Origin of the sequence: Providencia sp. wls1943 (assembly GCF_009706275.1) — a bacterium.
Taxonomy (GTDB): domain Bacteria; phylum Pseudomonadota; class Gammaproteobacteria; order Enterobacterales; family Enterobacteriaceae; genus Providencia; species Providencia zhijiangensis.
This window is the reverse complement of record NZ_WLTU01000027.1, coordinates 1-57,671: the sequence shown is the minus strand read 5'-3', so window position 1 is coordinate 57,671 and position 57,671 is coordinate 1. Positions and strand designations below refer to the sequence as shown.

Sequence of the window (57,671 nt, the reverse complement as noted above, 5' to 3'; positions counted from 1 at the left end):
CCCAGGAGATAAGTGCTATCTCATTTCGTGTGAAGCGAAATAGTTTGAGTACTGGGACAACGGCGAGTGGTCTTGCTACAAAGGTTAATACCAGTGCAATGAGCAACCCTTCCTGCCATACCTCAATTAACGAGCTAGGGTTAACCAGTAAGCCTAACATCACGAACATGATGATTTGGCTTAACCATGCCAGCCCATCATGGAATAAAAAGGTATTGCGTTGAAAAACAAACGAGTGATTACCAATAACCACACCCGTGACAAAAATAGATAAGAAGCCACTGCCACCTAAATTACTGGCGACACCGAATGAAAATAAACCACAGGCAGCCACTAAAACAGGATAAAGACCTGCGGCGAGTAACTTAATTTTGTTGATGATCTTTATTGAAATCCAACCAACCCCAATCCCAACAGCAGCACCGATTCCCATTTGACTAACAAATAATAACGCCAATTCACTGCCGGAAGCTTGTGGGTTCATTAGCAGTTGCAGCAGACCAACGGTTAAAAATATAGCCATCGGGTCGTTGGTTGCACTCTCTATCTCTAAAGTCGCCTGTAAACGCTCGTTTAGGTAAATGCCAGCATTGCGTAGCAGTGAAAATACGGCGGCGGCATCCGTTGAGCCAACAATGGCGCCTAAAAGTAACCCTTCAAGAAGTGGAATACCTAAAATATAGGCGGCGGCTAACCCGGTGATACCTGCGGTAATTAAAACACCAACGGTCGCTAAGGTGAACGCTGGTTTCCAGACTAGCTTAATTGATTTTACTGAGGTTTGTAGTCCACCATCGAAAAGGATTAGAGCAAGGGCAAGAGAGCCAACAGCATAAGAAACATTGACGTTATCAAAGGTAATTTTCCCTAAGCCATCCTCACCTGCCAACATGCCAATAAAGAGAAACATAACCAGCATAGGCAAACCCAGTCTTGCAGACAGTTTGCTCGAAAAAATACCGAGTAAAATCAATATGGATGAAAGCAATATAAGTTGTTCGATAGTTGGCATAATCAGTTTTCAGTTAGAGGTGGATAAAACGCTGACGATGCATCGTAAAGCGCGCGAGGTAGCTAAAGATGTTATCAAAGTGACTAAAATATACATTTAATGGTGTTTTTAGTCCCAAGAGGTCAAATAAACATTATGATGTATACTATTATGATTATATATGAATCATTTGAAATATATTGGTATTTTACTGCATTTTTTTAAATATAATTTTTAGAAATAGCCTATTTTTTTATTAAATTCGTGTTAATAGCGACTTTTTTTATGTGTAAATATTTTTTGAGGTGGAATTGAAAAGGGGAGAGGTGATGGGTAATTGTATGAGAAATCAATAAAAGTCGATGAAGATATTTCATCGACTTTATATTAACTAGTGAAAACGCGCCTTTCTTGCCAAAGTGTCACCAATAAACTGTATTCCTTGCACTATAATCACCAAGGTCACAACCGTAATTGCCATAGCAACATTATCAAAGCGTTGATAACCATAATTTAGCGCAAGGTCACCAACACCCCCACCGCCAACAGCTCCAGCCATCGCGGTTGCTCCAACTAACGTTATACTGGCAGCGGTTAAACTTAAAATTAATGATGACTTTGCTTCTGGTAAAATAAAGTGCCACACAATTTGCCAGTTGGTCGCCCCCATTGCATCGGCGGCTTCAATAATGCCTGAATGGACACTGAGCAATGAATTCTCGACCAATCTTGCCGTATAAGGCGCAATATAAATAACTAATGGCACAATGGCTGCGGTGGTGCCAATAGATGTTCCTACCACAAAGCGCGTTAATGGGATTATGGCCACTAATAAAATAATAAAAGGTAGTGAACGGAATATATTAATAATAGGGTTAATCACGCGATAAATACGTTTATTTTCCCAAATCCCTTCTGGTCGTGTAATAACTAATAAAATTCCCAATAAGATCCCGAATAGTGAACCTAGGACAAGCGCAATACTCACCATAGTGAATGTTTCTGACATGGCCAATAAAAATTGTTTACTTGTCAGTGCCGTTTCAAAAAACTCACTCATACTGTCCCCTTATTCACTGCAACGCCACGATGGCGTAAATAGGTTATGGCTTCATCAATATGTTGTTTATCTCCTAACATTTGAACAAACATACTGCCTAAAACGACGCCATTGATCTCTTTCATGTTGGCAAACAGGATATTGATTTTAATAATATTCTTGATAATAAGCTCATTCACCACTGGCTCTTGTGCCGATTTACCTAAAAACTCTAATCGATACACATCCTCTTGATGTTCAAGCTGATGGAGTACACGCTCCGGAATTTTTTCATTGAGTACCGTACCCACAAATTTTTGCGTGGTCGAATGTTGAGGATTGGCAAAAATATCAAGTACTGTGCCCTCTTCAACAATGCGACCGGATTCCATAACGGCGACACGATGACAAATCTGCTCAATGACTTCCATTTCATGAGTGACCAATAGAATGGTAATTTTCTGCTCACGATTGATTTTTTGCAGTAATGCCAAAATGGAGGCGGTAGTTTGTGGATCCAAGGCAGAGGTTGCCTCATCACACAGCAAGATTTGCGGATTATTAATTAACGCTCTTGCTATTCCAACACGCTGTTTTTGCCCACCAGAAAGCTGGTTAGGGTATTGGTATTTCTTATCGCTTAGCTCAACGTATTCGAGAATGTTATCTACGCGGCGGGCAATTTCGTGCTTATCAATGCCGAGTAAAATCAGAGGCATAGCAACATTCTGCTCGACGGTCTTCGTTTCTAACAAATTAAAATGTTGGAAAATCATTCCGATGCTTTTTTTATGTGCTCGTATTTGGGATGGGGTATGCTCCGCTAAATTGTGCTGATCGACCTTGATGGAGCCACCGGTAGGCTTTTCTAATTGGTTGACTAAGCGGATCAAGGAGCTTTTACCTGCACCGCTATAACCAATAAAACCAAAAATATCACCTTTATTGATATGCAAATTAATATCTTGTAGAGCGACTAAGGATTGCCCATTTTTTTCATAGATCTTTTGGACATTGTTAAATTCAATCATCCTTTACTCCACATTTTCAATCAGTTGTACGCGCTGAGCGGGAGGCAAGGCAGGTTGCCATTCATCACCTAATAACTCATTCTCTGTACTGGTTTTAACCAACTCAAGGTGCTGCTGTCGATGGGCAAGATACAACTTGGCGGCAATATGATCCGCTAAACGCTCAGCTCCGGTATTGGTACCTGGGATCAGACCAATTACGGGGCCCATGCTGAGTGAGGCACTTAAATTGAAGCAATAAAAGTGGTCGATAAACGGAAATTCGTAACCCGATTTTGCTTGTAATTCAAAGTGTTCACCAAGATAGGGATGCGCGGCAAGTTCATCATTTTCTTCACCTTTCGGTGGGGTATAAACATCTTTCCATGTTTTAATAAACGGCGCTAAGCGATGAAATGCGCTGTGTTTCTGCCAATTCAGTCGATAGCCTGTCGCTAAAATGAGGTAATCAAAAGAGAAGTCCCCCTGAGTGGTGGAAACGTGCAATTTATTCTCTTTGATGGTGACATCATTGACTTGTGTATCGAAGTTAAAATATGCATGAGTATGGCGAGAAACGCGCAGTGTGCTGCCATGAGGGGCTGGGGTTTTCGCTTTCAAAACATAGTCGGCATAATGCCATTTTTGCGCATCGGTAAAATACCCATAGGCATTGGTAAAACCGGCACTTCCAGCAACTTTCCCACGGTTTACTCGCGGCATCTCTTTAGCTCGGATCAATAGCTCAACAGACTTAGCACCATGTTCTAATGCAGTGGCTGAACTGTCCATCGCGCCTGCACTGTAGCCTACAACGCCAATATCGAGCCCGTTAAATCTCTCATAGTTGCTACCCGCATATGAATGCTCCCAGTATTGAGTTGGGATTTTATCCATAAATTCTGGGATATTAGGTTCGCTAAATGACTCCATACCCGTTGCAATCACAACATGCTGCGCGATAAAAGAGACCTGCCCATTGGGAGTGTCGAACGTTAATTCACGACCTTGAGGGATTAATTTAACATCGACTAATTGGTGCTGATTCAGCAGTGTGGGTGCCGTCATGGTTTTAAACCATTGTAGGTACTCACCCCATTGTAAACGTGGAATTTTATCGAGATTTTCCCACGCGTCATCGCCAAATTGAGCTTTAAACCAGGCTTGGAATGTTAAAGAGGGAGAGGCGAGAGCAGGGCCGACAACCTGTTTAGGTGACCGCAAGGTTTCCATCAAAGCTGGCGTTTGCCAAGGGCCTTCTTTGCCGGAAGGTGCTTGGTCAAAAACGATGGCGTTAATCCCCCGTAATTTCAAGGCAAAAGCCGCAGTAATTCCCGACATGCCCGCACCGATAATGGCAACATTAATCTGTTGTTTATCAAGATCTTCATCTGATAGCGACCATGAACCAATCGGTAAATTAAGATACTGCAAATCCTGATTTATTTGCGCCTCTAGAGCGACTAATCCAATAACCTCATCCATGGTATTACTCCTTATTTTCAGGGAGTTCAAACGGTTCTCCCAATGTCAGCATTAAGCGATTAGCCCATGAGAAAAAAGCACTGGATTGAATTAAATCGAGTAATTCTAGCTCCGTTAACCCTAATGAACGTAATTGTTCGATTTGTTCAACAGAGGCTTGAATAGGCGTAGCTGAGAGCGAAGCGACAAGAGAAACGGCAGCTAAAAGCCTTGGTTCATAGCCTTCAGCAAGCACGCTTCCGGCGGGCGTTGCTAACAGTTTCTCGACATCAACGAGATGTTCTTTTGCATACTGGCTAGCTTTGCGCGCATGAACTGAGGCGCAATAAATGCAGCCATTCACTTTACTGACCGCAGCGGCAGCAAACTCTCTCTCCCAACGAGGTAATCCGCCAGAGGTATAAAAAATACCACGGTCTATCTGTGTACGTAGCGCTAAAATTTCGCTTTGATGAGCTAACAGAAGGAAATACTCAGAATTTAATTGTCCATGTTTTTTCAGAGTTTGAGTTTCATCGTCACTTAACGAATTGACATCTCGTGCAGATAACCAAGATTCCCAACCTAATTGCTGTTGTGTAAAAGCGGTTGGTGATGATTGTCCTAATTGCGTTGTCGCTGTGTGACTCCAATTTCCTGCTGTAATTGGAAAGTGCTGAACTGCTTTATTATCTGAATTCGGATTCTGTCCAACTAATAATTCCAATCCAGCAACTAAGCGGGATTGATAAGTCACAAATGTAATTAACTGAGCCAATAAAATAATATCGGACTCGGACCATCCTTGTTGAATAAATTGTTGCGTTAAAGCGTAATCCGCTTGATTTGGATTGCTGGTTAATACTCGAAGATATTTCTCTGCAAGCGCAATCTCAGGTGTTATTTCGACGATGGATTGTGATGATAATAATTCAGCATAATATTTTGCGAGTAATATTGAACCAGTAATTTTTGCCACGGAAAGCGCAAAATAATATTTCACATTTAGAGGCAGTATTTGAGAGGGTACAGAAAAAATGGCCTCAAAAGCGGCTTGAGTATTCTCTGTTGCAACCGGTCTTTCTGCGCGGGTCTTCGCTAATTTTGAGTCTGGTGTCAGGTTAAGAATATTGTTAATTAAATCAAATTTTACTGTCATAAATAACTCACTTTATTTAAGTTTTTTTATCTCCTTCATTACATATCAATCACATCATTATTCGAACTACCATTTTGTTATATGGTTATAACCATTTTGGTTTGGTTAATTTTTATATTCATTTCTATTTAAGTTATAACGAACGGATCTAAGACGTTAAATAAATCCTGTTTATACTCCGGTCGATTGGCAATATTAAAAATTGAATGTAATCACCATAGGGAATAGCAAATGTTCAAACAAAAAATAATAAATTTATCTTTAGTGGCAACCGCAATCATTGTATTGGCAGGATGTGGTGATAATAAAGAAAAAGACAGTTCAGATAAAAAGCAAATTACGATTGGCTTCGGTGTCGGGAATTATATTGATCAGGTCGATAAAGGCATTGTGCCTATTTTAGAGAAAAAAGGTTACCAAGTGACGTTACGTCAGTTTTCACAAAATAGGCAAATTAACCCTGCATTTGAAGAAGGGGCAATTGACGCATCAGTAAACCAAAGTCGCGCGTATATGGAAGCGTATAACCAAAAAAATAACATTAATATGGTCGCATTGGCCGATTCACCAAGCGCACCGCAGAGTTTACGTTCTAATAAGCATAAAACGCTGGATGACGTGCAAGATGGCATGATTGTGGCGCTGTCAAATGATCCTGTAAATGCGGAACGTGGTGCTCGAATTTTAGAGCAACTGGGTTGGATTAAAATCAAGCCGAATGTCAGTACGCTCAGCTTTAGCGTCAATGACATTGAACCTGCAAAATATAAACTGGATATTCGTGAAACAGATGCCGCGCAAGGATTACGTCTATTGGATGATGTGGATTTTGTGGTAGTGAATGGTAACTATGTGGCGAGTGCAGGGCAGCGTATTGCGGATGGTTTAGTTGTTGAGAATTCACCTCTTGAGCATCGCGTTGTGGTTTCTGTTCTACAAAAAGATCTCGATACTCAATGGGCTAAAGATTTAAAAGAGGCTTTTGAATCAAAAGAGTATGCGGATTATATTCGCTCTCAGCGTCTTTATGATGGTTTTATTGAGCCAGCTGCATGGGCAAATTACTCTAAATAATATTCGAATTCTCGTTGCCAATTTGGTGAAAGATTGGCAACAGATCGTTTAGAAAGATAGACAAACGCCATAGAGTTGGTTATTACCTATTCAGAATAAATAAAAAACAGCACAATAAAACTGTCTTGATAGGACTGAAACCAGATAGGGGAAAACGATGGCTAACGAGGTTTTAAATGCACTAAAGGTATTAAAATCCAAAAAATGGGTGGATTTAACGCACAGCTTTGATAAAGATTCTCCTCATTTCTTTATGTTTGACTCTGCAGAATTTAAAACATTATTTGGCTACTCTGACGGCTTTTTTGCTCAGCAATTTACCTTTCCTGGGCAATACGGTACGCATATTGACGCGCCTTGCCATTTTGTGGAAGGAAAACGTTTTTTACATGAATTGGAACTACAAGAATTGGTCTTACCGCTGATTGTTATCGACCAATCTGGGCGGGCTGTACAAGATCCTAATTTTGCTTTTTCTCGTGATGATGTTTTAGCCTTTGAGCGCGAGTATGGGCGAATCGAACCCGATAGCTTTGTGGCGCTACGTACAGACTGGCATAAACGTTGGCCTTCCCAGGAAGCGATGGATAATAAAGACGCTAAAGGTAATAACCAAATTCCGGGGTGGGGTATGGATGCGCTCAAGTTTTTATTTGAAGAGCGTGGCATTAAAGCCATTGGGCATGAGACATTTGATACTGATGCAGCAAAAGATTTTCGCCAAAATAATGCGCTATTAGGCGAATATTACGTATTAGAGCAAGATACTTACCAAATAGAGTTGATGGCGAATTTAGATCAATTACCAACTCGTGGCGCCGTGATTTTTAATATTGTCGCTAAACCTAATAATGCGAGTGGGTTTCCTGTTCGCTCATTTGCTATTCTTCCCTGAAAATCTTAAACGCCTTTCTCAGTTAAATAAGCTGAGAAAGGCGTCAGTTTTATAACGCAAACAGAATCCAAGCGGTGGCTAATAACATACAGAGCACCGCGACAATTCCTCCTGATTTAGCAAATTCTGAGAATGTAATTTTCACGCCATAAGCAGCGGCCTGTTCCACCACAATAATGCCCGCCAAACTACCAAATACAAATAAGTTACTGGAAAAGCCGGAGCCAAGCACCAATGCGGCGCCTAATGCATCAGCGTTACCGTCTGGCGTTAAAAAAGGCACCAGCAACATGACGGACGGGTTATTTCCGACAATAGTACTAAGAACGCCAGTTACTAAAAACAGAATGAAAGGGTTATTGAGTTCAACACCATGGGCGCGTAAATCATTCAACATTTGCTGCGGTAATCCTGTTCCAGCAAATGCCGCGTTGACGACAAATAATCCCATGATTAATAGTAATAAATTCCCATCCACTAACTTAAGCATATCGCTAGACGCAATGGAACGGTTCAGTAATAGGAAACCCGCAGCCGTTAATGCGATTAACTCTTTTGGTATATCACTCACCACAAAAGCCACAATCACGGCGAGTGTGATCACACCAGCTTTAGCCGTTTCCCATATATCGAGTGGTGTTGGAGAAGAGACCGTTTTAGGGGTATTAGTCGGCTCTTTAGCTAAGTACCAGCGGTTGCGATATAACCACACCAATACCAGCCAAGTGAGCGGTAAAGATAATAATGCCGGTATTGCCGAGGATTGTAATAAGCCCACAAAGGAAATATCTAGCCCCTGTGCCGCAATCATATTTTGCGGACTACCAATTAGCGAGCCTGTTGCACCGTTGTTGGCGGCAAAACAGAATCCAAGCAGAAACGGGATGGGATTAAGTCCGCGAGATAGCGTGATGGAGACCAATAACGGCGTCATCGCGACGACAACCACGTCGTTGGTTAAAAGTGCGGAAAGTAATCCGCTAACGGCGATTAGTACGGCAAGCAGCGTAGGTGCACTGACTTTGAGCATCGCCACGCGATCTGCTGTCCAGCTATAAAAGCCCGAAACCACAAACGAAGCCGATACCACCATCAAACCAAATAGCATGCCGATAGTGCGGTAATCAATGGCATCCCAAGCATGAGGTGGCGTGATGCTGTCGATGGCCATCATTGCTAATGCACCGATGACGGCGGCACCCGTTCTATCAACTTTAAAGCCGGGCAGTTTGCCAAATGCCATGGCGATATAGACCAAGACAAAAATAATAATGGTAAGCGTCATATTATTCACATTTTTTCTGAAAGATTAGGGGGATTTTACGGTGAATAAAATTGCAGGCAAGATAAAAAACGTTTAGTTTTTAATTAAGTAAATAGCATCTAACTAAGATATTCGTAATTCGATGTTATTCGAGCAATAAGCGATAATTAATTTGCTGGCTGGAAGTTTCTGCATAATAAATAAAATGAGGTTGTTATGAAAATTACAGTTACACATGAGATTACCCCTGAAGATAAAGAAGAATTATTTACTGGGCTAAGAAGCTACAACCGATCTTTTTTACAAAATAGCTATTTTGGACAACTTGGTGTGTATAGCAAAGATGATAATGGGATCATGCAGGGTGGGCTTTTCGCATCGATCAAAGGTCGATGGTTATGTATTGATTATTTGTGGGTGGGTGAGTCAATGCGTAAGAATGGATTAGGTAGCCAATTAATGCATGTCGCAGAAGAAGAGAGTAAGAAACTTGGTTGTCACAATGCATTGGTGGATACCTTTAGTTTCCAAGCTTTGCCATTTTATGAAAAACTGGGTTATGTGAAACAAATGTCACTCCCTAATTTCCCTGAATTAGGCATGCAGCGGCATTATCTTTCTAAAGAGATATAATAATCTTTATATCACCAGTTTATCTTTTAGTTCATGTGAGCAGATGGGCTTGTTGGCAAGGATTGGCTATCTATCCATTGAGATAATATTTGTTTTGCAGTTAATCTTAATGGTGTATTTGTTGTGACAGAGGAATTTAAATATTGCGTAGAATATTCTAACAAATATCCATTCTTAAAAATAAACCAGCGGTCTGTCATTGGAGTTGTGGCTTCTGGTTGTGGTTTATCATGATAAACAAATAGCTGATAACCATCCTGCTTCGTTTGCTCATCCGGCATTCCTTCTATTTGCATCACTTGGTTTGCTGTCATCCCTGCCATAACCACGGAAGGGGACTTCTCCATCGTACAACCCATCAGAAGAATAGCAATCAATAAGGCAAAAAGTGTTCGCATTGTGGTCAGCCCATCAAATAGGAATATGAGCAAAATAATATAGGGGAAGAAGTAAAAGCGAAATAGGGCAAAGAAAGATTGGGACAGTTCTTGGTGCGGGATTTGTCCCCTGCAGGAATCGAACCTGCAACTAGCCCTTAGGAGGGGCTCGTTATATCCATTTAACTAAGGGGACATTGAGATGTTGATAAATAGCGCTTGGCATTTTACTGTCCACCCTCCATCGAATCAAGCTGTTACACCCAAATTCTCTGCTTTTATCTTTTTTATTCTTTTCTTTGTTGGGTTTTTAAGCATCTGACGGTTGAGTCTAAAATAATTTCAGATAAGTCTATCCCTATGTTAATGCACTAATTAATGACATTTACTGAAGTGACTCGAGCATTTGGGGTAATTCGAATGTATTTCTTATGATAAGTTGATAATTAAATAGGTTATAATTATATCTATATGGCAATTAAACCACTCAAAACGCTTAACAGATTTTTCTATTTGCTTTTATGATAAAGCGATTAGCAATAACGATAAAAACACCATGGCAAGGTGGACTAAAGGATGGAGAGAATGATGAAGTTTCGCATAAGTAGCGTTCTTCTCGCGGGAGTTTTAATGGCCGGATGCGCCAGCGTTGATCCAGAAACGCAGCAGCGTTCAGACCCGTTAGAAGGCTTTAACCGAGCAATGTTTAACTTTAACTATAATGTCTTAGACCCATATGTCTTAAGACCTGTAGCCGTTGCTTGGAATGATTACGTGCCAATGCCTGCTCGAAACGGACTCAGTAACTTTCTCGGCAACCTTGAAGAACCAGCCAGTATGTTAAACAGCTTTTTCCGTGGAGAAGTGGAGCAAGGCTTTAAGCACTTTAACCGCTTCTTCTTGAACTCGGTGTTTGGTATCGGTGGCTTAATTGATGTTGCTGGTATGGCAAACCCTCAGTTAGTCAAAGAAGAACCGAAGCGTTTCGGAAATACGTTAGGCTACTATGATGTGGGTTACGGTCCATATGTGGTTTTACCGGGTTATGGCAGCGCAACATTGCGTGAGCAAGGCGGTAACCTAGCAGACGATCTCTACCCAATGTTGAGTTATTTAACGTTCTGGATGTCAGCGGGTAAATGGGCACTGGAGGGTATAGAAACCCGGGCAAGATTACTTGATTCTGATGGATTGCTGAAAAGCTCTTCCGATCCTTACTTAATGTTCCGCGAAGCTTACTTCCAACGTAATGATTTCTTATCTAAAGGGGGAACGCTGCAACCAGCAGATAACCCAAATGCGGCGGTCATTGAAGGGGAGTTGGATTCGATTGACTAATTGGTTGATCGATTGATTCGGTGGGGTTTATCACTCTCTATGTTTTTTTGGACATCAGAGAGTGATAAATAAACTGCTAGTCATTGTCCTGTTTTCCTCGTTGGATGACTGTGTCAATCACGGCACTGACGACTAACACGCTAACAAAGCTGATAGTAAATAATGTTCCCATAATGCCCTCCTATGTTTTTTCCATGGTTTTCCTCAGATGGTAGCTTAGTGAGCAACTTTACTGCGTCTTCATGTCAAAAAGATGAAGGGCAGCATCGTAGTTAAAAATCGATTTAAAAATGGTTGGGTGGATACTTATGACTGGGATCAGTACATGAATAAGCCGTAGGAATGCTTTTAACAATAAAATAACATCGGGCTATAATTAATATATAAATCTGTACAAAAAAAAGTCAAGAAAAAATTTGGCTTGAGGATGATTTTTCTGCGAAGAGCATAAAAAGAAAGTGAAGCAGAGGAAGATATCAGGGGAGCGAACTCCCCCGATAAGATATAACTGATTAGAAGGTATAGTTAAAGTTAATACCTGCTAACCACGCTGAACCTTCTGATTTAAAGTTGTATACAGGTGAAGCGATAGGAAGTTTGTCACTTTCGATCAGTTTTTCACTGATATTGACTTTTTTACCGTACATATAAGCTAATCCAAGATCTACAGAGGCATTTGGTGTAAATGCATAGGTGGTTCCTGCAGTTAGCCAATAACGATCTTGATCTGGGATGGAGATAGAACGGTATTTAGATGGCACTGGACTTTCATCGTAAGCAATACCCGTACGGAATGTCCAATTATCATCATAGAAATAAGTCGTACCGACAGCTAAACGCCATGCGTCTTTAAAGTTTTCTGGTTTGTGGAACAGGACTTCACCATCACTTTTTCTATAAGCTGTTAAATCTTTGAAGGTGCTCCAGCCAGTATAGGCAACGCTATAGTGCAGCGCCCATTTAGGGTCAACTTTATGGTAGCCAGAGAATTCCCAGATATCAGGTAAATTTAAGTCTAAAGTTCCTTTCTCTGTTGCTCCACCAGTGCCGTTGAGTAGGCCTTTCGGTAGATCGTTAGAAAACTTACCATTTTCAAATTTCACTTTTACTTTTGAGCGGTAGGTAAAACTTAAACGGTTATCTTGGTTAATTTCATAGAGTAAGCCAGCATTCCAGCCATAGCCCCAGTCATCACCTTTAAGCTTTGCCATAGTTGTACTTGCTGGGAAGGGGGAAAGTGCTCCTTTACTGATAATTGGCGCTAATGCACCTAAGTCACCAGCATGGCGAGTGATTTCAGCGTCAGCATAAACGGCATTCGCACCTACACCAAAACTAAAGTTGTCGTTGATGCGATAGGCACCACTTAAATTCAAGTTAACAGTTTTTAAATCCGTTTTTCCACCGATAGGGCCTGCTGCATAATTTTTATTAAAATCGGTAGCTAAACCAAAGTTAGTGGTCATTGAGGTACCGACAGCCCACTTATCATTAATTGGGAAGATAAAGTGTGCGTTAGGGACTAGCGCACTTGGGGCGATATCGTTGGCTGTAGTATTGCTATTAAGTGGTGAGCCACCTTTACCTTTAATATCAACACTTGGGTTAATGTGAACTGCACCAACAGAAATAGTTGGTCTATCAAATAACATCATTGCAGCTGGGTTGCGGCTGCCTTCACTTGCGTTGTCGCCGACGGCTCCTGCGCCTGAAAATGCACGTCCTAAGGCTGAGGTTGAATATTCATTCAGCAAAAAACCAGCTGCGCTTGCATTGGAAGAGATAACAGCCACTGCGATTGCTAAAGCTGATCGAGCAAATAGGTTTTTCTGGTTCATGACCAAAACCCTCTTGTATGTTTTATTTAAATAAGCGACTTCTATCGCAAGAAGCGCTGAATTGTAGGGTCGCTTGCCGCAATGACAAATCAGACCAGTTCACTGAGTATAGGTCTGACCACTGGGGATGTTGCAAGGTTGTTTTGTTTTTGTGCGATTTTTCTTTTCGAAAATGCGATGTAATTAACAAAATGGCAACATTCGCATGAGCTTAACGAGTAATAAGTGCTCATATAAGGAGCTAGATCAAACTTATGTTGGATTATTAGCAACTAAATTTGATATCACTAGTGTTTGGCACTTTTTCAGCGTTATGATACTGACTTAACAGTTTGTTCATTGGGAGAATAAAATGACTGATGCGATTAAACGTTGTAGCGCGGATGAAACAGCTGCGTGCTGCTGTGTAGATGTGGGTACAGTTCTGGAAAATAAAGATTGCACCGCATCGTATCAGCAAGTTTTCGCCACTCAGCAAGATGCTGAAGCGATGTTGAAAACACTCACTGAAAAAGCCAAATCAGTAGAGTCAGAACCGTGCGAAATTACTCACTCAATCAATCCTGTAGCAGGTGGTGTAGAGTTATCCGCGAACTTTACATTTAGTTGTGAAGCAGAAAGTCTGATTTTTCAATTAGGCTTACGTTAATCAAACGTTTGAATTCCTTTTTAAAGCCCATTAACTCTATTATTTCGCAGATGCGTCATTTTTAGAAGTGAATGGGTTTTTTATTGCTAAAAACTTACCTAATTTCCCCTCTTTATTGCCAATTAATTGTAACTTGTGTGTGAGCTCGCATTTTTTATCGACACTGATTGATAAATGTGAAGAATATGTTAACAATCGATACAGGTCAGACCTCTCAGTTTAATCACAACAATTCTACTTATTTTTCTTTTAGCAGGAGCGACCATGAATCAACTCTCCCACCATGGCGATAATAAACATGCCACAAAAGAAAGGATTGCCATTGTTAGTGGATTACGTTTGCCTTTTGCTAAACAATCCACAGCCTACCAGAACACGCCAGCGGTGGATTTAGGCAAAACCGTCGTTGCAGAACTACTGCATCGTAGTGATATTGACCCGTCGATTATTGAACAATTGGTTTTCGGGCAAGTGGTTCAGATGCCGGAAGCACCTAATATTGCCAGAGAAATTGTGTTAGGTACTGGCATGAGTGTCTCGACGGATGCTTACAGTGTTTCTCGCGCCTGTGCTACCAGCTTTCAAGCGATTGTGAATGTGGCGCAAAGCATGATGGTGGGGGATATCTCCGTGGGTGTCGCGGGTGGAGCAGATTCATCCTCTGTGCTGCCTATCGGTGTATCGAAAAAGCTCGCTGCCACGCTATTGGCGTTAAGTAAGGCCAAATCCTTTGGGCAAAAATTATCGCTTATCAGTAAATTGCGCCTGAAAGATTTAGTACCCGTTGCGCCAGGTGTCGCGGAATACTCGACGGGATTACGTATGGGAGATACCGCCGAGCAGATGGCGAAAAGTTACCATATTAGTCGCGAGCAACAAGACGAATTAGCTCATCGCTCTCATTTGCTGGCTGCTAAAGCTTGGAAAAGTGGCGTGCTAGAGCAAGAAGTGATGACCGCGTATATGCCACCTTACAAGCAAGCATTTTCGCAAGATAACAACGTGCGTGAAAATTCCGTGCTCGCTTCCTATGCGAAACTCAGACCTGCGTTTGATAGAAAACACGGTAGCGTGACCGCAGCCAATAGCACACCATTAACTGATGGGGCGGCTGCTGTGTTGATGATGACTGAATTTCGAGCAAAAGCATTGGGTTATACCCCGTTAGGGTACATCAAAAGTTATGCTTTCTCGGCAATCGATGTGTGGGAAGATATGCTACTGGGACCTTCCTACGCCACACCGATTGCATTACAAAGAGCGGGGCTCTCTCTGCAAGATTTGACTTTGATTGATATGCACGAAGCGTTCGCTGCTCAAACACTCTCCAATATTCAAATGTTTGCCAGTCAAAAATTTGCTCAAGAAAAACTGGGCTTGTCGAAAGCGATTGGGGAAATTGATATGGATAAATTTAATGTGCTGGGCGGTTCTATTGCTTATGGTCATCCTTTTGCCGCGACAGGAGCGAGAATGGTGACCCAAACATTGAATGAGCTACGTAGACGCGGAGGCGGATTTGGGTTAACCACAGCGTGTGCGGCGGGTGGGCTTGGTGTAGCAATGATTTTGGAGGCGGAATAATGACGCAACATTCAGCAGTCATCACAGAACCTGCATTCACATTAAAGATAGTAAATGGCAATGTTGGTGTGATTTACATTGATGTTCCTAATGAAAAAGTGAATACCCTAAAGGCGGAGTTTGCACAGCAATTTCATGCCATTTTACAGCAAGCACAATCGACATCAGGTCTGAAAGGCTTGGTGATCACCTCGGGCAAAAAAGACAGTTTTATCGCAGGAGCAGATATTAGCATGATAGCTAACTGCACCAGTAAAGAGCAGGCGAGTGAGCTATCTAAGCAGGGGCACACTCTGTTCGATAAAATTGAAAATTACCCACTACCGATTATTGCGGCTATTCATGGCGCGTGCCTTGGTGGTGGTTTGGAGTTAGCGCTCGCTTGCCATGCGCGCATTTGTTCTGATGACGATAAAACCAAACTGGGTTTACCTGAAGTGCAGTTAGGGTTACTGCCAGGATCCGGCGGAACTCAGCGTTTACCGCGTTTAATTGGGATCCCAAATGCTTTAGATATGATGCTGACAGGACGCCAATTAAAAGGCAAACAAGCGTTAAAAATGCGATTAGTCGATGACGTGGTTCCGGTTTCGATTCTACTGGATACGGCGGTTGAACTGGCGCAGAAAGGGGGCGTAAAACGTAAACCTCTCCCTTGGCAACAGCGTTTACTCAGTAGCAAGTTATTGCGTAATAAAGTGTTTTCCAGCGCAAAAGAGAAAACATTAAGTAAAACTCAAGGACACTATCCGACACCAGAAAAAATTATTCAGGTGGTGAAAGCGGGTATGAATAGCGGGCTAAAAACGGGGTTCGCTGAAGAAGCCAAAGCGTTTGGTGAACTGGCGATGACGCCAGAATCTGCCGCATTACGTAGCCTATTTTTTGCCTCTACTGCATTGAAAAATGAAACTGGGGCGGACGCTAAACCGCAAATTATCAAACAAGTGGGTGTGCTTGGTGGTGGGTTGATGGGCGGTGGCATCGCTTATGTGAGTGCGGTATTGGGTAAATATCCAGTACGCATTAAAGATATTTCAGACAAAGGTATCGCTCAAGCTCTGCGTTATAGCTGGGCTCTGCTTTCCCAGCGAGTGAGTAAAAGGCGCTTACAGCCTCGGGAGCGGGATGCAATTATGGCTCGGATCTCGGGAACATTGACCTATCAAGGACTAGAGTCAGCGGATATTGTGGTGGAAGCCGTGTTTGAAGATCTGGCTCTGAAACGTAAAATGGTGCAAGAAACCGCAAAAATGTCAGATGGCAAAGCGATTTTTGCCTCAAATACCTCTTCATTACCCATCCATCGAATTGCGGAAGGTAGCCCCCATCCTGAGAAAGTGATTGGGCTGCACTATTTTAGTCCCGTGGATAAAATGCCACTGGTGGAAGTGATCCCTCATCAGCAAACGGATGCCACCACCATTGCAACCACGGTTGCCTTTGCTAAGCGCCAAGGTAAAACCGCCATCGTCGTTGGTGATGATGCGGGCTTCTATGTGAACCGTATTCTGGCACCTTATTTGTGTGAAGCGGCGCAATGCCTTGTGGAAGGCGCGGCGATTGACCATATTGATAAGGCGTTAGTGAAATTTGGTTTCCCAGTTGGACCTTTCCATCTACTTGATGAAGTGGGTATTGACGTCGGAACCAAAATTTTACCAATTCTCGTTGAACGCTTTGGCAACCGTTTTAAAGCCCCTGATGCGCTTGACAAAGTGGTCAACGATGACCGTAAAGGGAAGAAAAACGGCCGTGGTTTTTATGTTTACGGGCAGTCAAAAAGTAAGTTAGCTTTCTGGAAAAAATCCACAAAACGTCAAGTTGATCATGGTATTTATTCACTGATTAACATTCACCCCTCAACGTCAACGAGCCAAACAGATATCGCTCAACGCTGTGTTATGTTAATGCTCAATGAAGCTGCTCGCTGTTTAGATGAGAAGATTATTCGTAGTGCGCGAGATGGGGATATTGGTGCGGTATTTGGTATTGGTTTCCCGCCATTCTTCGGGGGGCCTTTCCGTTATATGGATAGCCTTGGTATCAGTAAAACTGTGGAAACGTTGCAACACTTAGCGGAAAAACAGGGTGATAAGTTTGCGCCGTGTGATTTATTGATTGAAATGGCACAGTCTAATCGCACGTTTTATCCGGTGAATGATCATGAAAAAAATGCATCATCGACGGAAGAAAATAACGATATTTATTAAGCGATAATCGCTGTTTAATCAACCTGATGCCACAGTTAAACGCTGTGGTTATCAGGTTTTTTTATGGCTGAATAACCAAAAATGTCAGTAAAAAACAATGTAAATCATTTTATTTGCAACGGGTTTGTTGCAGAATCTCTCCTCACCCAGCTGATGGTTATCTTTAACAATAATTATCTTAACAAAAAGACCCGTATTCTCTTGTGGGACTACGGCACAGATGGTGGATTATGCAAGTTTATATTATGCGTCACGGTGATGCGGCGATTCAGGCTGCGAGTGATTCAGCAAGGCCATTAACCCAAAAGGGAAAAGATGATTCGGTACTGATGGCGAAATGGTTACAAGCCCGTCAACCTCAGATTGATACGGTATTAGTGAGCCCCTATTTACGCGCAGAGCAGACATTACAAGTGATGCGTGATGCGTTATCGCTGCCAGCACAAGCGCAAATCATGGAAGGGTTAACCCCTGGAGGAAATGCGGATTGGGTTGCCTCTCAAATTCGAGACTATGCATTTAGTGGTGCCAAAGCAGTTTTAGTGGTTTCGCACCTGCCACTGGTTGGCTATTTGGTCTCGGAGTTATGTCCCCACGAAGCACCGCCAATGTTTACAACATCGACGATTGCATGTGTTGAAGTGGATACTGAGCAGATGAAATGCCACTTAGAATGGATGCTCAGCCCATCGCAGATTTCGTTGACCCAATCTTAAGTTTGAGCATCCTAGGAGATGAAAACTAAACGAAGTGAGTGCTTAACGGCGAGCACTCTCAGTCGTTTCAATTAATAATAGCAACGAAGCATTGCCACCCCACTCTTTAGGGGCTTGGTGAAAAGCAACAATATCAGGATGTTGAGCTAACCACAGTGGCGTTTGCTGCTTCAAAATATGCTTACCGTGCCCATGCATGATGCAGGCACAATCGACATTTTCCCGCTTACAGGCCGCAATTAACGCACCAATTTCTTGTTTCGCTTCCATTTGGGTCAACCCATGGAGATCCAGAAATAACTCCGGCACATAGTCTCCACGACGTAATTTTTTCAACTCATACGGGTTGGCATCCGGTCTTAAATAACGAGTAGGACCTTCATTATCGAGCTGTGGTTGAAATTCATCAGAAAAATAAAACGAAGCATCCACTTGTTCTTGCTGAACTTTTTTACTGGATGGTTGAGTGACTTTCGCGCGAATAGGGGCATGCACTATTTGGTCTTGGTGAATTTTCTTAGTACCTTGAATAGCGTCTTTAAAGAGATTGATGTCGCCATCTTCTAAGGCGAATTTATTTTTAGTCATTGTTTATAAATCAATTGTTAATAAATGATGCTTTCTTGGATGTGCAAAACAGAACCCACAAAACGGATCCCACAAAACGGATCCCACAAAACGGATCGTAGTGTAACCCATTTTTCCCATGAACGGTTATCATAGAATATTTTTAGCGCTGCGTAACAAATTTATAACTTTTACGTGAGTAGACATTGACAACAGACCGATAAGTAGTCTAATTGTATATACATATCTATACGTTTATATCTGTACCTTTCATATGTGAAGCCGAATCGGGTTTCTGCTGCCATGGGATGATTTATGTTATTTAAAGCACACGCAAATGATGTGATCTGGCGTAACGGGCGGATCGCCACAATGAATACTGAACTTGGAACGGCATACGGGTTACTGGAAAATTACGATTTAATCATTCGTGGTGAGCAGATCATTGCCATTCACCCAAGTGACCAAGTAGATGCCAACGGTTGCCACATCATTGATGTTGAAGGTCGCTTAATCACACCGGGACTGATTGATTGCCATACCCACTTAGTGTTTGGCGGTAACCGAGCCGCAGAGTGGGAACAGCGCATGAATGGCGTCTCCTATGAAACGATTAGTGCGCAAGGTGGCGGGATCAATTCCACCGTTCGCTCCACGCGAGCCATGAGTGAAGCTGAGCTATTTGAGGTGTCGAAACCGCGTTTAGACGCGTTGATCCGTGAAGGTGTCACCACCATTGAAATGAAATCGGGCTATGGTTTAGATCTTGCCAACGAAGAGAAACAACTGTCAGTGGCAAAACGATTATTTGCAGCTTATCCGATAGATGTGTCCTCGACATTACTTTCCGCGCATACGGTTCCACCAGAATATAAAGGTAAAGCAGACGATTACATTGACCTTATTTGCGATGAAATTATGCCGCAGCTATGGAAGAAAGGGCTATTTGATGCGGTGGACGTGTTCTGTGAAAGTGTTGGCTTTTCTCTTAAACAAAGCGAGAAATTATTCTTAGCAGCGAAAAAATTAGGAATTCCAGTAAAAGGGCATGTGGAGCAACTCTCTAATTTAGGGGGAAGCGAGCTGGTGGCGGAGTTTAACGGGCTATCAGTCGACCATATTGAATACTTAGATCTCCAAGGTATTCAAGCCCTCAAACGCAGTGGAACCGTGGCGGTATTATTACCCGGTGCGTTCTATTTTTTACGTGAAACCAAATTACCGCCGATTGAATTATTACGCGAAAACCAAGTGCCCATGGCCATCTCTACAGACTTTAACCCAGGTACCAGCCCATTTGCTTCACTGCGTATGGTGATGAATATGGCGGCGGTATTATTTAGACTAACCCCTGAAGAAATTTGGGCAGGAGTGACTCGTCACGCGGCGAAAGCCCTAGGGCGAGAAAACAGTCTTGGGCAACTACGCGCAGGCTATCAAGCCAACTTTGTGGTCTGGAATGCTAAGGATCCGGTAGAAATGATTTATGAACAGGGCACTAACCCATTAAATCAGCGCGTTTATCAAGGAAAAGTCACCCACAAAAATTAATGGTTTATTTTAGTTAAAATAGAAAAAGCGTTTTTGTTTTTCAGGTTATAATACTATTTGCTCATAAAGTTCTGATTGCTGCCTAAGAATATCATCTCCACTATAGGCAGCAATTATTTTGATTAATTTTCAATGTTGACGACTCACACACATTACTTATTTGGAAATAAACGTGACAGCCGAAAAAAAACCGAAGCTGAAAACTCCTGTTCCATTGTATTTGCAAGTTAAGCAGTCAATTATTGAAAAAATACAATCAGGAGAGTGGCAAGCCAACGATCGTGTGCCTTCAGAAGCCGAGTTGGTAGTGCAGTTTGATTGTAGCCGAATGACGGCGAACCGAGCCTTGCGGGAACTTACCGCTGAAGGGTTATTGGTGCGTCTTCAAGGCGTTGGCACCTTTGTTGCCGAGCCTAAAGGGCAATCAGCCTTGTTTGAAATCCACAGCATTGAAGATGAGATCCTCGCCAGAAATCATCAATACAGCTGCAAAATTAACAAGTTAGAACAAGTCAGTGCATCAGTGACACTGGCTAAAGAGTTAAATATTTCCCCAGAAACGCCGGTTTATCATTCCGTGATTGTCCATTTGGAGAATGATATTCCAGTACAAATTGAAGACCGTTTTGTGAATGCGCTGGCAGCACCGGATTATCTGGAACAAGACTTTCTGACCATCACTCCCCATGATTATTTATCCCGTGTTGCGCCTCTGACTCAGGGCGAGCATATTGTTGAAGCGGTAGAAGCAGATGACCGTAGTGCCCGGCTTTTGCAAGTGCATGTGGGCGCATCGTGCCTGCAAATTACCCGACGAACATGGTCACAAAGCCATATCGTGACCAGTACGAAGTTATTGTTTCCCGGTCATCGATATAAACTCAAAGGCAGTTTTTCCTCATAGCGTTTTTCAATTAACGATATTTCATTCCCACACTTATTCTCATCTGAGCGCAGGGCTGTTGGCTGTGCTCATTACCATTCCTGCCAACATTAAATGTAAAATAACTGTGAATTAAATGTGATCTGGTAGGCATATTTAGAATAAAAAAACATCAGTAAAATCAAAGGGTGATTTTTTATCATATTGTTTTTAATAGATAATATTTATCGCTAGAGTCTATTTTAGCCATCGCAATTGTTAAAAAATAAATTGATTGTACATGTATATACAACTATATCTATAAGGAGACGCAATAAGTCAAACACGCATCTAAGTGAGGGTATATTCGTGACAAAGTTAAATAACAAATATCGTAATATTGAAATTCGAGCACCTCGTGGAACGACCTTAACAGCTAAAAGTTGGCTGACAGAAGCGCCACTGCGCATGTTGATGAACAACCTCGACCCTGACGTAGCAGAAAATCCCCATGAACTTGTGGTTTATGGTGGCATTGGCCGCGCAGCCCGTAACTGGCAATGCTATGACCAAATTATTGAATCCCTGAAACAGCTAGATAACGACGAAACCCTACTGGTGCAATCAGGAAAACCTGTCGGTGTATTCAAAACCCACGAAAACGCGCCCCGCGTATTAATCGCTAACTCCAACCTTGTGCCACATTGGGCGAATTGGGAGCATTTCAACGAATTGGATGCTAAAGGCTTAGCTATGTACGGTCAAATGACGGCAGGAAGCTGGATTTACATCGGTAGCCAAGGGATTGTTCAAGGCACCTATGAAACTTTCGTTGAAGCAGGTCGCCAACATTACAATGGTGATCTCACTGGGCGTTGGGTATTAACCGCTGGTCTAGGTGGAATGGGGGGCGCACAGCCGTTAGCAGCAACATTAGCAGGGGCTTGCTCATTAAATATTGAGTGCCAGCAAAGCCGTATCGATTTCCGCTTAAGAACTCGCTATGTGGATGAACAAGCCACCGATCTGGATGACGCATTAGCGCGCATCAAAAAGTACACCTCAGAAGGTAAAGCCGTTTCTATCGCGCTGTGCGCTAACGCGGCTGAAGTTTTACCTGAAATGGTTCGTCGCGGCATTAAGCCAGACATGGTCACCGACCAAACCAGTGCTCACGACCCGCTCAATGGTTATCTGCCAATTGGCATGAGTTGGGACGAATACCGCGAAAAGAGCGTGAAAGACCCACAAGGCACTGCGCTAGCGGCGAAAAAATCCATGGCAGAACATGTGAAAGCGATGCTGGCTTTCCAAGCCCAAGGCATTCCGACATTCGATTATGGTAACAACATTCGTCAAATGGCTCTGGAAATGGGTGTTGAACATGCGTTTGACTTCCCTGGGTTTGTTCCAGCCTATATTCGCCCACTATTTTGCCGCGGTGTTGGTCCATTCCGTTGGGTGGCGCTATCTGGGGATCCTGAAGATATCTATAAAACGGATGCCAAAGTGAAAGAATTACTGCCAGACGATAAGCATCTGCATCGTTGGCTAGACATGGCGCGTGAACGTATTAGTTTCCAAGGCTTACCGGCACGCATTTGCTGGGTTGGTTTGGGCGATCGCGCCAAATTAGGTTTAGCGTTCAATGAAATGGTCAGAAGTGGCGAAGTTTCTGCACCGATTGTGATTGGTCGTGACCATTTAGATTCAGGCTCGGTAGCGAGTCCAAACCGTGAAACTGAAGCGATGAAAGATGGCTCAGATGCGGTGTCTGATTGGCCGTTACTCAACGCACTATTAAATACGGCGAGCGGCGCAACATGGGTGTCATTGCATCATGGTGGCGGTGTCGGAATGGGCTTCTCCCAACATTCTGGTGTGGTGATTGTCTGTGATGGAACTGATGCGGCGGCGGAACGCATTGCTCGCGTATTGCATAATGATCCAGCGACAGGAGTGATGCGCCACGCGGATGCGGGCTATGACATTGCTATCGAATGCGCCAAAGAGAAAAACTTAAACTTACCTATGCTAAAAACACGTTAAGGAGTGCCATTGATGACTAAATTAACTATCCATCCAGGGAAAATGACACTCGACGAATTACGCGTTGTTTTCCAAAAGCCAGTGACTGTTGCGTTAGATAAACATGCCCACAGTGTTATCGAAAAAAGCGTTGCGACTGTCAATCAAATTATAGCGGAAGATAAAACCGCGTATGGGATCAATACTGGTTTTGGTTTACTTGCTAACACGCGTATTGCCAGCAAAGATTTACAATCTTTACAGCGCTCGATTGTGATGTCCCATGCGGCTGGCGTCGGTGAGCCACTGGACGATGACCTGGTTCGCTTGATTATGGTATTAAAAATCAACAGCCTTGCGCGCGGTTTTTCAGGTATTCGCTTGGAAGTGATTGAAGCACTGATTGCACTGGTTAACGCACAAGTCTATCCGTATATTCCTGCAAAAGGATCCGTGGGCGCATCTGGCGATTTAGCACCGCTAGCGCATATGAGCTTGATTTTGATTGGTGAAGGGCAAGCGCGCTTTGAAGGCCAATGGCTACCTGCGAAAAAAGCGTTAGAAAAAGCGGGCTTGAAACCATTAACGCTGGAAGCTAAAGAAGGCTTAGCACTATTGAACGGGACACAAACCTCGACGGCATTTGCGTTAAAAGGTTTGTTTGCGGCGGAAAATCTGCTGTTATCCGGCATTGTGTGTGGAGCGTTAAGTGTTGAAGCGACATTAGGTTCACGCAAGCCATTTGATGCACGTGTCCAAGAAGTTCGTGGTCAAAAAGGTCAAATCGATGTGGCGGCGTTATTCCGCGATGTCTTATCGCCAACGAGTGAATTGTCCCAATCTCACGTAAATTGCTCGAAAGTTCAAGATCCATACTCACTACGTTGTCAACCTCAAGTGATGGGAGCTTGCTTAACGCAAATTCGCCAAGCGGCGGAAGTGATTTTAATTGAATCCAATGCGGTATCCGATAACCCGCTGGTGTTTACCGATAACGGCGACATTATTTCTGGCGGTAACTTCCATGCGGAGCCAGTTGCCATGGCGTCGGACAATATCGCGCTGGCATTAGCCGAAATTGGGGCATTATCAGAGCGCCGTATTGCGATGTTGATGGACACGCACATGTCCCAATTGCCACCATTCTTAGTTAACAATGGTGGCGTAAACTCTGGCTTTATGATTGCACAGGTGACAGCAGCAGCATTAGCCAGTGAAAACAAAGCATTAGCGCATCCATCTAGCGTGGATAGCTTACCAACATCCGCCAACCAAGAAGACCACGTTTCCATGGCGCCAGCAGCAGGTCGCCGTTTATGGGAAATGGCGAAAAACGTGACGGGCATTTTAGCCATTGAATGGTTATCTGCGTGTCAGGGAATGGATTTTCGCGATGGCTTGAAATCGAGCGAAAAACTGGAAAAAGCCCGTAAAACTCTGCGTGATAAAGTGGCGTATTACGATAAAGACCGTTATTTCGCGCCGGATATCGAGGCGGCTATCTCGCTTATTGATCAACATAAACTTGCCACGTTGTTTGCAGCAAACTCGGTTTTTCATTCATAAAAACCAACAGTTCCTATAAGTAAGTGTTTTAGAAGCAGCCGACTATGTATCGGCTGCGAATTCTCTTCGAAACGACTGATAAAAATACGAAGGACACAACATGCAAAGCACATCACAACTTGCGCGTGGGCTTTCTGCGCGCCACATCCGATTTATGGCCCTCGGTTCAGCAATAGGAACGGGGTTATTCTATGGTTCAGCCAAAGCTATTGAGACTGCCGGCCCGGCCGTTTTACTGGCTTATATTATTGGGGGCGCCGCTGTTTTTATGGTGATGCGCGCGCTCGGTGAAATGGCGGTTCGCAGCCCATTGGCAGGGTCATTCTCCCAATATGCTAGCCATTATTTAGGTCCGCGAGCGGGTTTTTTCACCGGCTGGACATATGTTTTTGAAATGCTAATTGTCTGCTTGGCTGATGTCACGGCATTTGGGGTCTATATGAAATTATGGTTCCCTGATGTGGCTCAGTGGATTTGGGTGCTCAGTATTATCTGCTTTATCGGTGCCATTAACCTGTGTCACGTCAAAACATTCGGCGAAATGGAATTTTGGTTGTCGATAGTTAAAGTGGGAGCGATTGTCGCGATGATCGTCGGTGGTGCAGCCATTATGATGTTTGGCTTCGGTCAAGCCTCTGAACATGCGGTTGGGGTATCAAACTTATTTGACCATGGCGGGTTTATGCCAAATGGGATAGGTGGCGTCATCGCCTCATTTGCAGTAGTGATGTTTGCCTTTGGTGGAATTGAAGTCATCGGGATCACGGCGAGCGAAGCCAAAAATCCGGAAGTGACTATTCCAAAAGCCATTAATGCGGTGCCTGTACGTATCTTACTGTTCTACGTATTAACGCTATTTGTACTGATGTGCATCTACCCGTGGAACCAAATTGGCCAAAATGGCAGCCCGTTTGTGCAGATTTTTGATAGTTTAGGTATTTCAGCTGCGGCGAATATCTTGAACGTGGTGGTGATCACCGCCGCCATTTCTGCCATTAACAGTGACATTTTTGGTGCGGGTCGCATGATGTATGGCATGGCTCATGAAGGGCAGGCGCCTAAATCATTCACTAAGTTAACCAAAAATGGGGTGCCATGGATGACCGTCTTAGTCATGGTGCTGGTGCTGTTTATTGGTGTGGTACTGAACTATGTGATCCCCGAAGATGTGTTCTTAGTGATCGCCTCGATTGCTACATTTGCCACGATTTGGGTCTGGTTAATGATTTTACTGGCGCAATTTGCGATGCGCCGTAAGATGACGCCAGAACAAGTTCAGCAATTGAAATTCCCAGTGCCGATGTGGCCAGTTGCGCCAATCCTAGCGATTGCCTTTATGGTGTTTATTTTTGGTGTGTTAGGCTATTTTGAAAGTACCCGAATTGCGCTGTATGTGGGTATCGGTTGGTTGTTGTTACTCACCATTGCTTATGCGGTATGGGTAAAAAAACCGGAAGAAACCGAGAAAGAAGTCGAAGAATTAGCGTAACGTTTTTAATAGCATGATAGACGCTGCGCCCTTGATGAAAATCCGGGGCGCGGTTATTTTTAGCGCCAAAATGCGCAAACAAGTGCATATCTGCGTATTTTCTTACATTAATCTGCTGATTTGTCTTTCACTTCGTGGCAAACTTTAGCCATTCAAATTTTCCCTTTTAATCCACAGGCAGGAGAATCCCTTCTTGGAAAAGATCTTCGTTGATGAAGCCGTCGCAGAACTTCATACCATTCAAGACATTTTACGTTGGACCATGAGCCGCTTTAATGCTGCCAATATCTATTATGGTCACGGCACCGATAACCCATGGGATGAAGCTTTACAGTTAGTTTTGCCAAGCCTGTATTTACCGCTGGATTTACCGGATGAGCTACTAACTTCGCGCCTGACTCCAACGGAGCGTCACCGCATTATTGAGCGCGTATTACGCCGTATCAATGACCGCATTCCAGTTGCCTATCTGACCAACAGTTCGTGGTTCTGTGGACATGAATTCTATGTGGATGAGCGCGTGTTGATCCCACGCTCGCCAATTGGTGAGCTGATTAACAACCATTTTGTGGGCTTGCTGTCTGATGAACCACAAACTATCCTTGACCTGTGTACGGGAAGTGGCTGCATTGCGATTGCCTGCGCCCATGAATTCCCTGAAGCGGAAGTCGATGCAGTTGATATCTCTACGGATGTCTTGGCTGTGGCTGAGCAAAACATTGCGAATCACGGTTTAGAGCACCGCGTGATCCCAATTCGTTCTGACCTATTCCGTGATATGCCGGACGTTAAATATGACCTGATCGTTACCAATCCACCGTATGTGGATGCAGAAGATATGGACGATTTGCCGCAAGAGTTCCGTGTCGAGCCTGAGCTGGCGTTGGCAGCCGGTAGCGATGGTCTGAAACTGGTTCGCCGCATTCTCGCTAATGCTCCACGCTTCTTAACCGAAGAGGGGATTTTAGTGTGCGAAGTGGGTAACAGTATGGTGCATCTGATTGAGCAATATCCAGATATTCCATTTATCTGGTTAGATTTCGAATTTGGTGGTGATGGTGTGTTTATGTTAACCCGCGAACAGTTGGTTGAACATCACGAGCACTTTGCTCTTTATATTGATTAATATATTAATTAATAAAGAGTTGCGTTACTCGGCATAATCAAATAAAACATAATAATTACGCATAACATCATATTTCTTAACAAGTATAAGAATCGCAAGCAAATAGGAAACAGGGAATGGCTGGAAATTCAATTGGGCAACTGTTTCGTGTGACCACCTTTGGAGAGTCACACGGGCTAGCATTAGGCTGCATCGTTGACGGTGTTCCGCCGGGACTCGCACTGACAGAAGCAGATTTACAAATCGACTTAGATCGCCGTCGTCCGGGCACATCGCGCTATACTACGGCGCGCCGTGAACCCGACCAAGTAAAAATTCTATCGGGAGTTTTCAACGGCGTGACGACAGGCACCAGTATCGGTCTATTAATTGAAAATACCGATCAGCGTTCCCAAGACTATGGTGCGATTAAAGACGTGTTCCGTCCAGGGCACGCCGATTACACGTATGAACAGAAATATGGCCTGCGCGATTATCGCGGTGGCGGGCGTTCATCCGCCCGTGAAACAGCGATGCGTGTTGCTGCGGGTGCGATTGCCAAGAAATACCTGCAAGAGAAATTCGGGATTCAAATTCGCGCATGTTTGACCCAAATGGGCAGCGTAGAGTGTGAAATTAAAGATTGGTCGATTGTCGAAGAAAACCCATTCTTCTGCCCTGATCCGAGCAAATTGGATGCCCTTGATGAGCTGCTACGTGGCTTGAAAAAAGAGGGTGATTCGATCGGTGCGAAAGTCACCGTTGTCGCTGAAAATGTCCCAGCAGGTTTAGGTGAGCCAGTCTTTGACCGCCTAGATGCGGATATCGCCCATGCACTGATGAGCATTAATGCGGTAAAAGGCGTAGAAATTGGCGATGGTTTTGGTGTCGTAAGTTTAAAAGGCAGTGAAAACCGTGATGAAATCACTCGCCACGGTTTTACGTCTAACCACGCCGGTGGAATTTTAGGGGGCATTAGCAGCAGCCAGCCAATTATTGCCCATATCGCCATGAAACCGACTTCCAGTATTACGGTGTCAGGGAAAACCTTGAATCGTGATGGTGAAGAAGTTGAGATGATCACCAAAGGTCGCCATGACCCTTGTGTGGGCATTCGCGCGGTGCCTATCGCGGAAGCGATGATGGCAATTGTGCTGATGGATCACTTCTTGCGTCACCGTGGGCAGTGTGCGGATGTTGTACCCGCCGTGGCACCATTCGAATAAGGCATTGACGTTTTTCAGTGGATATTCTTGCTTGGCAAGGGTATCCACTTTGATTTAAAGGTTAGGATGAAACCTCGATTATAATCCATCCGGGCTGTGATATTGTTTAGCTTTCAATAAGATAATCAATAGATAACAAATCTGCATCGTGATAGTTCACTTATCTGGAATGTAAAATGGATTGGCTTACCGCCGTTGCGCCTGAAGTCTACGCTCTGCTGTTTTTTGTCGCTTTACTTGCCGGTTTTATTGACTCTATCGCAGGGGGCGGTGGTTTACTGACTATTCCTGCGCTGCTTTCTGTGGGGATCACCCCCGTGGAAACCTTGGCGACCAATAAATTACAAGCTATCGGCGGTTCATTCTCCGCCACACTCTATTTTGCAAGGCGCAAAGCCATTAATTTGCGAGAGCAAATTTTCCCTGTGATCATGACCATAATAGGGGCAATGCTCGGGGCGATTTTAATCCAATCCATTGATACTGCTTTTTTAAAGCAGTTGCTGCCAGTGATGGTCATCTGCGTCGGGCTCTATTTCTTACTCACGCCATCTTTGGGTGTGCAAGATAGGCCTCAGCGCGTCAGTATGCCAATTTTTGGGGTTGCTGCGGGGATGAGTATCGGCTTTTACGATGGGGCATTTGGGCCTGGAACTGGCTCGTTTTTAGCGCTCGCTTATGTCCTGTTATTAGGGTATAACCTCGCCAAAGCCACCGCACATGCAAAATTGTTAAATTTCGCCTCCAATTTTGGATCTTTGATCTTTTTTATTATCGGAGGTCATGTTCTTTGGGTACTCGGTTTTGTTATGCTTGTCGGCCAAATGGTTGGAGCGAGACTTGGCGCTCGCTTAGTGTTAACCAAAGGACAAAAACTTATCAGGCCGATGATCGTCGTGATTTCACTCTTAATGAGTATTAAGCTGTTAAATGACAGCCACGGTGACGATATTAAAGCTTGGTTTCTCACATTATTTTAAGATGATTTAAGCGTTCCATGACCCAACATCATTATCAGCAACTTATTGATATTTTCGAACAGTGTTTCGGTGAAGAGTACAATACCAAATTGGTAAAAGGGGACGACGAGCCTATCTACTTACCTGCCGATGACACCACGCCATACAGCCAAATTGTGTTTGCACACGGCTTTTTTACCAGTGCACTCCATGAAATTTCTCACTGGTGCATTGCTGGGGAAAAACGTCGCCAGCAAGTGGATTACGGTTATTGGTACTGCCCAGATGGTCGTGATGAGAAAACCCAGTGTGACTTTGAAGTGGTTGAAATTAAACCACAAGCGCTAGATTGGTTTTTCTGTGTGGCAACGGGCATCCCGTTTAATGTGAGTTGCGACAATTTAGAAGGGGATTTCGAACCCGACCGTATCGCTTTTATGCGCAAAGTGCATGCCCAAGTGATGGAGTACCTCGAAAAAGGTATCCCAGAGAGACCGCTGCGCTTTATTAATGCGTTACAATCGTTTTACAATACACCTCCACTTTGCGCGGAACTGTTCCCTTATCCGGAAGATATTTTCGCCTAATAGAATAATCTCTCACTACAGTAAGGATTAAGCATGCTTGCGGATTTTGAAACACGCATACTGACAAGAATTGATGATATGGTTGAACACGCCAGCGATGATGAGCTGTTTGCTGGTGGCTATCTGCGTGGTCACTTAACCCTTGCTGTGGCAGAACTGGAAGAAGAGAACGAAACCAGTGCTGATGCACTGTATCAGCGCGTTGAGCTGAGTATCCAAAATGCTATTAAAGCCGGCGAACTGACCCCACCAGATCAAATTTTGGTGCTGGGTATGTGGAAAACACTGTTAGATACCGTGCGTTAGTTTTACGGATTGTATTGATTATATGTCTTCCATTAATGATATGTATTCCATTCGATTAGCAACCCAAGAAGATGCCCAATTCTTACCTGAGGTAGAAGCGTCAGCGGGGCAGACTTTTGCCGGACATCCTAAGTTTGATTGGATTGCCCAAGGTGAGGTTCAACCGCTAGAAAACCACGTTGAGTGTATTGCGAATGGCTTAGAGTGGCTCGCGGTGGATCATCATGACCAGCCTGTTGGCTTTATTATGGCGGAGCATTTGAGCGATAGCCTGCATATTGTGGAGCTTTCAGTTCAGCAGTCAGCGCAGGGGCAGGGCTTAGGTAAGCAGCTTATTCAGCAGGTTATCGAGTTTGCTCAGTCGCAACAGATTGGTCAGGTTACACTGACTACGTTTCGTGATATTCCGTGGAATGCACCGTATTATCAGCGCCTTGGTTTTTCGATAATGGAAGAGACGCAATTGACGAGCGAATTACAAGATATCTTGCAACACGAAGTGGATGCAGGGTTTCAAAAAATTGATCGCTGCGCCATGCTATTGAACGTGAATTAAGTTCAATATTGATTCGTACTGAGGGCTTCCAAATGGAAGCCCTTTTTCGTTTATGCTTCTTTTGTTTACGCCTCTTTCGTGGTGATTGGTCGTCCCGCCAGCAGTTTTCTTACCCAAAAACGATTTGGATGTAATGCGGCAAGTACGTCATCGTCGGCAGGCATGGGTTCATCAAAAATTTGTGCCGCGAGGATTTCTGCGCACAGTGGGGCAGTGGAAAGTCCTCGTGCGCCTAATGCGCCAAATACAAATAGATTTGGATACGCTGGCGATGGCGAGAGGGATTTTTCGCGATGCAGTTGGTCAGGTAAATCCGCATATTGCTGCATCAGGGCATCAAAGTCAGGGGCATTACCAAGTAGCGGTATATGGTCACGGATCACGCAGCGGATCCCTTGGCGAGATTGTTGGTCAGAGATATCCACCTGCGCTGTCCAATCCACATCCGGTAAGCTGGTGAGCAACTTTTGCAGATTTTCTTGCTGCTCTTCCTCGGAGTATTCAAGACTCAAATTATCGCGTTGATAACTTGCCCCCAAGCAGTGGTGCTGGTTTGTGGCATCTTCTGGCGTCATATAACCTTCGAAGCACAGCACGGTTTTTAATTGCTGTAATGTGGGATTAGTCGGAATATGGCTCACTTGCCCGCGCACAGGCGTGATAGGCAAGTTTTTCGTTTGCTCAAACTGATTCAGTAAGTGCCCATTGGCAATCACCACGGTTTGATGATGGGCTTTTTTCTGGTTATCTAATGTCAGCTCCCAACCTTCCGCTGAGCGCTGTAAGTCGGTGACTGACAGACCAAAGTGGAAATTAACGCCTTCTTCAGCGAGTTTTTGCGCTAAGCTTTCACATAATTGTGCAGGGCATAGCCAGCCGCCAGTGGGGTAATAAATACCTCGATGATTGACATCCACACCACTAATTTCACTGAGTTGTTGCCTATCTTTGCCAACAGCAAACTCTTCCGGCCATTCAGTTTGCAACATGTTGTCGATTTTTTTGATGGATTTAGGGTTATACGCCATTTGGCTTACCCCACACCATTGCCCATTAAATTCGATACCTTGCGTGCTCAGTTGCTGATAAAAGCGAGTGGCGAACGGGAAGCCACTGACAAAAAAGCGCTCTAGGGCATTATCGTTCCCTGTTAATAGGGGGTAGACCGCGCCTTGGCGGTTTCCAGACGCATTTTGGGCGACTTGCTGGTCTTGACAGTAAATAGTGACATTCGCACCGCGTTTTCTGAGTGAACGGGCTAAGGTGAGGCTGGCAATACCCCCGCCAATAATTGCGATATCATCGGTATGAGATGCGGGTTGACGCGCAAACCAAGGTGCCATCGGGCGAGTCAGATTATTTTCTAGTACCCCCGTTAGCATTTGACGCTTCTGACCAAATCCTTTGGTCTTCATGATAGTAAAGCCCGCTTGCTGTAATCCGCGTTTGACAAATCCGGCTACCGTAAAGGTGGCAAATGTTCCCCCTTGACGAGCAAATTTTGCCATTGCAGCGAACAACTGTTCGCTCCACATCTGCGGATTTTTGGAAGGAGCAAAACCATCTAAAAACCACGCATCTATCTTATTGTTTAAATTGTCATTAAGTATGGATATTTGCGTATTTACATCGCCAATCCATAAATCGAGGGTGATTGTACCATTTTCTAAAATAATTCGATGGTTGCCGGGTAGAGCGGGGGGCCACTGTTCACATAATTGCCCCGAGAGCTCGGCTAACTCAGGCCAACAACGGTGTGCGGCGATTAAATCAGCTTTTGATAAAGGGTATTTTTCAAAGCTAATAAAATGTAATCGTTGTAATTTTGCATTGGGGTTTTCGGCTTTGAATTGGTTGAAGGTCTGCCATAAAGCGAGAAAATTCAATCCAGTACCAAATCCTGTCTCGGCAATCACACAAGTTTCATCTTGGTGTGTTAGAAATCGCTGTGGAAAATGGTTTCCCTGCAAAAACACATGGCGACTCTCTTCTAACCCATTCTGGTTAGAAAAATAGATGTCTTCAAACTGTTCTGAAATCGGTGTGCCTTCCTCATTCCAACTGAGGTGAGCGGTTTGTACAGCTGTCTTTTTCACGTTTAAGCCCGTTATTGCAAAATCATATTCAAATTCTAACGCTGATATCAGTGTAAGGCTACCGTCACATAAAAGCCTTATTTGTGTCATGATAAAAAAAATACAAATATTTACCCTGATCGGACTTGTTCAGCGTACAAGTGTAAGCTAAAGTGACACCTGTAATCCCGTAATCATATAATTATAGACATGAGGTAACGAATGAAGCGTGCAGTCATAACTGGCCTAGGTATTGTTTCCAGCATTGGTAATAACCAGGAAGAAGTACTGGCTTCTCTGAAGGAAGGTCGTTCCGGGATCACTTTCTCAGAAGAATTTAAAGAGGCAGGGCTGCGTAGCCATGTCTGGGGTGATGTAAAGCTGGATACTGAAGGCCTGATTGACCGTAAAGTCCGCCGTTTCATGAGTGATTGCTCTGTCTATGCTTACCTGTCAATGGAACAGGCGATTAAAGATTCAGGTTTAGCGGAAGACCAAGTGTCTAACCTGCGTACGGGTGTTGTTGTTGGCTCTGGTGGTGGTTCCCCACGTAACCAAGTAGCGGGTTCTGACGGTATGCGTGCGAAAGGTCTGCGTGGTGTGGGTCCATACATGGTGACTCGTGCAATGGCTTCCGGTATTTCTGCTTGCTTAGCAACCCCGTTCAAAATCAAAGGCGTTAACTACTCCATCAGCTCTGCATGTTCAACTTCTGCACACTGTATCGGTCACGCAGTTGAACTGATCCAATTGGGCAAACAAGATGTTGTGTTTGCTGGTGGCGGTGAAGAACTGAGCTGGGAAATGACCTGTGAGTTCGATGCAATGGGCGCGTTGTCAACTAAGTACAACGAAACCCCATCAAAAGCATCAAGAACCTATGACCAAGACCGTGATGGTTTCGTTATCGCGGGCGGCGGCGGTATCGTCGTGGTTGAAGAGTTAGAGCACGCATTAGCACGTGGCGCACACATTTACGCAGAAGTCGTTGGCTACGGCGCAACGTCTGACGGTGCTGATATGGTGGCTCCATCGGGCGAAGGCGCAGTGCGTTGTATGCAAATGGCAATGCAGGGTGTTGATAAAATTGATTACATCAACACACACGGCACTTCAACGCCAGTCGGTGATACTAAAGAGTTAGAAGCTATCCAAGAAGTGTTTGGTCATGATTGCCCTGCACTTTCTGCAACCAAAGCGATGACGGGTCACTCTTTAGGTGCAGCAGGCGTTCAAGAAGCGATTTATAGCTTGTTGATGTTAGAGCATGGCTTTATCGCACCAAGCATCAACGTTGAGAATTTAGATGAGAAAGCGAAAGGCTTGAACATCATCACCCAACCAACTGAGCAAGCACTGAACACAGTGATGTCTAACAGCTTCGGTTTCGGTGGTACCAACGCAACGTTAGTGATGAGCAAATACAAAGCGTAAGTCTTATTCACAGATGTACCGAATAGAAAGCGAGGGCTAAGGCTCTCGCTTTTTTATGGCTTAATGATTGTCGCCGCCATAATCATCATTTTATTAAATTATCGTCATGAGAATAGTGCCATGATATTTGCTCCATTAATGTATCAATAAGGAGCTAATATGGATTTCACACGGTGTAAGATTTGGAAAAATGATTTGAAAATTTTGGGTAATGCATTGCTTAAAAGTATTAAGGGGCTGTTCCCTGCCAAAATTAAGCGTGCATTTAATACTAAAATCATGTATCCACTTTTTGGAAAGCAAGAAGAAAAATCGGTGTATCCGCGCCACGGCTAAAATATGCTTATATTGGCAAAACGCAATAATAAAAACGTTGTTTTGCTGAGTTACTGAAGTATCCCTTTTATTAATCAAAAAGTTTGCCCCGAAATCTTTATGGGGCAAATTTTATTGACCACACAAACTGCTCAGCCCCCTGAATATTGATGTTCTCACGACGATTATCAGAGTTATCCGCAAGTATCTTACCTCTAAGCTGCGTATAAATGCGTTAGACAAAATTTAATTAAAAAGAAAGGTAGATAAGATGGCGTATTGGACGGCGAAGAGTGTTCCTGAATTAGCGGGATTAGAGAGAAAAGAGCAAGGGCGCTTGTTTCGTCAATGCCTAAAAGAAGGTAAAAAACGCATGGGCGCGAAATATTGGAAGCTCACCGGACTGGCGGTTTTACTTTCCGCCGTATTAGCCTTTATGTTGTTTTTCTTTGGTTTCTTTTCTGGTGGCTTTCTAGGTGGAGCGCTGTTAGGCGGTATGATCGGCGCATTGTTTGTCTTTATTGTACAAACACCAACCATTGATGTGGGCCGTGAATGGCTACGCGAGCAGGGCTATCCGAAATTAGAAAATCAGTGAGCTAGTAAACAAAAAAAGCCCCATTTTCATGGGGCTAAGTCTGACAGTCATAACGTACAGTAGGAATTAGGCTTGCGCGGTTTGCTGGCGGCGTTTGCGAATAAGCTTCACAATCGGTGGTAACACCAGCACCAGCACCGCTAGAATTAATAAGCTCTTAGAAATAGTACTGCTCCACAGAATATTGAAATCCCCATTACTGATAGACAACGAGCGGCGCAGGTTTTGCTCTAGCATCTCACCCAAAACAAACCCGAGGATCAGCGGAGATAGTGGGAAATTCATCTTCCGCAAGATATAGCCGAATACCCCAAGCCCCATCATCAGTAATAAGTCAAAAGTGGTGCTATGTACCGCGTAAACCCCCACCGCAGAGACACAAGCAATCGCAGGGACTAAGAACCACAATGGCACGGTGAGCATTCGCGTGAATAAGCCGATCAGCGGAATATTCATCACTAACAACACAACGTTAGCGATAAGCAGTGCGGCAATTAATCCCCAAACGATGTGTGGTTGTTCAGTAAACATTCCCGGACCTGGAGTGATGTTATACAGGGTCAGTGCCCCCATCATAACCGCTGTCGTACCCGAACCCGGAACACCGAGAGTTAACATCGGAATAAATGACCCACAGGCAGAGGCGTTATTAGCGGCCTCAGGTGCCGCGACACCGCGAACATCCCCTTCACCAAATGTCCCTTTATCACCCGCAATTTTTTTCTCTGTCATATAGGTGATGGCGCTGGCGATAGTTGCCCCCGCACCCGGTAAAATACCGACAAAGAAGCCAATAAATGAGGAGCGTAATGTTGGACCCGCACAGGCTTTAGCTTCTTTCTTGCTAAATAACATTCGACCCGTTTTGCGGATCAATCCTTGTCCGGTCGCGGTGCCTTCTAGCATCAGTAATATTTCACTGACAGAGAACAGTCCAATAACCACGACGATAAACTGGACGCCATCGGATAAGTTAACGCTGTCAAAGGTAAAGCGGTATTCCCCAGAGTTGGCATCGACACCGACGGTCGCAAGCGCCAAACCAATCAATGCTGCAAGCAGCGATTTGACAGGATTTTGGCTCATCATACTACCTAAACATGCGATAGCAAAAACCATCAACGCGAAATATTCAGCAGGCCCGAAGGCGAGCGACCATTGTGCCAGAAGTGGTGCAAATAAAATGATCCCAACAATCGCAATGGTGGAACCGATAAAGGAACTGACGGCAGAAATCGAGAGAGCGATACCGCCTTGGCCTTGCTTCGCCATCGGGTAACCATCTAACGTGGTCATAATCGCCGCGGCATCACCGGGAACGTTCAATAGGATGGCAGAAATTCGCCCGCCATACTCGCAGCCTAGATAGACGGTAGCCAGTAAAATAAGCGCGGATTCAGCCGGTAGCTTGAGCGCAAACGCTAAGGGTAATAATATCGCTACGCCGTTGATAGGGCCTAAACCCGGTAACATGCCGACAATCGTGCCGATGAAACAGCCAATCAGCCCGATCATAATATTTTGCGGGATCAGCGCTACCTCAAAGCCTTGAGATAAATACATCCACGTTTCCATACTTTTCTCCTTAGCTAAAAAGTTCGCCGATGGGCAATGTCACATCGAGCAATTTGTCGAAGGCGTAAAACAGCGAAAGACCAAGAATCGGACCGGAAATCAGAGCGGCTATCGGGGTTGCACCGAATAACAGGGCAACGCTGATGGTCAGTAAGGTGGTCGCTAATGGGAAACCTAACCACTCAAACGCCCATGCATAAATAACTAATGCAATGATTAACAAGACTAAACGGCGCAAAACATACGGTTTGGGCCATTCAATTGCTTCTTGGCGACCCAATAGAAGTGCAAGGGCGCATAGGGTCATTAATGACAGTATGGCTATCGGGAAGGGGCGGGGGCCCAGTGGTTCATAAGTAAACTCACTTTGGATGCCCCAGCCGATATACAGCCCGATCCCACACAGTATTAGCCAGACTATGGCAAATATGCGTTGGCTCATGGTGACTCCGTTATTTCGCTAATCCGAAGGAACGCGCTTGCTCACGGTAATTCTCAACTTCTTTTTTCACGTAAGCGTCCAATTCTGGGCCCGATAGGTTGTATTCAAACAAGCCACGTAATTCACGTTGCTTTTTAAACTCGTCGGTTTGTTGTAATTTTTGGAAGGCTTCAACCCATTGGTTGTAATCCGCATCGGACACTTTTGGTCCCATATAGAATCCGCGAATAATTGGCCAAACAATGTCGTAGCCTTGCTCTTTAGCGGTTGGAATATTGGCTAAGGCATCGGGTAAGCGTTTATCGGCGTACACCGCTAGGATACGGATTTTTCCGTCGCTGATATACGGGGTCATTTCACTAATATCGCCGGAGAGCACTTGGACGTGGTTGCCTAACAAAGCTGTCAGTGTTTCACCGCCGCCTTCGAAAGCCACATAGCGCATTTTACGTGGGTCTAAGTCGATAGCTTTGGCCAGTAACGCCGTTTTCATCCAATCTTGGCTACCGATGGATCCACCCGCACCAAAGACAATGCTGTTTGGATCTTTTTTGAAGGCGTCCATCAGTTCGCCTAAAGTTTTATAAGGGGAGTCGGCACGCACGGCAATCATGCCATAGTCGCTGCCAACACTTGCTAGCCAGCGCACATCATTTTCGTTGTAACGACCAAATTTACCTTGAGCAAGGTTGAGTAAGGAGCCACCAGAGAATGCAACGATGGTGCCCGGCTCCGCTGGGCGTTGAGCCACGATGGCGTTGTAAGCAACGGCACCAATTCCACCTGGCATATAAGTCACACGCATCGGTTTTTCGATCTCTTTGGTTTCCAGCATGGAGACTTGAACGAGTTTACACGTTAAATCAAAGCCACCGCCAGGTTTGGCAGGGGCAATACATTCTGTTCTTTCGGGTAACGCCATTGCTTGGTTAACGCCAACTAAAAAAATTGCTGCTGCTAATGCATTGATTGTGAACTTCTTCATGCTTCATTCCTCACTAGACAATAATTAAGTTACTTGGTTGTTGTTGGTTATGTCGTTGTCGATGAATAGCTTTGGACAATGTTGGTTCGCTATGCATCATTGTATTGAGAACCTTTCATTTACCTTTCATTAACAAATAAAATTATTTTTATGTGATATATATCAGATTGTTTTATATTTACCCTTTTTGATTATGTTAATTTTATGTTAATTTTTGTTTGTGGTAGCAGGTTAACGAAGGATAGTTGTGATAGCTTCGGTAAAAATCACGTTTAACACTTTTCATTCAATCGAGAGAGTGCCAACTTATACGCATAAATAATCATAATGAGTGGGCGACTAATGAGAATGTTATTGGTTGAAGATCATGACGAGTTGTCTTTGTGGTTACAGAAAGCCTTAACGGCATCGGGATTTGCTGTGGACATCGCCAGTGATGGTTACATCGCCGATCAGCTATTACAAACCGAAAATTATTCGTTGGTGGTCTTGGATGTTTCATTACCACGAATGAGTGGTTTAGATGTATTAGCCCAGATGCGCAAACGTCATCAAGAAACACCTGTTCTGCTATTAACGGCGAACTCAGATGTGGCCGACCGCGTGAAAGGGCTGAATGCAGGGGCGGATGATTACCTGACTAAACCCTTTGATATCGCTGAATTAGAGGCTCGAGTACGCGCGCTCTTACGCCGTAGTCAAGGGAATGTGAATAGCGACCAATGTTTTGGTGACCTCTGTTTTCATGATGACGGTTATTTTTCACTGAAGGCGGAACCGCTAGGTTTAACGCCGCGAGAATACGCGGTATTGAATACGCTTTTTCATCGCAGAGGGCGACCTGTTTCAAAAACACAATTATTTGAGCAGGTATTCTCGCTGTCGGATGAAGCCAATTTACAAAGTATTGAACTGTATGTGCATCGGGTTCGCAAAAAACTCACGGGTTCAGATATCAATATCAATACTTTACGCGGATTGGGATACCGATTAGAGCAGTGTAGTGTATGAAATTAGTCTCTCATCCACGCTCTCTCTTTCATCAGTTGCTGCTTTTTTTCGGTATCCCCCTCATTTTGTTGGGAAGTTTCTCCGTTTATACTCACTATTATAGTGCTAAAAACGCGGCAAACCTCGCTTATGACCGGACATTACTGGCGTCGGCGAGAACTGTGGCTGAACGCTTACAGGTGGTGGATGAACATCTTTCTGTGAACGTTCCTTATGTGGTGCTCGATAGCTTTGAGCTGAATAATAATGACCGTCTGTTTTACCAAGTCATTGCCCCTCACGGGGAAACCATTTCTGGTTATGATGACCTACCACCAATCCCTCCTTATTGGATGCGCTCTCAACATTACACTGCTTTAGTCTACTTTTATGATGCGGAATACATGGGGCTGCCCATTCGTGTGGCGACCTTTTTCCAGCCGATTAACGAAGGTGGTATCCAGGGCATGGTGGAGATCCGCGTCGCAGAAACGGTGTATGCGCGGCAAGATTTCGCAAATCAATTGCTGATCTCTGCGCTGATGAGCCAAGGTACCGTCGTGGTTGTGACGCTGATATTGGCGTATTTACTGTTGCGTAAGCTATTAACACCACTGAAAAAACTCTCTAATTTAATGCTCGGTCGCGCGGCGAATGATCTCACACCAATCCCGAATGTGTTGCCATGGTCGGAACTTTCGCCGCTTGTAGATGCCTTGAACCGCTATGTGGAGCGGTTAAAACGGATGTTAAAGCGTCAAGAACGTTTCAGTGCGGATGCTTCCCATCAACTAAAAACCCCGCTAGCGGTATTAAAAACGCAAGTTTCAGTGGCACTTAATAGCGATGATGAGCAACAGAAACAACAAAGTTTGCAGGCGATTAATAAAACCTTGGATAACACTATCGTATTAACTGACCGCTTATTGCAGCTTGCGCGTTTAAAAGAGCACGAAAAAGAGGCGATCAGGCTTTATCGTGCGGTCAATTTGGTGGAAATTGTTCAGCAAGTCTGTTTTACCCGTTTGGGACAATCCGAAAGTAAACAGATTGATTTAGGCTATGAAGGATTAGATCATTGCTGGGTCAAAGGGGATGCTATTTTGCTGGCGGAAATGTGTGCGAACCTGATTGATAATGCGATTAAATATACCCCTGAACAGGGGATTGTTACGGTGCGAATCGTGGCAGATGAAAGTCGCAATTCCATGATTAAACTGGAAGTTGAAGACTCAGGGCCGGGTATCGAAAACAAATATATTCACCGTTCATTAAAAGCCTTTAGGCGCTTGAATAATGCCAAAGGACTGGAAGGGTCAGGGCTGGGCTTGGCTCTTGTAAAAGATATCGCCAGCTACCACGGCTCAGAATTGCAGCTGTTAAAGAGTGAACATCTCGGTGGATTGTTGGTACGGATCACGTTGAAAGCGAGCCGGGCACCGAAGAGAACATAGTGGGTATCCACATCATGTTTAGCTAATTAAATATTCAAACAGACAATTGGGTAAAATCAAAATATCGAATAGATTGAATTTTATCCATTTGCACCTAAAATGAAGCATTATAGACTTTATGACCTATTTTAGGTGCAGTATGAAGCGTTCACAATAGACATTACTTTCTCATGAACAATCTCTTCAGCTCTCTACATTAGGTAATTCCTTGGCGCAAAGCCGAATTGCCCGCAGAATGACGCAGGCAGAAGTTGCCGTCAGAGCAAATCTGAGCCGTAATACCGTGAGTCGAATTGAAAATGGTGATCCGGGCATCGCCATTGGTCAGATTTTGCGTTATCTAGACATTGTTCGTGCAGGAGCAACACTCGCCGATGCATTGAATAAAAAAGATAATGCAGTAAGCGCATTGGAAGCAATGAATCAACCTCGAAGAGCGAGTCCATTAAGTGACAAGGAACTTGAAGAGTATGATTTCTAATAAAAACCTAATGGTACATGCATTCTTACCCTCTACTATCGAATCCGTTCCTGCGGGAAAACTACACATACAAGAAGAAGGCTCAGAGCTATTAAGCTCAAGCTTTGTTTATGGTTTGAAATATTTGCAACGTAACGGTGCAATAGAAATTGACCCTATTGGGCTTGGGATGCTTTAAGGACAATTAGTGGCGGGGCAAAAATTATTTGCTCATGAGTCAACATTATTTGGTGGGATCCGAGATGCAGCACCTGATGCATGGGGGCGGAGAGTTATTGAAGCTAAAAAACGCGCACCAGCAAACTCTCTACCGGAATCAGTTTATCTTCTTGAAGCTGGCAGTAATAGAACAGGAGCGCTGGATATTACTCTTGAAGGTAGTTCAGCAAGAGAGCTTAGAACGTCACCAGATATTAAGTCATTGGGATATCTTTTTGATGCAGCTGAACGTATTGAAAATGGTGCACCTTTACCCGCTAATTTGTATGGGATATTTGATGCAGGCTCGAGTATGGGAGGGATGCGCCCAAAAGCGACGGTTATCGTGGAAGATGGAACACATTGGCTTGCAAAATTTGCTTCTAATACCGATCGTGGTTTTTGTTATCCAGCTATCGAGCATGCCACATTAAGATTAGCTCATTCTGCCGGATTAAATGTACCTGAGACGCGTCTTGAAGAAGTTGGTTCAGGTAATTTTGCTATGCTGATTAAGCGTTTTGATCGTGTTGGTGCGGGACACACGACAGGAAGAAGGCATTTTATATCAGGGCTCACTTTAATGAATATTCATGAAATGTCATCCATTGAAAGTAGTTATGCAGCGTTAGCCGATGCAATGCGACACTATTTAGATGCGAACCATCTTAGAGAGGATCTAAAAGAACTCTATCGAAGAATGATATTCAATATTTTCGTTAATAATGATGACGACCACTTACGAAATCACGGCTTTGTCTTGACTGAATACCCGGAGCAAATTCCAACGGTAGAAAGAAAAACACTTAATAATCCAGTTATCTTACAGTGGCGTCTTAGTCCATTATACGATGTGGTTCCTCGGCCTTCACATTCACAATATAGACGATTACATCTTGGTGTTGGTGAGTTTGGTAAGGAAGTGACATTGAATAATGCACTTTCTTGGTGTGAACGTTTTGGTTTAAACCGAAACCAAGCAATTGATGAAATTAATAAAATCTGGCTGGTTGTTAGAGAGTGGCGTAACTATTTTGAGGATTACGGTATCACTGGCGCCGATATAGATGCTGTTGAACTTGCCTTTTTGCATGCCCGCTATTTAGGGGGCAAAGAGCTAGGAATTACTTAATTTGCACCTAAAAACAGTCATTATCAAACTTATGCATTTTTTTAGGTGCAAATTGGTCTGTGTGATTAGCTAGAAAGACATGAAATAAACAAAGCCCCATAACCTTGAAGTAGATTATGGGGCTTTTAATCAATCGAGCTATTAGCTATTAATATGGCTTACTGGCAAGTATCTTCTTCTAACGCTTTTTTCTTGCGAGAAAATAGCTGAGTGAGCGGGGTGCGTAGCTGTTGGGCTAACATCACACCGAGTAACACGATACCGCCTCCAATTAAGTGGTAACTCTTTAGCTCTTCCCCAAGGGTGAATACCGCGATAATGGCAGTAAATACCGGGGCAAGGTTCATAAAGATAGAGGTGGTATTGGCGCCTAAACGCAGTACACCTTGGATCCACATTGCTGGAGCCAGAATCGATGCGGCAATCCCAGCGAATAAAACTAACCCGATATTATTGCTGTTAAGGCTTACATCATCAGCCATCAAGAAGTTTGGAATTAATAATAAAACCCCAAAGAATACCTGAACATACAGGGAGTCCCAGCTAGAAAGTTGAATCGACCAGCGCTTAGTTAATACCCCGTATAGGGCATAAGCGGCGGAAGCGATGATCATCAGCAATTCGCCTTGACCCAATCCATTATCCAGTAATGAGCTTGGGTTTCCTTGGCTGACTAACCAAGTTAATCCAAATAGAGACAGAACGGAACCAACAACAATCCCAACGGTTGGGATCACCCTCAGAACAAAAATACTAATCACCACAGTTAATAGCGGAATAAATGAGTTCATAACACCCATAAATGTCGCGCTTACCGTATGTGCGGCATAGTAAGCCAAACTTTGATACAGCATCATCCCCAAAGCACCTAAGATGGCCAGTTGCCACCAATGTTGCTTAACCACTTTGGCATGGCGCAGTACCGAGCGCAGAACAAATGGGGTCATGACTAAAAATGCCAGAGCCCAGCGATAAAACGAAATAGCAGCAGGGTCAATTGCCGTTGCAGCGGCTTTGTTGACGATGGCATTTATGGACCATAATAAAACCGCGGCCAGCGGAAACAGGAAATATTTCATTAACAACGTTCTCCCTAATCAGCCACAGGAGTATACATCTGTCCGAAATATTATATATACTGATATTCAGACAATCGATAACGCTTTTCAGACAGCCTATGAATAATTTAAAAAGTGATGTTCTGCAGATTAACGAATGCAATATTATTGAGCCTGAATTTATTGCCTTGCGTCATGAACAAATTAACCAGCAAACTGAATACAAATCCCATTCCCATACCTTTGGTCAATTACTGTATGTGGTTTGTGGGATTATGGAAATGGAAGTGGAAGGTAAGCATTATATGGCACCGCCAGAGTTTTGCATCTGGATCCCTGCCAATACTCAACATGCGAGTTTTAATAAGCAGAGTGTTAAATTTCGTATTATTGATTTCGCCCAAGCCTATACGCCGCGACTGGCCAGTAAGGCTTGTGTTGTGCGTTTAAGCCCCATTTTCCACACGATTATGACGGATATGTATCAACGGGGCATTATTCAGCCCGAAACCGAGCAGGATATTCGTTTGGGGGAGGTATTGATTGACCAATTTGCCATTTCACCGTGCCAAGATACCTATTTACCCACCAGCAAAGATAAATTGTTAGCGCCGATTTTAGCGGAGCTACAGCAAGATCCTGCGGATAATACAACACTTGCCCAGTGGGCAAAACGGGCCTATACCTCTGAGCGAACGCTATCTCGCCGTTGCCAACAAGAGCTGGGTATGTCATTCAGCGAGTGGCGCCAGCGCCTGCGTTACTTACATGCAGTGGCTGGATTGGACAAAGGTAAAAGTGTCCATGAAGTCGCCTTGGATGTGGGGTATAGTTCGGCGTCTGCATTTATTGCGATGTTCCAGCAAATTTCAGGGGTCACTCCAGACCGGTTTCGGATGAAAGAGCTGACCCCATAGTAGAGGGAAAATCAATATACATAATCGTATTTGATATTAGCGTGGTAGTTGTACACGCTATCTTTCCCTCCGTGTTCATCTTTAATTAATGTGGTGATATTTTTTTTTGCGTCGGTGCATCTTCCGAACGTATTCCAGCTTTTACAGGTCGTCACGGTTGTTTCGGTGGTAAAAAATTCTTCAATAGTTTTTTCGGTTAACGGTCTGCCATCATCATAGGTAAACTCTTTGACGGTTGAGTCAGACTGCATGCGAACTAAGCGATTTTTCGCATCATAGAGGAAGGCTGTTTTCACACTATCATTTTCGAGCGTACTGACTCGGTTGGATTCAGATAATCGTCCTTTATCATCAGTTAAAAAAGTGGTGACAGCTCTCGTTAACATGCGCTCTTTATCGAGGGTTGTCGTATAAGAAGAATCTTTGGCTTCGGTTATTTTTCCATTCTGATCAGTGAAAAACTTCCCGTTCATTTTTTGCTGCAAGATAGTTTTTTCAACATTATCTTGATTAATAACAGACAGTTTAAATGCGGATTTGTAGTCCCATCCGTTACCATTTTTTTTCATGCTCATATCAATGGATTTGACGGATACGCTGTCGTGGATACTGAATTTGACAACTTCATGGCCAGTTAATTCGATTAGGGCCCCGCAATCATCAAACTTGGTCTGAACCGTGTTGTTGATGTAGTCGTCTGGGCTGGTGGTGCGCGCATTCATCTCTTTTAATGCGTCGTTAAATGGGCGCTCTTGAGCAAAGACGAAATTATTAAAATTGTTGATGGCGATGGTGTCCGCTGAGCAGTTTTGTTCGCCAGCATAGGCATAAAACGAGCACATTAGGGGTAGCGGCAGTAATACTTTTTTCACAATCAATATACCTTTCAAAATAAATGCCTTCCTGAAAAATGAATAACGTTTAATGTGGTTTTGCTGATTAAACATGAAATCCTTGGGATTAGGTAGTCAGACTCATCTGTAAGTTTGTTTAATAAAAAGAAAAATTAAATGCCGCCAACTATCCTATCAATTTCAACCAAAAGCATTGTCATGTAAATGATTCAGCCTATCGACGATTTGGAGTATAGTGTGGCAGCCAAATCGGGCATGACACACATTCTATTGGGACGAATTCCGTGAAAATTTTGGTTGATGAAAACATGCCATATGCTCAAACACTATTTAGTGAGCTAGGCGAAGTTAAAGCAGTACCAGGGCGCCCAGTGCCAGAACAGGAACTGGTTGATGCAGATGCATTAATGGTGCGCTCAATTACCAAAGTGAATAAATCATTACTGAGCAATACGCCAGTAAAATTCGTCGGTACGGCAACGGCAGGGTTTGACCATGTTGATACCCAGTGGCTTGCCGAGGCCACTATTGGATTTTCTTCAGCGCCGGGGTGCAATGCCATTGCTGTCGTTGAATATGTTTTTTCTGCATTACTGATGTTGGCAGAGCGCGATAATTTTGATTTACGCGATAAAACCGTAGGGATAGTGGGTGTCGGGAATGTGGGAGGGCGCTTGTATAAACGTCTGCAAGCGTGGGGCGTTAATACCGTATTATGTGACCCTCCTCGAGCAGATAAAGGCGACCAAGAAGTTTTTGTTCCGTTCGATTCGCTACTGGAGCAGGCTGATATTTTAACCTTCCATACGCCGCTCAATATGGAAGGCGAATATTCAACTTTCCACTTAATGGATGAGCCTCGATTAGCAAATCTACGCGATGGTACCATTTTGGTGAATGCGAGCCGTGGTGAAGTGGTGGATAACCAAGCGCTATTACAGTTGCTTGAACAAGGTAAACCGCTGAGTGTGGTATTGGATGTGTGGGAGCCTGAGCCTGATCTGGATACAGAATTGCTGGCGTATGTGGATATCGGTACGCCGCATATTGCAGGCTATACTTTAGAGGGCAAAGCACGAGGAACAACCCAAGTCTTTGAAGCTTATTGCGAATTCCTAGGTAAACCTGCGAATGTGTCTCTGACATCGCTGTTACCGAAACCGGATATCGACTGCATTAATTTCAATGGTAAATTAACGCAAAGCCAGCTCAAAAGATTAGTGCATCTCGTGTATGATGTGCGCCGTGATGATGCGTCACTGCGTGCAGTGGCTGGCATTCCCGGTGAGTTCGATAAATTACGTAAACACTACCAAGAACGCCGTGAATGGTCATCGTTAACAGTTCAATGCGATAACCAAGAGACAGCCCAGTTACTGAGCGAATTAGGCTTTAACGCAAAAATTTAATAACAGATTCTTTTAGGTGAAATAAGTGGCTAATTACAGCTTATTTCACTTTGATTTTTTAGAGGAAAAACCATGACAGAAGGTTGGAATATTGCATTACTCGGGGCAACAGGCGCAGTGGGCGAAGGCATTCTTTCCCTGCTTCAAGAAAGAGAGTTTCCCGTTGGTGAGCTTTATTTACTAGCCAGTGAGCGCAGTGCAGGGGAGAGCATTCGCTTCAACGGTAAAAGCTATCAAGTGCAAGATGTCGCGGACTTCGATTGGTCGCAGGCGCAAATTGCCTTTTTCGCGGCAGGCGAAGAAGCTGCGGCACAGTATGCGGAATTAGCGGCGCAAGAAGGCTGCATTGTGATTGATAACAGTGGTATTTTTGCGTTAGACCCTGATGTGCCGTTAGTGGTACCGGGCGTTAACCCGCAAGTATTAGCGGATTACCGTAACCGCAATATTATTTCAGTAGCAGACAGTTATGTTAGCCAACTATTAACTTCCATCAAACCTCTGGTGGATGCGGCTGGCTTAGGGCGCATTACACTGACTAATATGCTGTCGATGTCAGCGTACGGTAAAGCAGCCGTTGATGAATTAGCAGGCCAAAGCGCGCGTTTATTGAATGGCATCCCTGCTGAAGAAGGTCGTTTTACTAAGCAATTAGCCTTTAACATGCTGCCATTATTAGCAGATGGCGAAGGCAGTGTTGTGCAAGAACGCCGTTTAGTTGAGCAAGTTCGTAAAGTGCTGCAAGACGACGGTTTGCCAGTCTCCGTAAGCTTTATTCAGTCACCCGTATTTTATGGTAATGCGCAAGTGGTGCACTTAGAGACACTACGCCCAGTTAGCGCAGAAGAAGCGAGCGAAGAATTTGAACGTTTTGATGATATTCAGGTCTCAGAAGAGGGTGATTACCCAACTCAAGTGACTGACGCATCAGGTAATGACTTCTTAAGCATTGGCTGTATTCGTAACGATTATGGTATACCGGAAATTTTACAGTTCTGGTCAGTGGCGGATAACGTTCGTTTTGGTGGCGCGCTAATGGCGGTTGAGACAGCAGAAAAACTGGCTCAGGAGCTGTATTACTAATGTCGGAGTCCCCAAAGTTGCATCGCATTGCCCTCGGAATTGAGTATAACGGTAGCCGTTATTATGGTTGGCAACGCCAGCAAGAAGTGAAAAGCGTACAGGGCTGCCTTGAGGCTGCTTTGTCTAAAATTGCCGCAGAGCCAATCACCGTCAATTGTGCAGGGCGTACAGATGCCGGTGTTCATGCGACTGGGCAAGTGGTGCATTTTGAGACTTCAGCTAACCGTAAAGAGGCTGCATGGACGATGGGGGCGAATACCCATCTTCCTGACGATATTGCGGTTCGCTGGTGTAAACCTGTAGATGATGAGTTTCATGCGCGTTTTAGTGCAACTGCACGTCGATATCGCTATGTGATTTTTAATCACCGTTATCGACCTGCAATTTTATCAAATGGTGTCACGCACTTTCATTTTCCGCTTGATGAAAAGCGTATGCACCAAGCGGCGCAAGCATTGCTCGGTGAGCGTGATTTTACCTCGTTCAGAGCGGTGCAGTGCCAGTCAAAAACCCCTTGGCGTAATGTGATGCACGTAAATGTCACGCGTCACGGAAACTATGTGGTTGTGGATATAAAAGCCAATGCGTTTGTACATCATATGGTGAGAAACATTGTTGGCAGTTTGTTAGAGATAGGCTGTGGTAATCAAGATATTGATTGGATGGCACATCTTCTAGAGTTAAAAGATAGAACGAAAGCGGCGGCGACAGCCAAAGCGGAAGGGCTGTATTTAGTGAGCGTGGATTATCCTGAAAAATTTAACCTGCCACAGAATGTGATGGGGCCTCTATTTCTCGCGGATGAGCTACTGTAAAGGTCGTTAATATAAATCTCCACATGAGGAACCCCATGGAGTTTATCAGTTTTATCATTGATTTTATTTTACATATTGATGTGCATCTTGCGGAATTGGTCGCCGAATATGGTGTTTGGGTTTATGGAATTTTATTCCTGATCCTATTTTGTGAGACGGGGTTGGTGGTCACACCTTTCCTTCCCGGGGATTCATTATTATTTGTCGCGGGTGCGTTAGCAGCATTGCCAAGTAATGATTTAAACGTACACGTCATGGTGTTGTTGATGATTATTGCAGCAATTATTGGGGATGCAGTGAACTACACCATTGGACGTATCTTTGGTGAGAAACTGTTTAAAAACCCAGATTCAAAAATTTTCCGTCGTAGCTATTTGGATAAAACTCATCAGTTTTATGAAAAACATGGCGGAAAAGCGATTATTTTGGCGCGTTTTGTGCCTATCGTGAGAACCTTTGCACCTTTCGTTGCGGGTATGGGTAAAATGTCTTACCGTCATTTTGCCTTTTATAATGTGACAGGTGCGCTATTATGGGTGCTACTCTTTACCTATGCAGGGTATTTATTTGGTGATTTACCGATAGTACAAAAGAATTTGAAATTACTGATAGTCGCGATTATCTTTATTTCGATTCTGCCGGGTGTCATTGAAATTATTCGCCACCGTCGAGCTGCTGCAAAAGAAAAAAATGCAGTGGCAAAAGAAAATAGTGCGGCGACGCAAAAAAACGATAACCAATAATCGGTTTGAAAAAAGTTTTTATCTACAGTGAGATATCATTGTGGTTTAATGGCAAAAAATAACATACTGATAGATGCTTCTTATATAACCACCCCTGAAACTCAGTAGCTGGTATTATTTGAGGTGTCGTCAGAGTGCAATCAGACGAAAAGGTCCATTAATGAGCTGGATTGAGAAAATTTTAAAAAAAGGTACTTCAACCCCATCCCATAAAGCAAACATTCCTGAAGGTGTTTGGACTAAATGTGATAGCTGTGGGCAAGTCCTCTACGGTGCTGAACTTGAGCGTAACCTACAAGTGTGTCCAAAATGTGACCACCATATGCGTATTCATGCTCGCCAACGCCTTGAATCTTTCCTTGATGAAAACTCAACAACGGAATTAGGTAGCGAATTAGAGCCAAAAGATGTGCTCAAATTCCGCGATTCTAAAAAATATAAAGACAGAATTAGCTCAGCCCAGAAAGAAACGGGTGAAAAAGATGCTATCGTCGTGATGAAAGGTACGCTCAAAGAGATGCCTGTTGTTGCGGCTGCATTTGAATTCTCCTTCATGGGTGGTTCAATGGCATCGGTTGTGGGCGCACGTTTTGTCCGTGCTGTGGAACAAGCATTGGAAGATAACTGTCCATTAGTTTGCTTCTCATCCAGTGGTGGTGCGCGTATGCAAGAAGCGTTGCTGTCTCTGATGCAAATGGCGAAAACCAGTGCTGCACTGGCGAAAATGCAAGAACGTGGCTTACCGTACATTTCTGTACTGACCGACCCAACCATGGGTGGTGTTTCTGCAAGTTTAGCGATGTTGGGTGATATCAACGTTGCCGAGCCTAAAGCACTGATTGGTTTCGCGGGTCCTCGCGTTATCGAACAGACCGTTCGTGAAAAATTACCTCAAGGTTTCCAACGCAGTGAATTCCTGCTGGAAAAAGGGGCAATTGACATGATCGTGCGTCGTCAAGATATGCGTGATCGTTTGGCTGATGTCCTCGCGATGTTAACCAATCAACCAAGTCTAAACACCGCGCCAGCGCTGGTTGTTGAAGTAGTTGATGTGGAAATTGATCTTGCTGATGCTGTCGAGGGTGCAGATAAAGCAAAAGGCGCTAAACATAAAAAAGATGATGAGTAATCTAATCATTCCTACCGCCAAGTCTCCATTGGAGGCTTGGCTTTCTTATCTCACTGACCTGCATAGTCAAAATATTGATATGGGGTTGGAACGAGTAGGGCAAGCTGCCCGCCAAATGCATCTCACTCAACCCGCTCCTCGCGTCATCACTGTCACTGGAACCAACGGAAAAGGCACAACCTGCCATACGCTTGAGTCCATTTTGATGGCGGCGGGTTTGAAGGTGGGTGTCTACAGTTCGCCACATTTAGTGCGCTACACGGAACGCGTCCGGATCCAAGGTAAAGAACTTACTGAAAGTGAGTTTTGCCAAGCATTTGCGACTATCGAAGCGCAGCGTGGAAATATTTCGTTAACCTACTTTGAATATGGCACTTTAGCTGCACTACAATTATTTAAGCAAGCTGAGTTAGATATTGTGATCCTTGAAGTAGGGTTGGGCGGTCGCCTTGATGCAACTAACGTCGTGGATGCGGATATCGCGGCAATCACCAGTATTGCGCTTGACCATACTGATTGGCTAGGTTCTGACCGTGAGCATATTGGCCATGAGAAAGCGGGTATTTTCCGTCAAGGCCATTATGGCGTGGTGGGTGAGCCTGATATGCCGGACTCTATAGGCGCTTATGCCGACAAAATTGGCACCATGCTGTTTCGTCGTGGCAAGGATTGGCATTACCAAGAACAAGGGCAACATTGGTCTTGGGAAAGTTCTCAGAGGTCATGGGCTAATTTACCATTACCGAATGTGCCGTTGGCCAATGCAGCAACCGCGATGGGTGTGATCAGCTGCTTGATGGAGATTGATGCGGACTTAGCGCAGAAAATCACTGACCAAGCTATCCACCAAGGTTTAAGTACCGCTCAGTTACCGGGACGTTTCGAGATCATTGGTGAACATCCGTTAATGATCTTGGATGTAGCCCATAACCCTCATGCTGCAGGCTATTTAGTCTCCAAACTCGCGCAATTACCAGTGGTAGAAGGTCGACGAATTCGTGCGGTAGTGGGAATGCTGGGGGATAAAGATATTCAAGGGACATTAACTTGTTTATCCCAGCAGGTAACTGACTGGTATCTTGCACCGCTGAGAGAGTTTCGTGGTGCAGATGTGACTGAGCTTAGTCAGCACGTTGACGGTGCACATGAGTTTGATTCTGTGGAAGCAGCTTGGCAACAAGCGTGTGCGGATGCGCGACCACAAGATGTGATTGTGGTGTGTGGATCATTCCATACCGTGGCTCATGTCATGATGCTATTAGAGAAAACAGAAGGATAAAGCCAGTGGCTAGTAAATTCCAGAATCGTCTTGCTGGCGCCATTGTTTTAGTCGCTGCAGGGGTCATCGTATTGCCTGCATTGCTGGATGGCGATAAAAAATACAATGAAAATGAATTTGCAGCCATTCCGATTATTCCCAAACCGGGTGATGAAGAAGATATTGAGTCAATTGCGCCAATTACACACAGTGCATCGACCGCTTCTTCGGAAGGAACTTCTGAAGCGATGTTATCGGAAGCTATTACTGAGCAAAAGCAAAGTGAGCAGCCTTCTGTAACCGCAAACAGTGCAAATCAAAGTAATAATAGTCAAAACGTGGTGAATCAAAATGGAAGCGCCATTCCTGCCAATGTCACGCCAGAAAAACCACGGGTAGAGCCGAAACCGGAACCTAAGCCCGCGCCAAAACCTGAGCCTAAGGTGGAACCAAAGCCGGAACCGAAACCAGAACCTGCGCCTAAGCCAAAACAAGAACCTCAAGGTAAAGCCTATGTAGTGCAAGTGATTGCCCTCAATAATGCCAGCAAGGTTGAAGAAATTGTGGCGAAGCTAAGATTGTCTGGGTATCAGGTTTATACGGTGCCAGCGCAACCGGTGAATAACAAATTAACCCGTATTTATGTGGGACCTGAAGCGTCAAGGCAGAAGCTTGAATCTGCTTTACCTGAATTGAACGCAATTACCGGCACAAAAGGGATAATCCAAGCTTTTAAGCCTTAAATTGACATTCAGTTATCCCTAAAAAATAAGGGTATTTAGCAACTTACTGCGGCGATTATGATTTTTTCTTTTCGCCGCTGATTTTTTTAAATTCAATGAAAAATGGTTACGCAAACGTTTTCGTTTTCTGTTAGAATGCATTCGCCGCTGACGTGAATGCGAATTTTGGAATGAAATATGGTCTGGATTGATTACACAATTATCGCCATTATTGGCTTCTCGGCACTGGTAAGCCTGATCCGTGGATTTGTACGTGAGGCATTATCGTTAATCACTTGGGGTTGTGCGTTCTTCGTTGCAAGTACGTTCTATCCTTACTTAGCGAGTTACTTTACGAACTTTGAGGATGTTTTGGTTCGTAATGGTATTGCGATTGCAGCACTGTTTATCACGACATTGATTGTCGGTGCAGTGGTGAACTATGTGATTAGTTCATTAGTACAAAAAACCGGATTATCGGGTACAGATCGTGTACTGGGGATCTGCTTCGGTGCGTTGCGTGGGGTATTAATTGTATCGGCGCTATTGTTCTTTCTCGATACATTTACACCGCTTCCTCAAAGTGAGGATTGGCATCGTTCACAGCTTATTCCGCAGTTCAGTCATATTATTAGGTGGTTCTTTGACTACCTGCAAAATGCGTCAAGTTTCCTACCGGAGAATATCTCTCCGTCTGGCTGATGAGGAAAGACTAAATGTGCGGTATTGTCGGTATCGCCGGTGTTTCACCGGTAAACCAATCAATTTATGATGCGTTAACGGTGCTACAGCATCGTGGGCAAGATGCAGCGGGTATTGCGACTATTGATGGTAAAAACAATATCCGTTTGCGTAAAGCAAATGGTTTAGTAAAAGATGTCTTTGAAACGCGCCACATGCTGCGCCTTCAAGGCTCAATGGGTATTGGACATGTGCGTTACCCAACTGCGGGTAGCTCCAGCGCATCCGAAGCCCAGCCTTTTTACGTTAACTCTCCTTTTGGTATCACCCTTGCACATAATGGTAACCTGACAAATGCTCACGAACTCGCTCGGAGTCTATTTGAAACAGCACGTCGCCATGTGAATACCACGTCAGACTCCGAAATTCTTCTAAACGTATTAGCATACGAATTAGATAAGTTTGACCATTTTCCTCTCGAACCCGACAACATTTTTAGTGCCGTAGCATCAATGCACAAAAAAATCCGTGGCGCCTATGCTTGCGTGGCACTGATTATTGGTCATGGCATGGTGGCATTCCGTGATCCTCATGGTATTCGCCCATTAGTCCTTGGTCGCCGTATTCTTGCGACTGGCGAACATGAGTATATGGTCGCGTCTGAAAGCGTAGCACTTGATACTTTAGGTTTCGAATTCCTGCGTGATGTTGCGCCAGGCGAAGCGGTATATGTCACTGAAGATGGCAAATTATTTACTCGCCAATGTGCAGAAAACCCGCAGCTGACACCATGTATTTTTGAATATGTTTATTTTGCTCGCCAAGATTCGTTTATCGATAAAATCTCTGTGTATAACGCAAGATTGCGTATGGGGCAAAAATTAGGCGCGAAAATTGCGCGCGAATGGGAAGACCTGCATATTGATGTGGTGATCCCAATCCCTGAAACCTCATGCGATATCGCGTTAGAAATCGCCCATATCCTCGATAAACCGTACCGTCAAGGTTTTGTGAAAAACCGCTATGTTGGACGTACCTTTATCATGCCTGGGCAACAAGAACGTCGTAAATCTGTGCGCCGTAAACTGAATGCAAACCGTGCAGAGTTTCGTGATAAAAACGTTCTGCTGGTGGATGACTCTATTGTGCGCGGTACCACATCAGAACAGATCGTTGAACTGGCTCGTGAAGCGGGTGCAAAGAATGTCTACTTTGCTTCAGCAGCACCAGAAGTTCGCTTCCCTAACGTATACGGCATCGATATGCCAAATGCCAATGAGTTGATTGCACACGGTCGGGAAGTGGATGAAATCCGTAAACTGATTGGCGCAGATGGACTAATTTTCCAAGATCTTAGCGACCTCATTGACGCGGTTCGTGAAGAAAATCCGGAAATCAACGAATTTGAATGTTCCGTATTTGATGGCATCTACGTGACCAAAGATATTGACCAGACCTATTTAGATTATCTGGAAAATCTGCGTAAAGATGATGAGTTGAAGTTGAAAGATCAGAGTGATGTTGAGGATTTAGAGATATACAACGAAGGCTAAATTTTCGTCATAGTTAGGGCTACAGTGTTGTTGGCTTCATTCAGCTACCCAAGTCACATACTCTTGTATGCTCCTTGGGATAGCTTTATTTGCCGCCTAGCTGTAGCCCTAACTATATAGAAAATTAATGATATTCTGGTCGGCTAGCCTAACTACAGCATGAATTATTTAGAGGATTCTAGCGAGAATAGTTCCTTAGACTTAGCTTTCATGCTACTAGGTAACTTTTAATCAAAGCCATATCCATTCCTAGCTCAACACCCTCCGCGTATTTGGTATATAATGCAGGAAATTACGTGAATTGGGGTTGAACATGAAAAAACTTATCATTGGGTTAACGGGCGCGAGTGGGGCTTTCTACGGTATTCGATTGCTGGAAGTGCTCAAGCCTGTGAAGGATGTGGAAACCCACCTAGTGATGAGTGCAGCAGCACGCCAGACATTAGCACTGGAGACAGAATGCAGTGTTAAAGATGTGCAACAGCTAGCAGACCATGTTTATGATAGCCGCGATATTGCCGCTGCCATCTCCTCAGGCTCTTTTCGTACTGCGGGTATGGTTATCATGCCGTGTACCATGAAAACCCTTTCAGGCATCGTTCACAGTTATACAGATACGTTAGTCACCCGTGCCGCAGATGTCGTTTTAAAAGAAGGGAAAAAACTGGTATTAGGGGTACGTGAAACACCACTGCACTTGGGGCATTTACGGTTGCTTGTTCAAGCCGCAGAAATGGGAGCGGTGATTATGCCCCCAATGCCTGCGTTTTATCATCAGCCTCAATCTATTCAAGATATTGTCGACCAAACCGTGAACCGTGTACTTGATCAATTTGATATTCAACTTGAACACGATTGGTTTACCCGTTGGCATGGGACAAAGTAATTTAATGGGATCGTAATGCTCAATTATTATTGAGTGTAACAGGGCTAAAATTATCACTAGGCACCGTATTAATATGAAAATTAGCCATAGAAATATGAGGGGCTATAGGGTATATATTTCCTTTTTTATCAATAAAAATATTCTGATCTGTCTGTTTTAATTGAGCTAGATTCTTCCGAATAACTTGGTGAAGATCCGACGCGTCAATATTTGAAGAGTAGATGGTCTTTTGTTTAGATTCATTTGACTTAGTGTAATTAAATTCTAATGTAACTAAATGATTTTTTTTGTTAAAACTTTGATGTACAATACTATCGCTTTTCTTTTTCAGTACTCTGCTTTTTAATGATGTTCTTTTTAATATAACCTTAAAGTTATCTAATGCGAGTAGTTTGTTGATTTTTAAATTACTATCAAAACCTTTATTTTCATTATAGTTAGCTGAATTTTGGTTTATCCTATTTAACTTAACGAATGCTATTTGATAATCAGATTTTTCATCTTTTATGAATTCATATTCTTGATTTTCATCCATGTAGTTTTTTAGAAAAAGCGAAAATTCATCAAAACTATCACATTCATAAAGGCCTTCATTAGGGTCAAAAAATTCATATTTTTCAGTTTCTTTATTTCTCTTAATATTGATTGCACAAGTATGATAAGGGCTTGAAAATAGATAATTTTGGGTATCATCCTTACAAGCCTTAATCATACTCATAAAATCATTGAATTTCTTTGTCTGTCTGATTTTATTTGCTATTTTTATATTAGAGTTTAAATTTTGCTGCTTATTTTTTTCCACCCAAGCAGTTTCTGTTTTCGCATTTGTGGGAATTCGTGATGAATCTAATAGACTATTAATAGCTCTATATCTAGAACGGATGCCGGGATTTGAATTAAGACAGAGAAAAATTTCATCTAGCTTGTCAGTTTTTTTTATTGAATATCTGTTTTTTATATATTTTCTTTTTTCGTCAAGAACTGCTGCACAAATTATTTTTTGCATTCTACTTTCCTTATTGCAATATTTTTCCACGTTTTCATCCAAAGCTAGATCTATTACCTTTATAAAGTTTTGTTCTGCCAGTGCAGATGATAAAAATGAAATGGGCAGTGATAAGTTATTATTTAGTGTTGATTCTGCTTGTAATTTTTGTATGTCAAATATTTCCTTAAGTAATTTATTCCCTTGTTTGATTTCGTGTTTTTTTTCTGTGTAATCTTTGTAATGTAAAACTGATGCCATCTCTATATTAGAAGGCTTTGCATTTGTTATAGGGTTGTTGGCTGTTATGTTATCTAAATGTTTATTATAAATATTGATATATTCATGCTCTAAACCTTTATCACTATAGTGTAAAAATTTCACAGATGCACCAAAACAAAAACCACCGAAACGCTCTTTTGAATTTGAGACTTTCAATATGTTTTCTTTGAAAGATGCGGCATCATCTGTTGTCAGGAAATTTAAAAATTTTGATTGGGAAAAAGGTGTTTTTTTCACGGTGGAACTTTCGATAGGCATAATGTTATCCATAATTGATTAAATTAATAACACCATACATATATTTATTATCTATATCTTTCAAATTTCAATTATTTGAATGTACATATAATAAGCGTGAATGCAAATGATTTAAACAGGAATGATTTAAACAGGGTAGTTGTAAAGAGAAACACGATAGAAACCATCTCATTATTTATCTCACGAGATGGCAGGGATATTATGGTGTTAGAAGCGTAAAAATGAGTTAGTTTCCACTGGAAACCAATAAATCTTCCAAAGCAATTCTCAGTTCAATAAATTCAAATTCAAAGCCAGACTCTTCTAAACGTTT

54 protein-coding genes and 1 tRNA gene (1 of these 55 running past the window's edge) are annotated in these 57,671 nt (G+C 43.6%); 38 read left to right on the top strand and 17 right to left on the bottom strand.

Annotated features, from left to right (window positions below; all coding sequences use genetic code 11):
* The 5 genes from GKR48_RS17110 to GKR48_RS17090 all read right to left on the bottom strand — a co-directional run.
* Window positions 1–1,012, bottom strand: the 5' portion of a protein-coding gene (locus tag GKR48_RS17110; RefSeq protein WP_154628939.1) for a potassium/proton antiporter. 716 nt of this gene lie to the left of the window's left edge; the window shows 1,012 of its 1,728 coding nt (coding positions 1–1,012); its start codon is at window positions 1,010–1,012; its stop codon lies beyond the left edge, outside the window.
* A gap of 370 nt (window positions 1,013–1,382) precedes the next feature.
* On the bottom strand, window positions 1,383–2,051 hold the full coding sequence (locus GKR48_RS17105; RefSeq protein WP_132495518.1) for a methionine ABC transporter permease: 669 nt from the start codon (window positions 2,049–2,051) through the stop codon (window positions 1,383–1,385).
* Window positions 2,048–3,061 (bottom strand): methionine ABC transporter ATP-binding protein, encoded by a 1,014-nt coding sequence (locus GKR48_RS17100; protein ID WP_154628938.1) that lies wholly within the window; start codon window positions 3,059–3,061, stop codon window positions 2,048–2,050. Before GKR48_RS17100 ends, GKR48_RS17105 begins: the two co-directional genes overlap by 4 nt.
* 3 nt (window positions 3,062–3,064) lie before the next feature.
* Window positions 3,065–4,525: an FAD/NAD(P)-binding protein gene (locus tag GKR48_RS17095; protein WP_154628937.1), complete on the bottom strand. Its 1,461-nt coding sequence runs from the start codon at window positions 4,523–4,525 to the stop codon at window positions 3,065–3,067.
* A gap of 4 nt (window positions 4,526–4,529) precedes the next feature.
* The gene (locus GKR48_RS17090) at window positions 4,530–5,663 is read right to left on the bottom strand and encodes a CMD domain-containing protein (RefSeq protein ID WP_154628936.1); all 1,134 of its coding nucleotides are present in this window, start codon (window positions 5,661–5,663) and stop codon (window positions 4,530–4,532) included.
* 231 nt (window positions 5,664–5,894) lie between these two features.
* Here GKR48_RS17090 and GKR48_RS17085 point away from each other — a divergent pair, with 231 nt between their 5' ends.
* The gene (locus tag GKR48_RS17085) at window positions 5,895–6,737 is read left to right on the top strand and encodes a MetQ/NlpA family ABC transporter substrate-binding protein (protein ID WP_154628935.1); all 843 of its coding nucleotides are present in this window, start codon (window positions 5,895–5,897) and stop codon (window positions 6,735–6,737) included.
* Window positions 6,738–6,894: 157 nt separating this feature from the next.
* Window positions 6,895–7,632: a cyclase family protein gene (locus tag GKR48_RS17080; RefSeq protein ID WP_154628934.1), complete on the top strand. Its 738-nt coding sequence runs from the start codon at window positions 6,895–6,897 to the stop codon at window positions 7,630–7,632.
* Between the two features lie 49 nt (window positions 7,633–7,681).
* Here the strand turns inward: GKR48_RS17080 and GKR48_RS17075 are convergent, their stop codons facing one another.
* Window positions 7,682–8,917 (bottom strand): SLC13 family permease, encoded by a 1,236-nt coding sequence (locus GKR48_RS17075; protein WP_154628933.1) that lies wholly within the window; start codon window positions 8,915–8,917, stop codon window positions 7,682–7,684.
* A 195-nt stretch (window positions 8,918–9,112) separates the two neighbouring features.
* On the opposite strand from GKR48_RS17075, the gene GKR48_RS17070 reads away from it, so the two are divergent.
* Window positions 9,113–9,529 carry a GNAT family N-acetyltransferase gene (locus GKR48_RS17070; RefSeq protein WP_154628932.1) on the top strand — a complete coding sequence of 139 codons (417 nt, stop codon included), beginning with the start codon at window positions 9,113–9,115 and terminating at the stop codon, window positions 9,527–9,529.
* Between the two features lie 26 nt (window positions 9,530–9,555).
* Here GKR48_RS17070 and GKR48_RS17065 read toward each other — a convergent pair whose 3' ends face one another.
* Entirely contained in the window at window positions 9,556–9,927 is a 372-nt protein-coding gene (locus tag GKR48_RS17065) for a hypothetical protein (protein WP_154628931.1), read from the bottom strand.
* 103 nt (window positions 9,928–10,030) lie between these two features.
* A tRNA-Arg gene (locus tag GKR48_RS17060) sits at window positions 10,031–10,102 on the bottom strand.
* Window positions 10,103–10,494: 392 nt separating this feature from the next.
* Here GKR48_RS17060 and mlaA point away from each other — a divergent pair.
* Window positions 10,495–11,244 (top strand): phospholipid-binding lipoprotein MlaA, encoded by a 750-nt coding sequence (gene mlaA, locus GKR48_RS17055; RefSeq protein WP_154629018.1) that lies wholly within the window; start codon window positions 10,495–10,497, stop codon window positions 11,242–11,244.
* Between the two features lie 512 nt (window positions 11,245–11,756).
* Here the strand turns inward: mlaA and fadL are convergent.
* The gene (fadL, locus tag GKR48_RS17050; protein ID WP_154628930.1) at window positions 11,757–13,082 is read right to left on the bottom strand and encodes a long-chain fatty acid transporter FadL; all 1,326 of its coding nucleotides are present in this window, start codon (window positions 13,080–13,082) and stop codon (window positions 11,757–11,759) included.
* A gap of 352 nt (window positions 13,083–13,434) precedes the next feature.
* Between fadL and GKR48_RS17045 the strand changes: the two genes are divergently transcribed.
* The 4 genes from GKR48_RS17045 to sixA all read left to right on the top strand — a co-directional run bounded on the left by GKR48_RS17045 (window position 13,435) and on the right by sixA (window position 18,244).
* Complete coding sequence (locus GKR48_RS17045; protein ID WP_006660227.1) at window positions 13,435–13,731, top strand: YfcZ/YiiS family protein; 297 nt, start codon at window positions 13,435–13,437, stop codon at window positions 13,729–13,731.
* A gap of 264 nt (window positions 13,732–13,995) precedes the next feature.
* Complete coding sequence (fadI, locus tag GKR48_RS17040) at window positions 13,996–15,315, top strand: acetyl-CoA C-acyltransferase FadI (protein ID WP_154628929.1); 1,320 nt, start codon at window positions 13,996–13,998, stop codon at window positions 15,313–15,315.
* Window positions 15,315–17,528: a fatty acid oxidation complex subunit alpha FadJ gene (fadJ, locus tag GKR48_RS17035; protein WP_154628928.1), complete on the top strand. Its 2,214-nt coding sequence runs from the start codon at window positions 15,315–15,317 to the stop codon at window positions 17,526–17,528. The genes fadI and fadJ overlap by 1 nt, the downstream gene beginning before the upstream one ends.
* Window positions 17,529–17,758: 230 nt before the next feature.
* Window positions 17,759–18,244, top strand: coding sequence for a phosphohistidine phosphatase SixA (gene sixA, locus GKR48_RS17030; protein ID WP_154628927.1), 486 nt, complete (start codon window positions 17,759–17,761; stop codon window positions 18,242–18,244).
* A 42-nt stretch (window positions 18,245–18,286) separates the two neighbouring features.
* Here sixA and smrB read toward each other — a convergent pair whose 3' ends face one another.
* On the bottom strand, window positions 18,287–18,832 hold the full coding sequence (gene smrB / locus GKR48_RS17025; protein ID WP_154628926.1) for an endonuclease SmrB: 546 nt from the start codon (window positions 18,830–18,832) through the stop codon (window positions 18,287–18,289).
* A gap of 294 nt (window positions 18,833–19,126) precedes the next feature.
* Here smrB and hutI point away from each other — a divergent pair, with 294 nt between their 5' ends.
* From hutI to GKR48_RS16970, 11 genes are all read left to right on the top strand, one after another.
* Entirely contained in the window at window positions 19,127–20,362 is a 1,236-nt protein-coding gene (gene hutI / locus GKR48_RS17020) for an imidazolonepropionase (RefSeq protein WP_154628925.1), read from the top strand.
* Between the two features lie 172 nt (window positions 20,363–20,534).
* Window positions 20,535–21,266, top strand: a complete 732-nt coding sequence (gene hutC, locus GKR48_RS17015; RefSeq protein ID WP_272521591.1) for a histidine utilization repressor — start codon at window positions 20,535–20,537, stop codon at window positions 21,264–21,266.
* Between the two features lie 327 nt (window positions 21,267–21,593).
* Window positions 21,594–23,273 carry a urocanate hydratase gene (gene hutU / locus GKR48_RS17010; RefSeq protein ID WP_272521592.1) on the top strand — a complete coding sequence of 560 codons (1,680 nt, stop codon included), beginning with the start codon at window positions 21,594–21,596 and terminating at the stop codon, window positions 23,271–23,273.
* Between the two features lie 12 nt (window positions 23,274–23,285).
* Entirely contained in the window at window positions 23,286–24,818 is a 1,533-nt protein-coding gene (gene hutH, locus GKR48_RS17005) for a histidine ammonia-lyase (protein WP_154628923.1), read from the top strand.
* A 100-nt stretch (window positions 24,819–24,918) separates the two neighbouring features.
* Window positions 24,919–26,307 (top strand): amino acid permease, encoded by a 1,389-nt coding sequence (locus GKR48_RS17000; RefSeq protein WP_154628922.1) that lies wholly within the window; start codon window positions 24,919–24,921, stop codon window positions 26,305–26,307.
* 193 nt (window positions 26,308–26,500) lie between these two features.
* Window positions 26,501–27,433: a 50S ribosomal protein L3 N(5)-glutamine methyltransferase gene (gene prmB, locus GKR48_RS16995; protein ID WP_154628921.1), complete on the top strand. Its 933-nt coding sequence runs from the start codon at window positions 26,501–26,503 to the stop codon at window positions 27,431–27,433.
* 116 nt (window positions 27,434–27,549) lie between these two features.
* Window positions 27,550–28,638 carry a chorismate synthase gene (aroC, locus tag GKR48_RS16990; RefSeq protein ID WP_108478568.1) on the top strand — a complete coding sequence of 363 codons (1,089 nt, stop codon included), beginning with the start codon at window positions 27,550–27,552 and terminating at the stop codon, window positions 28,636–28,638.
* A 176-nt stretch (window positions 28,639–28,814) separates the two neighbouring features.
* Entirely contained in the window at window positions 28,815–29,618 is an 804-nt protein-coding gene (locus GKR48_RS16985; RefSeq protein WP_154628920.1) for a TSUP family transporter, read from the top strand.
* A gap of 17 nt (window positions 29,619–29,635) precedes the next feature.
* Window positions 29,636–30,184: an elongation factor P hydroxylase gene (locus GKR48_RS16980; RefSeq protein ID WP_154602907.1), complete on the top strand. Its 549-nt coding sequence runs from the start codon at window positions 29,636–29,638 to the stop codon at window positions 30,182–30,184.
* Between the two features lie 33 nt (window positions 30,185–30,217).
* Window positions 30,218–30,490, top strand: coding sequence for a YfcL family protein (locus GKR48_RS16975; RefSeq protein WP_154628919.1), 273 nt, complete (start codon window positions 30,218–30,220; stop codon window positions 30,488–30,490).
* A 22-nt stretch (window positions 30,491–30,512) separates the two neighbouring features.
* Window positions 30,513–31,046 (top strand): GNAT family N-acetyltransferase, encoded by a 534-nt coding sequence (locus tag GKR48_RS16970; protein ID WP_154628918.1) that lies wholly within the window; start codon window positions 30,513–30,515, stop codon window positions 31,044–31,046.
* 65 nt (window positions 31,047–31,111) lie between these two features.
* On the opposite strand, the gene mnmC is transcribed toward GKR48_RS16970, so the two are convergent.
* Window positions 31,112–33,142 (bottom strand): bifunctional tRNA (5-methylaminomethyl-2-thiouridine)(34)-methyltransferase MnmD/FAD-dependent 5-carboxymethylaminomethyl-2-thiouridine(34) oxidoreductase MnmC, encoded by a 2,031-nt coding sequence (mnmC, locus tag GKR48_RS16965; protein WP_336431198.1) that lies wholly within the window; start codon window positions 33,140–33,142, stop codon window positions 31,112–31,114.
* Window positions 33,143–33,343: 201 nt separating this feature from the next.
* Here mnmC and fabB point away from each other — a divergent pair, with 201 nt between their 5' ends.
* From fabB to GKR48_RS16950, 3 genes are all read left to right on the top strand, one after another.
* Window positions 33,344–34,555, top strand: coding sequence for a beta-ketoacyl-ACP synthase I (gene fabB, locus GKR48_RS16960; protein ID WP_154602903.1), 1,212 nt, complete (start codon window positions 33,344–33,346; stop codon window positions 34,553–34,555).
* A gap of 159 nt (window positions 34,556–34,714) precedes the next feature.
* A complete protein-coding gene (locus GKR48_RS16955; protein ID WP_154628916.1) occupies window positions 34,715–34,891 on the top strand; it encodes a hypothetical protein in 177 nt (58 codons plus the stop codon).
* 250 nt (window positions 34,892–35,141) lie between these two features.
* Window positions 35,142–35,468: a hypothetical protein gene (locus GKR48_RS16950; RefSeq protein ID WP_154628915.1), complete on the top strand. Its 327-nt coding sequence runs from the start codon at window positions 35,142–35,144 to the stop codon at window positions 35,466–35,468.
* A 66-nt stretch (window positions 35,469–35,534) separates the two neighbouring features.
* Here GKR48_RS16950 and GKR48_RS16945 read toward each other — a convergent pair whose 3' ends face one another.
* The 3 genes from GKR48_RS16945 to GKR48_RS16935 are packed head-to-tail and all read right to left on the bottom strand — an operon-like array spanning window position 35,535 to window position 38,470.
* The gene (locus GKR48_RS16945; RefSeq protein ID WP_154628914.1) at window positions 35,535–37,043 is read right to left on the bottom strand and encodes a tripartite tricarboxylate transporter permease; all 1,509 of its coding nucleotides are present in this window, start codon (window positions 37,041–37,043) and stop codon (window positions 35,535–35,537) included.
* A 10-nt stretch (window positions 37,044–37,053) separates the two neighbouring features.
* Window positions 37,054–37,485 carry a tripartite tricarboxylate transporter TctB family protein gene (locus GKR48_RS16940; RefSeq protein WP_154628913.1) on the bottom strand — a complete coding sequence of 144 codons (432 nt, stop codon included), beginning with the start codon at window positions 37,483–37,485 and terminating at the stop codon, window positions 37,054–37,056.
* A 10-nt stretch (window positions 37,486–37,495) separates the two neighbouring features.
* Window positions 37,496–38,470, bottom strand: a complete 975-nt coding sequence (locus tag GKR48_RS16935) for a Bug family tripartite tricarboxylate transporter substrate binding protein (RefSeq protein WP_154628912.1) — start codon at window positions 38,468–38,470, stop codon at window positions 37,496–37,498.
* A 342-nt stretch (window positions 38,471–38,812) separates the two neighbouring features.
* Here GKR48_RS16935 and tctD point away from each other — a divergent pair, with 342 nt between their 5' ends.
* From tctD to GKR48_RS16910, 5 genes are all read left to right on the top strand, one after another.
* Window positions 38,813–39,481: a transcriptional regulator TctD gene (gene tctD / locus GKR48_RS16930; protein ID WP_154628911.1), complete on the top strand. Its 669-nt coding sequence runs from the start codon at window positions 38,813–38,815 to the stop codon at window positions 39,479–39,481.
* Window positions 39,478–40,914 (top strand): sensor histidine kinase, encoded by a 1,437-nt coding sequence (locus GKR48_RS16925; protein ID WP_154628910.1) that lies wholly within the window; start codon window positions 39,478–39,480, stop codon window positions 40,912–40,914. The genes tctD and GKR48_RS16925 overlap by 4 nt, the downstream gene beginning before the upstream one ends.
* A 208-nt stretch (window positions 40,915–41,122) precedes the next feature.
* The gene (locus GKR48_RS16920; protein ID WP_154628909.1) at window positions 41,123–41,395 is read left to right on the top strand and encodes a helix-turn-helix domain-containing protein; all 273 of its coding nucleotides are present in this window, start codon (window positions 41,123–41,125) and stop codon (window positions 41,393–41,395) included.
* Window positions 41,385–41,573 carry a hypothetical protein gene (locus GKR48_RS16915; RefSeq protein WP_154628908.1) on the top strand — a complete coding sequence of 63 codons (189 nt, stop codon included), beginning with the start codon at window positions 41,385–41,387 and terminating at the stop codon, window positions 41,571–41,573. Before GKR48_RS16920 ends, GKR48_RS16915 begins: the two co-directional genes overlap by 11 nt.
* Before the next feature lie 9 nt (window positions 41,574–41,582).
* A complete protein-coding gene (locus GKR48_RS16910; RefSeq protein ID WP_154628907.1) occupies window positions 41,583–42,725 on the top strand; it encodes a HipA domain-containing protein in 1,143 nt (380 codons plus the stop codon).
* 158 nt (window positions 42,726–42,883) lie between these two features.
* Here GKR48_RS16910 and GKR48_RS16905 read toward each other — a convergent pair whose 3' ends face one another.
* Entirely contained in the window at window positions 42,884–43,804 is a 921-nt protein-coding gene (locus GKR48_RS16905) for a DMT family transporter (RefSeq protein WP_154628906.1), read from the bottom strand.
* Between the two features lie 98 nt (window positions 43,805–43,902).
* On the opposite strand from GKR48_RS16905, the gene GKR48_RS16900 reads away from it, so the two are divergent.
* Window positions 43,903–44,700 (top strand): AraC family transcriptional regulator, encoded by a 798-nt coding sequence (locus tag GKR48_RS16900; protein WP_154628905.1) that lies wholly within the window; start codon window positions 43,903–43,905, stop codon window positions 44,698–44,700.
* Between the two features lie 11 nt (window positions 44,701–44,711).
* Here the strand turns inward: GKR48_RS16900 and GKR48_RS18275 are convergent, their stop codons facing one another.
* Window positions 44,712–45,572 (bottom strand): hypothetical protein, encoded by an 861-nt coding sequence (locus GKR48_RS18275; RefSeq protein WP_272521603.1) that lies wholly within the window; start codon window positions 45,570–45,572, stop codon window positions 44,712–44,714.
* 266 nt (window positions 45,573–45,838) lie between these two features.
* Between GKR48_RS18275 and pdxB the strand changes: the two genes are divergently transcribed.
* The 10 genes from pdxB (at window position 45,839) to GKR48_RS16845 (ending at window position 55,833) form a co-directional block, all read left to right on the top strand.
* Window positions 45,839–46,963, top strand: a complete 1,125-nt coding sequence (gene pdxB, locus GKR48_RS16890; RefSeq protein WP_336431197.1) for a 4-phosphoerythronate dehydrogenase PdxB — start codon at window positions 45,839–45,841, stop codon at window positions 46,961–46,963.
* Window positions 46,964–47,035: 72 nt separating this feature from the next.
* Window positions 47,036–48,046, top strand: coding sequence for an aspartate-semialdehyde dehydrogenase (locus GKR48_RS16885; protein ID WP_154628903.1), 1,011 nt, complete (start codon window positions 47,036–47,038; stop codon window positions 48,044–48,046).
* Entirely contained in the window at window positions 48,046–48,861 is an 816-nt protein-coding gene (truA, locus tag GKR48_RS16880; protein WP_154628902.1) for a tRNA pseudouridine(38-40) synthase TruA, read from the top strand. Before GKR48_RS16885 ends, truA begins: the two co-directional genes overlap by 1 nt.
* A gap of 35 nt (window positions 48,862–48,896) precedes the next feature.
* Window positions 48,897–49,604, top strand: a complete 708-nt coding sequence (locus tag GKR48_RS16875) for a DedA family protein (RefSeq protein WP_154628901.1) — start codon at window positions 48,897–48,899, stop codon at window positions 49,602–49,604.
* Window positions 49,605–49,764: 160 nt separating this feature from the next.
* Window positions 49,765–50,733: an acetyl-CoA carboxylase, carboxyltransferase subunit beta gene (accD, locus tag GKR48_RS16870; RefSeq protein ID WP_154628900.1), complete on the top strand. Its 969-nt coding sequence runs from the start codon at window positions 49,765–49,767 to the stop codon at window positions 50,731–50,733.
* The gene (folC, locus tag GKR48_RS16865; RefSeq protein WP_154628899.1) at window positions 50,723–52,012 is read left to right on the top strand and encodes a bifunctional tetrahydrofolate synthase/dihydrofolate synthase; all 1,290 of its coding nucleotides are present in this window, start codon (window positions 50,723–50,725) and stop codon (window positions 52,010–52,012) included. Before accD ends, folC begins: the two co-directional genes overlap by 11 nt.
* 5 nt (window positions 52,013–52,017) lie before the next feature.
* Window positions 52,018–52,734 carry a cell division protein DedD gene (dedD, locus tag GKR48_RS16860; RefSeq protein ID WP_336431196.1) on the top strand — a complete coding sequence of 239 codons (717 nt, stop codon included), beginning with the start codon at window positions 52,018–52,020 and terminating at the stop codon, window positions 52,732–52,734.
* Between the two features lie 177 nt (window positions 52,735–52,911).
* Entirely contained in the window at window positions 52,912–53,415 is a 504-nt protein-coding gene (cvpA, locus tag GKR48_RS16855) for a colicin V production protein (RefSeq protein ID WP_154628898.1), read from the top strand.
* A 14-nt stretch (window positions 53,416–53,429) separates the two neighbouring features.
* The gene (purF, locus tag GKR48_RS16850) at window positions 53,430–54,947 is read left to right on the top strand and encodes an amidophosphoribosyltransferase (RefSeq protein ID WP_154602886.1); all 1,518 of its coding nucleotides are present in this window, start codon (window positions 53,430–53,432) and stop codon (window positions 54,945–54,947) included.
* Window positions 54,948–55,260: 313 nt separating this feature from the next.
* Window positions 55,261–55,833: a UbiX family flavin prenyltransferase gene (locus GKR48_RS16845; protein ID WP_154628897.1), complete on the top strand. Its 573-nt coding sequence runs from the start codon at window positions 55,261–55,263 to the stop codon at window positions 55,831–55,833.
* A gap of 19 nt (window positions 55,834–55,852) precedes the next feature.
* On the opposite strand, the gene GKR48_RS16840 is transcribed toward GKR48_RS16845, so the two are convergent.
* Complete coding sequence (locus tag GKR48_RS16840; protein ID WP_154628131.1) at window positions 55,853–57,358, bottom strand: hypothetical protein; 1,506 nt, start codon at window positions 57,356–57,358, stop codon at window positions 55,853–55,855.
* Window positions 57,359–57,671: the final 313 nt, after the last annotated feature.

Excerpts from the sequence above, each read along its gene's own strand:
- GKR48_RS17105 (WP_132495518.1), bottom strand. The coding sequence starts at position 2,051 with ATGAGTGAGTTTTTTGAAACGGCACTGACAAGTAAACAATTTTTATTG.
- GKR48_RS17100 (WP_154628938.1), bottom strand. The coding sequence starts at position 3,061 with ATGATTGAATTTAACAATGTCCAAAAGATCTATGAAAAAAATGGGCAA.
- GKR48_RS17095 (WP_154628937.1), bottom strand. The coding sequence starts at position 4,525 with ATGGATGAGGTTATTGGATTAGTCGCTCTAGAGGCGCAAATAAATCAG.
- GKR48_RS17090 (WP_154628936.1), bottom strand. The coding sequence starts at position 5,663 with ATGACAGTAAAATTTGATTTAATTAACAATATTCTTAACCTGACACCA.
- GKR48_RS17085 (WP_154628935.1), top strand. The coding sequence starts at position 5,895 with ATGTTCAAACAAAAAATAATAAATTTATCTTTAGTGGCAACCGCAATC.
- GKR48_RS17080 (WP_154628934.1), top strand. The coding sequence starts at position 6,895 with ATGGCTAACGAGGTTTTAAATGCACTAAAGGTATTAAAATCCAAAAAA.
- GKR48_RS17075 (WP_154628933.1), bottom strand. The coding sequence starts at position 8,917 with ATGACGCTTACCATTATTATTTTTGTCTTGGTCTATATCGCCATGGCA.
- GKR48_RS17070 (WP_154628932.1), top strand. The coding sequence starts at position 9,113 with ATGAAAATTACAGTTACACATGAGATTACCCCTGAAGATAAAGAAGAA.
- GKR48_RS17065 (WP_154628931.1), bottom strand. The coding sequence starts at position 9,927 with ATGCGAACACTTTTTGCCTTATTGATTGCTATTCTTCTGATGGGTTGT.
- mlaA (WP_154629018.1), top strand. The coding sequence starts at position 10,495 with ATGAAGTTTCGCATAAGTAGCGTTCTTCTCGCGGGAGTTTTAATGGCC.
- fadL (WP_154628930.1), bottom strand. The coding sequence starts at position 13,082 with ATGAACCAGAAAAACCTATTTGCTCGATCAGCTTTAGCAATCGCAGTG.
- GKR48_RS17045 (WP_006660227.1), top strand. The coding sequence starts at position 13,435 with ATGACTGATGCGATTAAACGTTGTAGCGCGGATGAAACAGCTGCGTGC.
- fadI (WP_154628929.1), top strand. The coding sequence starts at position 13,996 with ATGAATCAACTCTCCCACCATGGCGATAATAAACATGCCACAAAAGAA.
- fadJ (WP_154628928.1), top strand. The coding sequence starts at position 15,315 with ATGACGCAACATTCAGCAGTCATCACAGAACCTGCATTCACATTAAAG.
- sixA (WP_154628927.1), top strand. The coding sequence starts at position 17,759 with ATGCAAGTTTATATTATGCGTCACGGTGATGCGGCGATTCAGGCTGCG.
- smrB (WP_154628926.1), bottom strand. The coding sequence starts at position 18,832 with ATGACTAAAAATAAATTCGCCTTAGAAGATGGCGACATCAATCTCTTT.
- hutI (WP_154628925.1), top strand. The coding sequence starts at position 19,127 with ATGTTATTTAAAGCACACGCAAATGATGTGATCTGGCGTAACGGGCGG.
- hutH (WP_154628923.1), top strand. The coding sequence starts at position 23,286 with ATGACTAAATTAACTATCCATCCAGGGAAAATGACACTCGACGAATTA.
- GKR48_RS17000 (WP_154628922.1), top strand. The coding sequence starts at position 24,919 with ATGCAAAGCACATCACAACTTGCGCGTGGGCTTTCTGCGCGCCACATC.
- aroC (WP_108478568.1), top strand. The coding sequence starts at position 27,550 with ATGGCTGGAAATTCAATTGGGCAACTGTTTCGTGTGACCACCTTTGGA.
- GKR48_RS16985 (WP_154628920.1), top strand. The coding sequence starts at position 28,815 with ATGGATTGGCTTACCGCCGTTGCGCCTGAAGTCTACGCTCTGCTGTTT.
- GKR48_RS16980 (WP_154602907.1), top strand. The coding sequence starts at position 29,636 with ATGACCCAACATCATTATCAGCAACTTATTGATATTTTCGAACAGTGT.
- GKR48_RS16975 (WP_154628919.1), top strand. The coding sequence starts at position 30,218 with ATGCTTGCGGATTTTGAAACACGCATACTGACAAGAATTGATGATATG.
- GKR48_RS16970 (WP_154628918.1), top strand. The coding sequence starts at position 30,513 with ATGTCTTCCATTAATGATATGTATTCCATTCGATTAGCAACCCAAGAA.
- fabB (WP_154602903.1), top strand. The coding sequence starts at position 33,344 with ATGAAGCGTGCAGTCATAACTGGCCTAGGTATTGTTTCCAGCATTGGT.
- GKR48_RS16955 (WP_154628916.1), top strand. The coding sequence starts at position 34,715 with ATGGATTTCACACGGTGTAAGATTTGGAAAAATGATTTGAAAATTTTG.
- GKR48_RS16950 (WP_154628915.1), top strand. The coding sequence starts at position 35,142 with ATGGCGTATTGGACGGCGAAGAGTGTTCCTGAATTAGCGGGATTAGAG.
- GKR48_RS16945 (WP_154628914.1), bottom strand. The coding sequence starts at position 37,043 with ATGGAAACGTGGATGTATTTATCTCAAGGCTTTGAGGTAGCGCTGATC.
- GKR48_RS16940 (WP_154628913.1), bottom strand. The coding sequence starts at position 37,485 with ATGAGCCAACGCATATTTGCCATAGTCTGGCTAATACTGTGTGGGATC.
- GKR48_RS16935 (WP_154628912.1), bottom strand. The coding sequence starts at position 38,470 with ATGAAGAAGTTCACAATCAATGCATTAGCAGCAGCAATTTTTTTAGTT.
- tctD (WP_154628911.1), top strand. The coding sequence starts at position 38,813 with ATGAGAATGTTATTGGTTGAAGATCATGACGAGTTGTCTTTGTGGTTA.
- GKR48_RS16925 (WP_154628910.1), top strand. The coding sequence starts at position 39,478 with ATGAAATTAGTCTCTCATCCACGCTCTCTCTTTCATCAGTTGCTGCTT.
- GKR48_RS16915 (WP_154628908.1), top strand. The coding sequence starts at position 41,385 with ATGATTTCTAATAAAAACCTAATGGTACATGCATTCTTACCCTCTACT.
- GKR48_RS16905 (WP_154628906.1), bottom strand. The coding sequence starts at position 43,804 with ATGAAATATTTCCTGTTTCCGCTGGCCGCGGTTTTATTATGGTCCATA.
- GKR48_RS16900 (WP_154628905.1), top strand. The coding sequence starts at position 43,903 with ATGAATAATTTAAAAAGTGATGTTCTGCAGATTAACGAATGCAATATT.
- GKR48_RS16885 (WP_154628903.1), top strand. The coding sequence starts at position 47,036 with ATGACAGAAGGTTGGAATATTGCATTACTCGGGGCAACAGGCGCAGTG.
- truA (WP_154628902.1), top strand. The coding sequence starts at position 48,046 with ATGTCGGAGTCCCCAAAGTTGCATCGCATTGCCCTCGGAATTGAGTAT.
- GKR48_RS16875 (WP_154628901.1), top strand. The coding sequence starts at position 48,897 with ATGGAGTTTATCAGTTTTATCATTGATTTTATTTTACATATTGATGTG.
- accD (WP_154628900.1), top strand. The coding sequence starts at position 49,765 with ATGAGCTGGATTGAGAAAATTTTAAAAAAAGGTACTTCAACCCCATCC.
- folC (WP_154628899.1), top strand. The coding sequence starts at position 50,723 with ATGATGAGTAATCTAATCATTCCTACCGCCAAGTCTCCATTGGAGGCT.
- cvpA (WP_154628898.1), top strand. The coding sequence starts at position 52,912 with ATGGTCTGGATTGATTACACAATTATCGCCATTATTGGCTTCTCGGCA.
- purF (WP_154602886.1), top strand. The coding sequence starts at position 53,430 with ATGTGCGGTATTGTCGGTATCGCCGGTGTTTCACCGGTAAACCAATCA.
- GKR48_RS16845 (WP_154628897.1), top strand. The coding sequence starts at position 55,261 with ATGAAAAAACTTATCATTGGGTTAACGGGCGCGAGTGGGGCTTTCTAC.
- GKR48_RS16840 (WP_154628131.1), bottom strand. The coding sequence starts at position 57,358 with ATGCCTATCGAAAGTTCCACCGTGAAAAAAACACCTTTTTCCCAATCA.